The 57,671-nt window shown below is 69.9% G+C and carries 45 protein-coding genes, 1 tRNA gene, 1 pseudogene and 1 riboswitch (2 of these 48 cut by a window edge); of the genes and pseudogenes, 9 read left to right on the top strand and 38 right to left on the bottom strand.

The window, feature by feature from the left end:
• On the top strand, window positions 1-850 hold the 3' portion of the coding sequence (locus ABZ434_RS02030; protein ID WP_359131374.1) for an aldo/keto reductase. Its footprint begins 86 nt before the window's first position; 850 of the gene's 936 nt are visible here — the last part of the coding sequence; the start codon falls outside the window, past its left edge; the stop codon is at window positions 848-850.
• Between the two features lie 22 nt (window positions 851-872).
• Entirely contained in the window at window positions 873-1,220 is a 348-nt protein-coding gene (locus ABZ434_RS02025; RefSeq protein WP_359131371.1) for a MerR family transcriptional regulator, read from the top strand.
• Window positions 1,221-1,285: 65 nt separating this feature from the next.
• Here the strand turns inward: ABZ434_RS02025 and ABZ434_RS02020 are convergent, their stop codons facing one another.
• The 15 genes from ABZ434_RS02020 to ABZ434_RS01950 all read right to left on the bottom strand — a co-directional run bounded on the left by ABZ434_RS02020 (window position 1,286) and on the right by ABZ434_RS01950 (window position 15,383).
• Window positions 1,286-1,942: a GNAT family N-acetyltransferase gene (locus ABZ434_RS02020; RefSeq protein WP_359131369.1), complete on the bottom strand. Its 657-nt coding sequence runs from the start codon at window positions 1,940-1,942 to the stop codon at window positions 1,286-1,288.
• Between the two features lie 117 nt (window positions 1,943-2,059).
• Entirely contained in the window at window positions 2,060-2,542 is a 483-nt protein-coding gene (locus ABZ434_RS02015) for a GNAT family N-acetyltransferase (RefSeq protein WP_359131368.1), read from the bottom strand.
• A 69-nt stretch (window positions 2,543-2,611) separates the two neighbouring features.
• Entirely contained in the window at window positions 2,612-2,986 is a 375-nt protein-coding gene (locus ABZ434_RS02010) for a DUF4259 domain-containing protein (protein ID WP_359131424.1), read from the bottom strand.
• 231 nt (window positions 2,987-3,217) lie between these two features.
• The gene (locus ABZ434_RS02005) at window positions 3,218-3,631 is read right to left on the bottom strand and encodes a DUF3592 domain-containing protein (protein WP_359131366.1); all 414 of its coding nucleotides are present in this window, start codon (window positions 3,629-3,631) and stop codon (window positions 3,218-3,220) included.
• Between the two features lie 9 nt (window positions 3,632-3,640).
• Window positions 3,641-4,090 (bottom strand): hypothetical protein, encoded by a 450-nt coding sequence (locus ABZ434_RS02000; protein WP_359131365.1) that lies wholly within the window; start codon window positions 4,088-4,090, stop codon window positions 3,641-3,643.
• A 36-nt stretch (window positions 4,091-4,126) separates the two neighbouring features.
• Window positions 4,127-4,717, bottom strand: coding sequence for a hypothetical protein (locus ABZ434_RS01995; protein WP_359131363.1), 591 nt, complete (start codon window positions 4,715-4,717; stop codon window positions 4,127-4,129).
• A 25-nt stretch (window positions 4,718-4,742) separates the two neighbouring features.
• On the bottom strand, window positions 4,743-6,323 hold the full coding sequence (locus ABZ434_RS01990; protein WP_359131362.1) for a hypothetical protein: 1,581 nt from the start codon (window positions 6,321-6,323) through the stop codon (window positions 4,743-4,745).
• Between the two features lie 257 nt (window positions 6,324-6,580).
• Window positions 6,581-6,787 (bottom strand): superinfection immunity protein, encoded by a 207-nt coding sequence (locus tag ABZ434_RS01985; RefSeq protein ID WP_359131361.1) that lies wholly within the window; start codon window positions 6,785-6,787, stop codon window positions 6,581-6,583.
• A gap of 204 nt (window positions 6,788-6,991) precedes the next feature.
• Window positions 6,992-7,077 (bottom strand) — tRNA-Leu (locus tag ABZ434_RS01980).
• 248 nt (window positions 7,078-7,325) lie between these two features.
• Window positions 7,326-9,734, bottom strand: coding sequence for a glycoside hydrolase family 2 protein (locus tag ABZ434_RS01975; RefSeq protein WP_359131359.1), 2,409 nt, complete (start codon window positions 9,732-9,734; stop codon window positions 7,326-7,328).
• Window positions 9,731-10,639, bottom strand: a complete 909-nt coding sequence (locus ABZ434_RS01970) for an ATP-binding cassette domain-containing protein (protein WP_359131357.1) — start codon at window positions 10,637-10,639, stop codon at window positions 9,731-9,733. Before ABZ434_RS01970 ends, ABZ434_RS01975 begins: the two co-directional genes overlap by 4 nt.
• Window positions 10,624-11,565 (bottom strand): ABC transporter ATP-binding protein, encoded by a 942-nt coding sequence (locus tag ABZ434_RS01965; protein ID WP_359131356.1) that lies wholly within the window; start codon window positions 11,563-11,565, stop codon window positions 10,624-10,626. The genes ABZ434_RS01970 and ABZ434_RS01965 overlap by 16 nt, the downstream gene beginning before the upstream one ends.
• A gap of 43 nt (window positions 11,566-11,608) precedes the next feature.
• Window positions 11,609-12,535 (bottom strand): ABC transporter permease, encoded by a 927-nt coding sequence (locus tag ABZ434_RS01960; RefSeq protein ID WP_359131355.1) that lies wholly within the window; start codon window positions 12,533-12,535, stop codon window positions 11,609-11,611.
• The gene (locus tag ABZ434_RS01955; RefSeq protein ID WP_359131354.1) at window positions 12,532-13,527 is read right to left on the bottom strand and encodes an ABC transporter permease; all 996 of its coding nucleotides are present in this window, start codon (window positions 13,525-13,527) and stop codon (window positions 12,532-12,534) included. The genes ABZ434_RS01960 and ABZ434_RS01955 overlap by 4 nt, the downstream gene beginning before the upstream one ends.
• A 119-nt stretch (window positions 13,528-13,646) precedes the next feature.
• Window positions 13,647-15,383: an ABC transporter substrate-binding protein gene (locus ABZ434_RS01950; protein ID WP_359131351.1), complete on the bottom strand. Its 1,737-nt coding sequence runs from the start codon at window positions 15,381-15,383 to the stop codon at window positions 13,647-13,649.
• Window positions 15,384-15,606: 223 nt separating this feature from the next.
• Between ABZ434_RS01950 and ABZ434_RS01945 the strand changes: the two genes are divergently transcribed.
• From ABZ434_RS01945 to ABZ434_RS01935, 3 genes are all read left to right on the top strand, one after another.
• On the top strand, window positions 15,607-16,626 hold the full coding sequence (locus ABZ434_RS01945; RefSeq protein WP_359131349.1) for a LacI family DNA-binding transcriptional regulator: 1,020 nt from the start codon (window positions 15,607-15,609) through the stop codon (window positions 16,624-16,626).
• A 214-nt stretch (window positions 16,627-16,840) separates the two neighbouring features.
• A complete protein-coding gene (locus ABZ434_RS01940) occupies window positions 16,841-17,611 on the top strand; it encodes an ABC transporter ATP-binding protein (protein WP_359131347.1) in 771 nt (256 codons plus the stop codon).
• Window positions 17,612-17,744: 133 nt separating this feature from the next.
• Window positions 17,745-20,273, top strand: a complete 2,529-nt coding sequence (locus ABZ434_RS01935) for an FtsX-like permease family protein (protein WP_359131346.1) — start codon at window positions 17,745-17,747, stop codon at window positions 20,271-20,273.
• 69 nt (window positions 20,274-20,342) lie between these two features.
• Here the strand turns inward: ABZ434_RS01935 and ABZ434_RS01930 are convergent, their stop codons facing one another.
• The 9 genes and pseudogenes from ABZ434_RS01930 to ABZ434_RS01890 form a co-directional block, all read right to left on the bottom strand.
• Window positions 20,343-21,647, bottom strand: a complete 1,305-nt coding sequence (locus tag ABZ434_RS01930) for a cyclopropane-fatty-acyl-phospholipid synthase family protein (RefSeq protein WP_359131345.1) — start codon at window positions 21,645-21,647, stop codon at window positions 20,343-20,345.
• A 360-nt stretch (window positions 21,648-22,007) separates the two neighbouring features.
• A complete protein-coding gene (locus ABZ434_RS01925; RefSeq protein WP_359131344.1) occupies window positions 22,008-23,393 on the bottom strand; it encodes an NAD(P)/FAD-dependent oxidoreductase in 1,386 nt (461 codons plus the stop codon).
• 433 nt (window positions 23,394-23,826) lie between these two features.
• On the bottom strand, window positions 23,827-24,771 hold the full coding sequence (locus tag ABZ434_RS01920) for a Ppx/GppA phosphatase family protein (RefSeq protein ID WP_359131423.1): 945 nt from the start codon (window positions 24,769-24,771) through the stop codon (window positions 23,827-23,829).
• Window positions 24,772-24,891: 120 nt separating this feature from the next.
• Window positions 24,892-25,431, bottom strand: coding sequence for a DUF501 domain-containing protein (locus ABZ434_RS01915; RefSeq protein WP_359131342.1), 540 nt, complete (start codon window positions 25,429-25,431; stop codon window positions 24,892-24,894).
• 82 nt (window positions 25,432-25,513) lie between these two features.
• The gene (locus ABZ434_RS01910) at window positions 25,514-25,984 is read right to left on the bottom strand and encodes a septum formation initiator family protein (protein ID WP_359131341.1); all 471 of its coding nucleotides are present in this window, start codon (window positions 25,982-25,984) and stop codon (window positions 25,514-25,516) included.
• Window positions 25,985-26,097: 113 nt separating this feature from the next.
• Window positions 26,098-27,378 carry a phosphopyruvate hydratase gene (eno, locus tag ABZ434_RS01905; protein ID WP_219572828.1) on the bottom strand — a complete coding sequence of 427 codons (1,281 nt, stop codon included), beginning with the start codon at window positions 27,376-27,378 and terminating at the stop codon, window positions 26,098-26,100.
• 286 nt (window positions 27,379-27,664) lie between these two features.
• Window positions 27,665-28,393 carry a transglycosylase family protein gene (locus ABZ434_RS01900; protein ID WP_359131340.1) on the bottom strand — a complete coding sequence of 243 codons (729 nt, stop codon included), beginning with the start codon at window positions 28,391-28,393 and terminating at the stop codon, window positions 27,665-27,667.
• A 4-nt stretch (window positions 28,394-28,397) separates the two neighbouring features.
• Window positions 28,398-28,569, bottom strand: a riboswitch (cyclic di-AMP (ydaO/yuaA leader).
• A gap of 301 nt (window positions 28,570-28,870) precedes the next feature.
• Entirely contained in the window at window positions 28,871-29,794 is a 924-nt protein-coding gene (locus tag ABZ434_RS01895; protein ID WP_359131339.1) for a transglycosylase family protein, read from the bottom strand.
• A 94-nt stretch (window positions 29,795-29,888) separates the two neighbouring features.
• A pseudogene (locus ABZ434_RS01890) lies at window positions 29,889-30,212 on the bottom strand (cytochrome P450); the annotation flags it as partial.
• Between the two features lie 231 nt (window positions 30,213-30,443).
• Between ABZ434_RS01890 and ABZ434_RS01885 the strand changes: the two are divergent.
• Window positions 30,444-31,730 carry a cytochrome P450 gene (locus tag ABZ434_RS01885; protein ID WP_359131337.1) on the top strand — a complete coding sequence of 429 codons (1,287 nt, stop codon included), beginning with the start codon at window positions 30,444-30,446 and terminating at the stop codon, window positions 31,728-31,730.
• Window positions 31,731-31,732: 2 nt separating this feature from the next.
• Here the strand turns inward: ABZ434_RS01885 and ABZ434_RS01880 are convergent, their stop codons facing one another.
• From ABZ434_RS01880 to ABZ434_RS01860, 5 genes are all read right to left on the bottom strand, one after another.
• The gene (locus ABZ434_RS01880; RefSeq protein WP_359131336.1) at window positions 31,733-31,855 is read right to left on the bottom strand and encodes a hypothetical protein; all 123 of its coding nucleotides are present in this window, start codon (window positions 31,853-31,855) and stop codon (window positions 31,733-31,735) included.
• A gap of 109 nt (window positions 31,856-31,964) precedes the next feature.
• Window positions 31,965-32,939 (bottom strand): nucleoside triphosphate pyrophosphohydrolase, encoded by a 975-nt coding sequence (locus ABZ434_RS01875; protein WP_359131335.1) that lies wholly within the window; start codon window positions 32,937-32,939, stop codon window positions 31,965-31,967.
• Window positions 32,940-32,972: 33 nt separating this feature from the next.
• Window positions 32,973-33,629 (bottom strand): SurA N-terminal domain-containing protein, encoded by a 657-nt coding sequence (locus ABZ434_RS01870; protein ID WP_359131334.1) that lies wholly within the window; start codon window positions 33,627-33,629, stop codon window positions 32,973-32,975.
• 298 nt (window positions 33,630-33,927) lie between these two features.
• Window positions 33,928-34,329 carry a GtrA family protein gene (locus ABZ434_RS01865; protein WP_359131333.1) on the bottom strand — a complete coding sequence of 134 codons (402 nt, stop codon included), beginning with the start codon at window positions 34,327-34,329 and terminating at the stop codon, window positions 33,928-33,930.
• The gene (locus ABZ434_RS01860; protein ID WP_359131332.1) at window positions 34,326-35,294 is read right to left on the bottom strand and encodes a glycosyltransferase family 2 protein; all 969 of its coding nucleotides are present in this window, start codon (window positions 35,292-35,294) and stop codon (window positions 34,326-34,328) included. Before ABZ434_RS01860 ends, ABZ434_RS01865 begins: the two co-directional genes overlap by 4 nt.
• A 128-nt stretch (window positions 35,295-35,422) precedes the next feature.
• On the opposite strand from ABZ434_RS01860, the gene ABZ434_RS01855 reads away from it, so the two are divergent.
• Window positions 35,423-36,625, top strand: coding sequence for a teichoic acid biosynthesis protein C (locus ABZ434_RS01855; RefSeq protein WP_359131330.1), 1,203 nt, complete (start codon window positions 35,423-35,425; stop codon window positions 36,623-36,625).
• A gap of 149 nt (window positions 36,626-36,774) precedes the next feature.
• Here ABZ434_RS01855 and ABZ434_RS01850 read toward each other — a convergent pair whose 3' ends face one another.
• From ABZ434_RS01850 to ABZ434_RS01830, 5 genes are all read right to left on the bottom strand, one after another.
• A complete protein-coding gene (locus tag ABZ434_RS01850; protein ID WP_359131329.1) occupies window positions 36,775-37,458 on the bottom strand; it encodes a hypothetical protein in 684 nt (227 codons plus the stop codon).
• Between the two features lie 13 nt (window positions 37,459-37,471).
• Entirely contained in the window at window positions 37,472-48,118 is a 10,647-nt protein-coding gene (locus ABZ434_RS01845) for a LamG-like jellyroll fold domain-containing protein (RefSeq protein ID WP_359131328.1), read from the bottom strand.
• 239 nt (window positions 48,119-48,357) lie between these two features.
• Window positions 48,358-48,918 carry a BMP family ABC transporter substrate-binding protein gene (locus tag ABZ434_RS01840; RefSeq protein ID WP_359131327.1) on the bottom strand — a complete coding sequence of 187 codons (561 nt, stop codon included), beginning with the start codon at window positions 48,916-48,918 and terminating at the stop codon, window positions 48,358-48,360.
• A gap of 56 nt (window positions 48,919-48,974) precedes the next feature.
• Window positions 48,975-49,346, bottom strand: coding sequence for a hypothetical protein (locus ABZ434_RS01835; RefSeq protein ID WP_359131326.1), 372 nt, complete (start codon window positions 49,344-49,346; stop codon window positions 48,975-48,977).
• Window positions 49,347-49,563: 217 nt separating this feature from the next.
• Entirely contained in the window at window positions 49,564-50,175 is a 612-nt protein-coding gene (locus ABZ434_RS01830) for a TetR/AcrR family transcriptional regulator (RefSeq protein ID WP_359131324.1), read from the bottom strand.
• An 84-nt stretch (window positions 50,176-50,259) separates the two neighbouring features.
• On the opposite strand from ABZ434_RS01830, the gene ABZ434_RS01825 reads away from it, so the two are divergent.
• A complete protein-coding gene (locus tag ABZ434_RS01825; RefSeq protein WP_359131323.1) occupies window positions 50,260-51,033 on the top strand; it encodes an SDR family oxidoreductase in 774 nt (257 codons plus the stop codon).
• Between the two features lie 106 nt (window positions 51,034-51,139).
• Here the strand turns inward: ABZ434_RS01825 and ABZ434_RS01820 are convergent, their stop codons facing one another.
• Window positions 51,140-51,898: an HNH endonuclease family protein gene (locus ABZ434_RS01820; RefSeq protein WP_359131322.1), complete on the bottom strand. Its 759-nt coding sequence runs from the start codon at window positions 51,896-51,898 to the stop codon at window positions 51,140-51,142.
• 132 nt (window positions 51,899-52,030) lie between these two features.
• Window positions 52,031-52,897, bottom strand: coding sequence for a hypothetical protein (locus ABZ434_RS01815; RefSeq protein ID WP_359131321.1), 867 nt, complete (start codon window positions 52,895-52,897; stop codon window positions 52,031-52,033).
• A gap of 113 nt (window positions 52,898-53,010) precedes the next feature.
• On the opposite strand from ABZ434_RS01815, the gene ABZ434_RS01810 reads away from it, so the two are divergent.
• Window positions 53,011-53,592: a TetR/AcrR family transcriptional regulator gene (locus ABZ434_RS01810; protein ID WP_359131320.1), complete on the top strand. Its 582-nt coding sequence runs from the start codon at window positions 53,011-53,013 to the stop codon at window positions 53,590-53,592.
• A 69-nt stretch (window positions 53,593-53,661) separates the two neighbouring features.
• On the opposite strand, the gene mfd is transcribed toward ABZ434_RS01810, so the two are convergent.
• Window positions 53,662-57,192, bottom strand: a complete 3,531-nt coding sequence (gene mfd / locus ABZ434_RS01805; protein ID WP_359131319.1) for a transcription-repair coupling factor — start codon at window positions 57,190-57,192, stop codon at window positions 53,662-53,664.
• Window positions 57,193-57,458: 266 nt separating this feature from the next.
• Window positions 57,459-57,671: the 3' end of an FtsX-like permease family protein gene (locus ABZ434_RS01800; protein WP_359131316.1), read on the bottom strand. It continues 2,367 nt past the right edge of the window; only the last 213 of its 2,580 coding nucleotides appear in the window; its start codon lies beyond the right edge, outside the window; its stop codon occupies window positions 57,459-57,461.

Here is a 57,671-nt window from a genome sequence, read left to right as displayed (position 1 = left end):
TGCCTTCGTCGCCGGCGGCGGCGTCTGGCTCGACACCGCGAACTGCTACTCCTTCTGGACCGACCCCGCCGGTGTCGGCGGCGCAAGCGAGCGCGTCATCGGCGCCTGGCTGCGGGCCCGCCCGGGCGCTCGTGACACGGTGCGGATCGCGACGAAGGTCCGCCACAACCCCCTCGTCCCGCACGCGCCGGACAGCGCCGAGGGGCTTTCGGCGCATGCCGTCCACGCCGGTGTGGAGGAGAGCCTGGGGCGCCTCGGGGTCGATCACGTCGATCTGCTCTGGGCCCACGCGGAGGACCGCAGCGTGCCCCTGGAGGAAACCGTCGGTGCGTTCGGCGATCTGGTCACGAAGGGAGTGGCCCTGCGGATCGGGGCGGCGAACCATGCCGCCTGGCGCGTCGAGCGCGCCCGGTCACTGGCGCGGGAGCGGGGCGTGGAACCGTGGACGTCCCTGCAACTGCGCCACTCCCTCGTCCAGCCGCGCCCCCTGACCCCCGTCGCGGAGGGCGGCCACCGCCTGCTCACCCCCGAGGACCTCGACCTGGCGCGGGCGGAAGGGCTCGCCGTGTGGTCGTACAGCTCCCTGATGTGGGGTTCGTACGTGCGCGCGGACAAGCCGCTGCCGTCGACCTATGATCACCCCGGAACGACCCGGGTTCTCGCGGTCCTGGACGATGTCGCCGACGAGCTCGCGGCCACGAGGAACCAGGTGGTCCTCGCATGGCTGATGCAGCAGGGGATCGACCCCATCGTCGGCGCGAGCCGGGTGCCGCAGATCGAGGAGGCCCTCGCCGCACACAGCGTGCGGCTCGACTCCGGGCACCTGGCGCGCCTCGACGGAGCCCGGTAGCCCCTGTCACGGAAGGAGTCCGATGACGAGCCTCACCCCGGCGGCGGCAGCCGACCGCACCGGCGTCTCCATCGACACCCTGCGGTACTACGAGCGCGAAGGGCTCATCGGTCCGGTCAGGCGCTCCGCCGGCGGACGCCGTGAGTACACCGAGAGCGACGTCTTCTGGATCGGTCTCGTCACGTGCTTCCGCGAGGCCGGCCTCGGCATCGCGGATCTGCGGGAGTTCGTCGCCATCCTGCGCGCCGAACACTCCCCGCAGGAGCGGGTCGCCTTCCTGCGCGAGCGCCGTACCGCCCTGGAGCAGCGGGTGACGGCGCTCCACCGGGCCATGGACGTCCTCGACGACAAGATCGCCTACTACAGCTGAGCGCGGGGATCCCGCGCTCGGCCCGGTCCGCCCCGTGGGGTGCCGTCCGGTGCGTCCCTTTCAGCTCACGGGGCGGCGTCCCCGGGCTCGTACCGGAGGCTCGTCATCGGGGCGTGCGTGGTCCAGCCCAGCGAGGAGTAGAGCGCCCGCCCCTCGGGCGTACCGACCAGGAGGCCGGTCCTCGCACCGGCTTCGTGCGCGGTGCTCTGCAACGTGCGCATCACCAGGCTGCCGAGGCCCTTGCGCCGGTGCTCGGTGGCGGTCTCGATCTGGTCGAACACGACATGGGTAGCTGCCCGGGCCATCTGGCCGCGCGCGGCGAAGTGCCCGGCGCTCGTGCGGACGAGCACTCGGCTGACGCCGCCCCGGGTCCAGGTGGTGAGCGTGTGACCGCTGGGCACCTCGGGGCGATACGGCCGCAGATGACCGGACATCAGGTACCCGGGGACGTCGCTCCGCCAGCCCGGCCCGGCCCACGGCAGGACCGCCTGCTCCTCCGCGAACAGCTTCAGCCACGTGCCGGGCGCGCTCGTCGCGGCGACGATCTTGCGTACGTCGGCCTCGGAGGGATCCGGCAGCACGTGTCGGGCGACGTGCCTGGGCTGCCCGACGTCGATCGTCCACCCCCACGGCTCGTCGATCGGGTCCGAGCTGCCCCGGGAGACGACCCAGCCGTCGATCCACATCCGCACGAGCTCACTGATTCCGGCACCCGGTATCACCGCCCGACCCCCTTAGTAATAGGTGATGACGCTTACTGAACCTTACGCGAAGGGGTCGGGGTTTGACCACGGAGCAGCGTTGCCCGAGCGGCCGCGGGGTGTCGCCGTGCCCCGGCGTCAGTCCGTGACGCGTCGCTCCATCAGGAGTTGGCCGTCCTCGCAGGACACCTGCCGGAAGCCGGCCTTCTCCCAAGCGCGCACCGCGCGGACGTTGCCGGCCACCGGGTCGACGGTCACGCGCCGCCAGCCGAGACGCCCGAACAGGTGCGTGACGAGCACGCACGCGGCGTCCGGGCCCAAGCCGCTGCCTCGCGCCTCCGGCGTCAGCACCAGGTCGATGCCGCCTTCGTCAGCCGAGGAAGCGTGCCAGTACTGCGCGTACCCGACCGGCCGGCCCTGCGCCAGCACGAGGTAGGACTCCACGTCCGGGCGGCGTCGCCCCACGTACTTCGCCGCCACCACTTCGCGCGGTTGCGGTGTCCCGCCCCAGTGTTCGACGAAGTCCGGGGTGGCGAACCATGTGGCGAGGAGGTCCAGATCATCATCGGTCGTCGGGACGAGACGGGTCATCAGCCCGTCGACTGCGAGGCCGTCAGCCACTGAGCCCTCTCCCCCCTTGCAGCGTCGTCGGCACCTTCGGCTCTCGCGCCCGGACCCGTCCGGCAACCGCTATGCCACGGCCTTCGCCGACGCCTCCGCGAGCCGCTCGAACGTCTCGTTGAGCACCGTCCGGCGCTCGTCCTTGTGCGCGGGGTCCGGCTCCAGGCCGTCGATCGTCGCTTCCCACACCGCCAGGAACGTCTTCTGCCACGACCGGATCACCTCGGGTGCCGGGAGGGTCACCCCCACCCAGCCCTGCCGGTCCAGGACGAGCAGCAGCTCCAGGTTGCAGGGGACGGTCACGCCCCCGTACTCGTCCGGTTCGAGCTCCACCGGATCGCCCGCCATGGCCTCCGTCACCTCGGTCACCAACCGGCCGGCCAGTTCCGAGAGGTGGTCCGCCGCCGTGTCGCTGTCGAAGTTGCCCGCGCCCCACGTGCCCACTGTTCCGCCTCCGCGCTGTCCGTGGTCCCCCTGTTCCGCCATCACAGCAGAGGGCACTGACAATCGGGGCCCCGTCATCTTTTTCGCGGTCCCGCAACGGGGCACTGCGGAGGTGCGGTGGCCTGGGGGTCAGGCCGCGACGGCGACACGGAAGCGGATCGGAGCCAGTGCGGTACGCCCGGAGACAGGTGTGGGTGGCCCGGGCCCGAGCGCCCCGGGGTGGGCAGCCGGTCAGTTGAACAGGTTCTCCGGGAAGTCGGTGAGAAACATCAGCAGGACGAGCCCCATGAGCACGAGGGAGAGCGCCCCTTCCGCCAGCGCGGCACGCGGGCTGCCCGCCAGGGTGGCCGTCCGCTGCGGGTCGGCGGGGTCGTAGCGGACCGTGACCCGCGCCCCCTCGGGGAAGCGTCTGTTGCCCCCCTTGCGGAACTCGACCCACTGCCCGTCCTGCGCGGTGAACGCGAAGACGTGCCAGGCCCGCCGGTCGCCCGACGAGCCCGTCGCCGTGTCGCGCTCGTCCACCCTGATGCAGCGCGCCGGGGCGGACACGCCGGACCGCGCGCCGCGCAGTTGCTGGGCGCTCCGGCCCAGGGACCTGAGCGCTGCCAGCGCGACCACACCGGTGATGACGAGCGACGTGTCCATGGAAGCCTTCTAACCGTTGCGCAGCCTGTCGACGAGGAAACCCACCGCACACCCAACCACCAGGACCACCAGCTGCACCAGGAACGTGATGACGGTGAGATCACTTCCCTGGGAGAAGAAGATCACCAGCTGGAGGACGACGGCGGGGGCGAAGGCCGCGATGAAGTGCCGTACCGGCGACTCCCGTGACGCCCCTTGGTGCACGGCCGCCGCGGCCCAGACACCGAGCGCGACGCAGGCAGCGGACGGCAGGTGCAGCAGAAGTACGGTGCGGACCGGTGAGGCCATGCTGTCGACGTCGTCGCCTGTGATGACGTCCCAGACGAGCACGGCGAGGACCAACTGCGTCACCAGCGTCACCACGATGCCCGCGGCCCAGGGCAGCATGAAGTTCATCAGCCGCGGCCGGTCGTGGGCGGGCGCGGGAGCGTACCCGCGGTGTGAGTCATATCTGGACATTCGGCTGCCTCTTCGTCGTCGCCCGGCGCTCGGGCGCTACTTCACCTGGATGCTGTCGACGATCTTCGTACGGTCCGCGTCGCTGAGCTTGCCCTTCTGGGCGTCGATGCGGACGGAGTAGATCTTTCCCTCGGAGTCGACGCCCGTGATGACGACGCCGTCGACCGTCGCACCCTTCGGGGGCGACTGCGGCACACCCGTACCGGTGTAGGTGAAATCGATGCGCTTGGCATCCTTCGCACCTTCGATGTCCGCGTCCTTCGTGCCCTTCACCTCGGTGGTCGCCATGAGGAGCGCCCGGCCGACCGAGGCGGCGTCGTCACCGGTGGAGGCGCTGGCGAAGCCGCTCTGGATCGACACCTTCACCGTCGGCCGGTCCCCTTCGCTCTGCAGGGCGGCGGCGTCGTTGAGCTTGCCGCGCTCCGCCTTGCTCTGCTCGGTGAGGCCGGGCGGGTAGGCGAGCGACACCGTGGGGCCCGCGAGCTTCTTCCAGCCGCTGGGCGCGGCGGGCTCGGCCGTGTCGGCGCCCTTCTCGCCGCCGCATGCGGCGAGCATCAGACCGGCGGTGAGGACGGCGGTCGTGACGGCGGCAGTCCGCACCGTCCGCCGGACGGAAAGCTTGGTCATGATCACGTCTCCTTGTACCTGTGAGTCACTTGGCACAGTAGCTGTACGGGAAGAACGAGCGCTGGCCACCGGAGGGGGCCCCGAGGAACTCCGCCTTCGTCAGGTTCTTCTCCGACTCGGAGGTGGTGTAGGCCCCGTTGATTCCGGCGATCTCCAGGTTGATGTCGAGGCCGATCTCCTCGGACGAGGAGGACCCGTCGTACTCCTGCTTGCTGACCTGGCCGTGGTTGAACGCGTAGTGGCCGAACGGGTCGCCCGCACCGGGGTCCTTGGTCGGCACCGGCGTCCCGGTGAACAGGTAGTTGAAGGCGCTGTTCATGCCCTGGCCGGAGAACATCTGGGCCTTGATGGCGTCGGACTCGGCCTGGGACAGGTTCTTGTCGTCCAGGGGGACGGTGGTGGTGATGACCTGGGTGGTCGTCCCGCCGCCCTTCGCGTTGCCGTTCACATCGCCCTTGAGACCGGCGTTGGCCTCGGCCTTGCCCTCGAGGGTCCGCGTCATCGTGATGCTCTTCACCTTGCCGGTCTTGCTGTCGACCGTGACGGTGATGGCACCCGCCGCCGAACCGGCGGCCTCCGCGCCCGCCTTGGCCGGACCGGCCTCGCCCTTCGCGTACGCACCGCCGGTGGCCTTCGCCTGGTAGGTGTACGCGTCGGTGTTGTTGATGTGGTTCTGCGTCAGCGTGACCTCCTGCGCCTCGGAGATCTTGAGGCCCGCCTCGATGGTGGCGCCGGGCTTCGGGGCCGGGGTGGTCGTGCCGTCCGGGTTGGTCGTGTCCGGGGCGTTCATCCCCGCGCCGAACTGGAAGCCGGCCTGGGCGGCCACTTCGAGGCTGACCTTCTGCGTGGTGATGTGCTTGTTGCCGAGCTTGTCCTCGATGTTCTGCTTGAGGCGGCTCTCCTTGGCCTTCGGCCCCTTGCCGAACCAGCTGGCGATCTCGGTGGAACCACCGATGATCGGGCTGAGGTTGGAGAGCTTGTTCAGCCGGCTGAGCTTCTTGTACTCCTCGAGGTCCTTGCGGAACTGGTCCGCTTCCTCCTGGCTGTCGAAGACCCACGTGTCGCCCGTGGTGACGGTGAGACCGGCCCCGATCTCGACCTTGTCCTTGCCCACGTCACCGATCTTGACGCGGGCCTTGGGCTTCTCGGTGCCCTTGATCGATCCGGCGTCCGTGAAGGTGAGCGAGACCTGCTCGTCGTTGTCGTCGATCTTGCCGTCTTTGTTGACGTCCGTCTTGGCCTTGGTCGTCGTCTCCTCGAAACCGAACTCGCCGCCGAATTCGATACCGAGCGTTTCGAACGAGACGCCGAACTTGCCGCCCTGGGTGCCGGCCTTGGTCACCGTGGCACAGGTGAGGGGCTCGAACTCGGCGTTGGGGTCGCCGCCCGCCTCACCTCCCTTGCCGCCGCACCCGGCGCTGCCGCCGCCGACGGACGAGACGAGGCACTGGATCCGGTCGCTGATCTGTCCACCGAGGCCGGCCACCGCCATACCGCCGATGAGGGACACGACGACCAGAATCGTGCCGAGGTACTCGAAAGCGGTGGCTCCCCGGTCACCCCATCTGCTGCTGGGTATGGTCTCCCGATACCTCGTCCGCGGCATGGCTTGTCCTCCCGTATGGCCTTAGGGCAGGGAGGCTATGAGAGGTGCGCCTGGTGCGGCACGGGCCCGTGGGCCCAATCCGGGCCCCAATTCGCCGGACGCGGCCGGCCGGTGGGGCCCTCTTCGCGGACGGAGGGCCCAGAGCGCGCCCACGGCGTAGCGGAATGCACATCCGGTGTCACACACGGTGGCAGGGCCGGACCCAGCGCCCTCCCGGGGCAACGGACCGGCACGGCGCTCATGGCGCCACCGCGCCCTCAGTAGGGGGAGCGCTGCTGCGTGCTGCGCGCCGCCATGGCGAGCGCCACGATCCAGCCCACCAGGGTCCAGCCCAGGAAGAGGTTCAGCACGAGGACGGAACCCTTGTTCGGCACGCCTCGCGAGAAGGCGACCACCGCCGGAACGAAGTACACCAGGGCGGCAACTATCAGCCCTAACAGGACAACGATCACATTGACGTTCATGGGCCCCCCGCAACGAACGAATGAGGAGATTCATTCTCCACGCCCGTCCTGGGATGTCCACAGTGCGTCAGCCCCGATCACCGGAAGGTGACCTGATGCGGGCCCTGGTGGCGGGCGGTCGGCTCGCGCCCGGATCCGGCCGTCCGCCCGAGGCGCCGGCCGACGGGCGTTCCGACCGTTCGCCCCCCGCCCCCGTGCGCGCTGTGGTGCCCGGAACCGGACTTGAACCGGTACGCCCCCGAGGGGCAGCGAGGTTTAAGCTCGCCGTGTCTGCATTCCACCATCCGGGCTTGGCGCGCGGCTCCGCGTTGGCACATGACCCTATCCGGGGGCACCCCTCCACCGGACGGACAGTGGCTCGATGTTGTCCTATTTTATTGATCTCTTGAGGGTTCGTCAGCACACGTGGACGGCATAGTCACATGCCTGGGCGGGGTAGCGGGCGCGGCGGCCGCGTATCCGAATTGACGGAAAGTCGCCGCACCCACACAGCCGATTCGCCAGGGCCGCGCCATGGATCGCCAGGGGCGCGCCACCCCTACCGATCGATGACGTCGTTGACGCAGCGCAGCACCGGGTACGCACCCAGGGCTTCCGGGTCCGACAGGACCGCTCCTGTGATCATGAACACCGCGCTCTCCCCCGGCAACAGCGTGACGAGCATCTCGTCCACCTCGGCCGCCGGGTCCAGCCTGTCGGGGAAGATCGCGAGGTCCCGGACGAGAGTGCGAGCCGTCACCTCGACGCGGTAACCGGGTGCCTCTCCCCCGCTCTCCGTCACCGTGACGTCGTACCGGGCCGACGGCAGCGCGAGGCGGGTGTCCTCCTCGTAGAACTCCACCGTCCGGGTGTCCCCGAGGCGGGCGACCAGGAGCTCGCGGGTCCGGTCGGCCGGCTCGGCCACCGAGGGCGGCAGCGGCACCCGGACGACCGAGCGCGCGGCCGTGCTCACCACCACCTCCTCCTCACCCAGCACCGCCCCGTCCAGGCCGTGCCGGGTCAGCCGCAGCGTGCCTGTCCAGGACCCGGGGGCGTCGTTGACGAGGTGGACGGCACCGTCGCGCACGGCGATCAGGCGGTCCGCGTACACGGCCCGCAGTGCGTACCAGAGCGGCTTGCGGCGGCCGTCCCCGTCGACGGCCGACCAGGAGACGACCGGCCAGCAGTCGTTGAGCTGCCACACGATCGTGCCCATGCAGTACGGGGTGTGGGAGCGGAAGTGGCGGATGCCGAACGCCACGGCGCGGGCCTGGTTGAGCTGGGTCAGCCAGTGCCAGTTGTCGAAGTCCCCGCCCGGCTGCGGCAGGTGGTCGCCCAGGCCCCGGAGCAGCTTGGCGTTGCCGTCCTCGGCCTTCTGGTGGTGGGCCAGGAGCGGGGCGTCGGGGGTCAGCGGGCCGCTGACGGCGCGGCGCAGGGTCGCGTACGCGGGCGGGCCCTGGAAGCCGAACTCGGCGACGAAGCGCGGCACCCGGTCGGCGTAGGCGCGGTAGTCGGCCCGGTTCCACACGTCCCAGATGTGGATGGTGCCGCTCGCCGGGTCCTGCGGGTGCGCTTCCGGGGTGCCGGAGTAGGGCGAGCCCGGCCAGTAGGGACGGGTCGGGTCGGTCTCGGCGACGATCGCGGGAAGCAGCTCGTGGTAGTAGCCGTACCCCCAGGTCCGGTCGCCCAGTTCCTTCTGCCAGCCCCAGTCGGCGTGGCCCTCCAGGTTCTCGTTGTTGCCGCACCACAGGACGAGGGAGGGGTGCGGGGAAAGGCGGGTGACGTTCTCCCGGGCCTCGGCCGCCACCTCGTCCCGCAGCGGCTGTTCCTCGGGGTAGGCGGCGCAGGCGAACGGGAAGTCCTGCCAGACCAGCAGCCCCTTCTCGTCGGCGAGCTCGTAGAAGTCGTCGCTCTCGTAGAGCCCGCCGCCCCAGATCCGGATCAGGTTGACCCCGGCGGCGACAGCCTGGTCGAGGCGGTCGGAGATCCGCTGCCGGGTGAGACGGTGCGGGAAGCAGTCCTCGGGGATCCAGTTGACGCCGCGTACGAAGACGGGTTCGCCGTTGATGACGAAGCGGAACGCCTCGCGCTCCAGGACGACGCCGCGGAAACCGGTCCTGCTCCGCCAGGTCTCCTCGCCGAGACGGACGGTGACGTCGTACAGGGGCGGCTCGCCGTGGCTGTACGGCCACCAGAGCGCGGCGTCGGGGACGCCGAGAGTCACGGTGGCGCGGTCCTCGCCTGCGAGGACGGTGAACGCGGCACGCTCGCCCGCGACCTCCACGGCGGCTTCCAGCGCCTCCCCGCCGGACCGGTCCACCTCGAGGGTGACGGTCAGGCGTGGCACCCCGGCCTCGTCGAGATCGGGCAGCAGGGTGACGGCGGCGATCCGCGGACCGCTCCAGGTCTCCAGGGCGACCGGCCGCCAGATGCCGGAGGTCACCAGCGTCGGCCCCCAGTCCCAGCCGAAGTTGCAGGCCATCTTGCGGATGAAGGCGTACGGCTCCGCATAGGCACCGGGCCGGTCGCCCAGCCGTTCGCGCAGTTCCTCGGCATAGGTGTACGGGGCGGTGAACCGTACGTCGAGGGTGTTGGCGCCCTCGGCCAGCAGCGCCCGGACGGGGAAGCGGTAACTGCGGTGCTGGTTGGCGCCGCGGCCCACCTCGATGCCGTTGAGCAGGACGGTGGCGACGGTGTCGAGGCCGTCGAAGCGCAGGTCGGCGTGGTCGTTCCCGTCGGGCGTCCAGTCGAACGTGGTCCGGTACGTCCAGTCGGTGCGGCCGATCCAGCCGAGCCGGTTCTCGTTGTCGTCCAGGTACGGGTCGCCGATCAGCCCCGCCGCGAGCAGGTCGGTGTGGACACAGCCGGGCACGGTGGCGGGGACGCCCCCTGTGGGGAGCCCCAGCGGCACGGGACTCTCGGCGACGAGCGTCCAGCCGTCGTGCAGGGGCAGGTGGCGAAGGGTCACGCGGAGGTCCTTCCGCAGTCGGGGAGCTGGGCGCAGGCGACGAAGTGGTCCGGCTCGGTCTCGTACAGATCGGTGTTCCCGTCGCCGCCCTCGTGGAAGGCGCAGCTCTCCAGCGGCTCGGGCGGGTTCCACGGGGTGTTGAGCCGGGGCACGGCGGCCAGCAGGGTACGGGTGTAGGGGTGGAGGGGGTTGCCGAACACCTTCTGGGTGTCGCCCCGTTCGACGACCCGGCCGCGGCGCAGCACCACGGTCTTCTCGGCGAGGTAGGTGCCGAGCGCCAGGTCGTGGGTGATGTAGAGGACGCCGAGCCCGCGCTCCTTGAGGACGGCCAGGAGGTTGAGGACGTCGATGCGTGTGGAGGCGTCGAGCATGCTGGTGATCTCGTCGGCGACCAGGAAGCTCAGGTCGAGGAGGAGGGCGCGGGCGATGAGGAGGCGTTGCAGCTGGCCGCCGCTGAGCTGGTGCGGGTAGCGGCCGAGCACCTGCCCGGGGTCGAGGCGCACGTCCCGTACGGCCTTCTCGACGCGGCCGGCCCACTCCTTGTCGGAGACGCCGGGGTGGTAGGCGCGGCGGATCATGTCGAAGACGCGGTCGGCCCGGAAGACCGGGTTGTAGCAGGAGAAGGGGTCCTGGAAGACGCCCTGGACGCGGCGGTAGAAGTCCTTTCCGGGGCGGACGGGCCGGCCGTCCAGGGTGAGGCTGCCGGAGCTGACGCCGGTCAGGCCGAGGATCATCCGGCCGATGGTGGACTTCCCGCTGCCGCTCTCGCCGATGAGGGAGACGACCTCGCCGGGTTCGGCGGTGAAGGACACCCGGTCCACCGCGGTGACGGAACCGCCGCCGAAGGCTCCGGCGCGGTAGGTCTTGGTGACGTGGTCGAGGGTCAGCATCAGGCCTTCCAGCATGCGACGGAGTGACGCGGGGCGATCTCGACGACCGGTGGTTCCTCGGCGCACCGGTCGTCGGCGAGCGGGCAGCGGTCGCGGAAGCGGCAGCCGGCCGGGGGGTTCAGGAGGGAGGGCGGGGCTCCCGCGATGCCCTTGAGGGGCTTGTCGGCGTACCGGGCGCCGACCTCGGGCAGCGAGCCGAGCAGGAGCTTGGTGTACGGATGGCGGGGCGCGGTCGTCAGGACCTCGGTGGGCGCCTTCTCGGCGAGCTTGCCCGCGTACATGACCATGATCGAGTCGGCGATGTGCGAGGTGAGTCCGAGGTCGTGCGTCACGAAGATCATGCTGGTGACGAGGCCCTTGTCGCGCAGCCCGGTGAGCGCGCCGACGACGGCCCTCTGGGTGGAGACGTCCAGGGCCGACGTGACCTCGTCGGCGATGAGGACGGACGGGTCGAGGAGGGTGGAGATCACCATGACGGTGCGCTGTTTCATGCCGCCGGAGAGCTCGATCGGATAGCGGTTCAGGACGTCGTGGTCCAGGCCCACCAGGTCGAGGCGGCGGTGCAGTTCGGCGGTGTCCACGCTGACGCCCCGGGAGGCGAGCAGCTCGCGGATCATGCGTCCGATGCGCCGGGTCGGGTTGAGGGCGCTCATGGAGTACTGCGGTACGAGCGAGATCCGGTGGAAGCGGAAGGCGTTCATCGCCCGGTCGTCGGCGACCGGGACGTCGTCGCCGTCGAGGGTGACGGTGCCGCCCGCGTGCCGCATCCGGCCGTCGAGACGGATGAGCGACTTGCCGAGGGTCGTCTTGCCGCAGCCGGACTCGCCCGCCAGGCCGAGGATCTCCCCGTCGGCCAGGTCGAAGGAGACGCCGTCCAGGGCCCGGACCTCGCCGCGCAGGGTGCGGTAGTGGACCCGGAGGTCGGTCACGGTCAGGGTCATGTGCTCAGGCCTCCCCGGGATCGGTCACGGTCGGAGTCATGTCTCAGGCCTCCCGGAGTTTCGGGTTGAAGACCTCGTCGAGGCCGACGTTGGCGACGTAGAGCGCGCCGACGATCGCGGTGATCCCGGCCCCTGGTGGGACGAACCACCACCACATGCCGAGTTGGAGCGCGCTCCACTGCTGGGCGCTCTGCAGCATCATCCCCAGCGAGACGCCCTCGGTGGGCCCGAGCCCGATGAAGTCGAGCGAGGAGGCGATCAGGACGGAGCCGCCGAAGAGCAGGATGAACATCATGAAGAGGTACGAGCTCATGTTGGGCGCGATCTCGCGGAAGACGATCCGCCAGGTGCCGCTGCCGCTGAGCCGGGCCAGGTCCACGAACTCCCGGGTGCGCAGCGAGAAGGTCTGCGCCCGGATCGCGCGCGCCGCCCATGGCCAGGAGGTGAGGCCGATGAACAGGCCCTGCACGGCCACCGAGCGGACCCCGAGGTAGGCGTTGATGATCAGCAGTACGGCGAGCGCGGGCAGCACGAGGACCACGTTGGTGAGCATGTTGAGGATCTCGTCGACCGCTCCGCCGCGGTAGCCGGCCAGGAAGCCGACGAGCATGGCGATGACGGCGGCGATGGCCCCGCCCACGACACCGACCAGGAAGGTGGCGCGCAGCCCGTGGACGAACTGGGCGTACACGTCCTGCCCGAAGGTGGTGGTACCCATCCAGTACGTGCCGTCGGGCGGCGCGGCCTGGGGGCCCACGTACTCGTTGGGATCGGAGTTGTCGAGGAGCGGCGGTCCGATGATGCCGACGAGCAGGAGCAGCACGACGACGGTGAACCCGATGATGAGTTTGGGGTTGCGCACGGCGTAGTGGAGGGTCTCGCGGCCAGGTTTGGCGGCCGCTGCCGCGGGTCCCGCCGTCGGCCCCGCGACAGGGCCGGTGTCGGTGGCCGGTTCGGGCACGGTACTCATGACTGGCCTCCTGCCATGCCGGTACGGGTGCGGGGGTCGACGACGACGTACACGATGTCGATGAGGAAGTTGGCGATCAGCACGCCGATGACGATGAACAGGAACGCGCCCTGGAGCAGGAAGAAGTCCTGGTTCTGGATCGCGGCCAGGATCAGCGAGCCGAGCCCGGGATAGGCGAAGACGATCTCGGTGACGAGGGCCCCGGCCACCAGCACGCCCAGTTGGAGGGCGAGCCCGGTGATCTGGGGCAGGACGGCGTTGCGGAAGGCGTAGCGGCGGATGAGCCGCTGCGGTGCGCCGAGGGCCGACAGATAGGACGAGTAGTCGGACTCCAGCTCGTAGATGATCATGTTGCGCATGCCGATGGCCCAGCCGCCGAGCGCGACCAGGAAGAGCGAGAGGAACGGCAGCACCCAGTGCTGGAGCAGGTCCCAGGCGAAGGCGGTGGACCAGCTCGGCTGGATGTCCAGGCTGTAGCCGCCGGAGAGCGGGAACCATCCCGCCTTGGAGCCGAGCGCCCACGCGAGGATGACGGCGATCCACATGTACGGCATGGCGGTCAGCAGGTAGCCCACCGGCAGCACGGTGTTGTCGAGCACCTTGCGGCGGGCGGCCAGCGCCCCGGCCCAGTTGCCGACGAACCAGCTGAGCAGGACGGCCGGGATCATCAGGCCCAGCGTGTACGGGAGTGCGTCGAGCAGTACGTCGGCGACGGGCTTGGGGAAGACCCAGATGGACAGCCCGAAGTCGCCCTGCAGCAGGGCGCCCCAGAAGTGCAGGTACTGCTGCCAGACGGGCTCGTCGAAGCCGAACAGGTCGTTGTAGTAGGCGCGCATGGCCTCGACGGCCTCGGGTTGCGAGACCCGGGCCCTGGCCACCATGGCGGCGACGGGATCCCCCGGCATGAAGCGCGGGATCATCCAGTTGACGGTGACGGCGACGACGAAGGTCAGCGCGTAGATCAGAAGTTTGCGGGCGAAGTAGCGGCGCAAGGGAGCTCCCCGGAGAGAGCCCCGCCGTGCGGGCGGCGGTCAGGGCGGCGTGCGCACGACGGAGCGGTCATGGAAGGAGAAGGACCGGCGCGGGGCCGGTCCTTCTCAGAACGGCCGTGTCACTTGACGGGCTTGAGCTGGGTGAGGGCTTCGAAGCCGCCCATCTCCAGCCAGTTGCGCCACAGCGCCGGTGCGAACTTGGGCGCGCCCGCGGCGTCCGACGGCCAGTTCGTCCAGCTTCCGGTGGTGGACTGGGCCCAGAGGCCGTTGTACCAGAGCGGAATGACCGGCATCTCCTTGAGCTGGATCGCCTGGATCTTCGAGATGACCTTCTTCATGCCCTCGGTGTCGTCCGTCCTGACCCCGCCGAGTTCCTGGACGAGCTTCCAGGCGTCCTCGTTCTCGTAGCGGCCGAAGTTGACCGTGTTCTGCTGCTTCTGGACGGGCAGCTGGAACATGTACTCGTAGTACGTCCACGGGGTGCTGGACAGCTGGCGCTCGTTGTTGACGACCAGGTCGAAAGCGCCCTTGCCGCGCTGCTCGTTGAGGGCGTTGGCGTCGGGGAACTCGGTGGTGATGCTGATGCCCGCGTCCTTGGCGGACGAGGCGATGACCTTGGCGGCCTCCATCCAGTCGGTCCAGCCGGTGGGCACGGCCAGCTTCAGGCTGATCCTGGAGCCGTCCTTGTTCTCCACGAGGCCGTCGCCGTCGGTGTCCTTGTACCCGGCGTCGGCGAGGATCTGCTTCGCCTTGTCGGTGTCGAAGGAGAAGCCCTCACGGGCCACCAGGTCCTGGTCGACGAACTTGTCCCACTGCGGGAGCAGGCCGGTCGGGTTGGCGGGCTTGACCAGCTCCCCGTACACGCCCTTGACGATCTTCCCGGTGTCGACCGAGGCGGCGAGGGCCCGGCGGAAGGCCGCGTCATCCATCGGCTTCTTCGTGGTGTTGGGCACCAGCCAGGCCGTGTTGGCGGAGAGCATGTAGGGCGGCTTGTCGTAGTACGAGACGACCTTCTTGCTCTTGACCAGCGAGGAGGCGCCGGGCAGGAAGTTGTTGCTGAGGTCCAGCTGGCCCTGGCCCAGCTGGCCGATGACCACCTCGTTGCTCGGGTTGGAGACGTCGACGATGTAGCGGGGCGCGGGCTTCATGGAGAGGGCCTTGACGCCCCACCAGTCGTCGCGCCGCTGCCAGACGACCCGGTCCTGGGAGTGGCTCTTGAGCGTGTACGCGCCGGTGCCGACCGGCTTGTCGTTGACGCCGTCGAGGATCTCCTTCTCGGGGCGCTTGCTCCAGATGTGCTCCGGGACGACCGGCTGCCCGTAGAGGGTGAAGTCCCACTCCTGGTAGCGGGCTTCCTTGAAGGTGAAGCGGACCGTCATGGCGTCCACGGCCTTCGCGTCCGACAGCCAGCTCCACAGGGTGTGGAAGGACGAGGCCTCGATCTTGCCGATCCCGTACGAGTACGCGACGTCCTTCGCGGTCAGCGGCTTGCCGTCCGACCAGGTGATGCCCGGCCGGAGCTTCACCTCGTACGTCTTGGCGCCGGTCCAGCTGCCCGACTCCGCCAGCCAGGGCGTGAGCTTGCCGGCGTTGGGGTCGAAGTGGAACAGCGTCTCGTAGACCAGGCCCTTGGTGCCGGTGGCGTGGTCCCAGTTGTGCAGCGGGTTGTAGTTGGCCGGCGGCCCCCATTGCGTACCGGTGGTGTACAGCGTCTCGTTGCGCGGGAGCGCGCCGCCCCCGCCACCGCCCGCGCCACCGGAACCGCCCGCCGAGGAGCCGCCCCCCGTGCACGCGGTGGCGGCGAGTCCGATCACGGCGAGCGTGGCCGCGATCCGTCCCCGGAATCCCGTGCCCATCGTCCCTCCTTCTCCCCGCCGTCCCTGCCGAGCGGAGTTACTGAACCGGGTAAGTGCCGTGAAGCTAAGGCCGCCAGGAGGGCATGTCAAGGGTGCGGGAGCGCTCCCATCTCTTTATTTCCAGGGGCAGTTGAGCGATCATCGCTGTGAGGGAGGAGCAGTTCATGAGAGAACGGCCACCGAAGGAGTTTCACCTCTTACGAACCGGTTAAGCGAGGTCGCATTGCCCAGACACCGCCCCACGATCGCCGACATAGCGCGTCGCGCCGGGGTTTCCAAGGTCGCGGTGTCCTATGCGCTGAACGACCGGCCGGGCGTCTCCGCGGCGACCCGCGCCACCATCAAGGCCATCGCGCAGGAGATCGGCTGGCGCCCCAACAGCGCGGCCCGGGCCCTCACCCGCGCCCGGGCCGACGCCGTCGGCCTCGCCCTGTGCCGGCCCGCCCGGCTGCTCGGCATAGAGCCGTTCTTCATGGAGCTGATCAGCGGCATCGAGAGCGAACTGGCCCCGCGCGGCTGCGCCCTGCTCCTCCAGGTCGTCACCGATCCGGCCCAGGAACTGGAGGTCTACCGCCGCTGGTGGGGCGAGGGCCGGGTGGACGGTGTCTTCCTCGCCGACCTGCGCAGCCTCGACCCGCGGATCGAGGGCGTCGTCGGACTGGGCCTGCCGGCCGTGGTGATCGGCCACCCCTCGGCGGCCGGCCCGCTGCCCGCCGTGTGGTCGGACGAGCACACCGCACTCCGGGACACCCTCACGTATCTCGCCGCCCTGGGCCACCGGTCCGTCGCCCGGGTCGCCGGGCTGCCCGGTCTCGACCACACGGGGCTGCGTGACCGGGCCCAGGGGGAGATCTGCGCCGAACTCGGCCTCGGCGCACCGGTCATCGTCCACACGGACTACTCCGGCCAGGACGGCGCCCATGCGACACGACGGCTGATCAGCTCCCCGCGGCGCCCGACCGCCGTCATCTACGACAACGACCTCATGGCCGTGGCGGGCCTGTCGGTGGCCCAGGAGATGGGGCTCGACGTGCCGGGCGACCTCTCCCTCGTCGCCTGGGACGACTCCCAGCTCTCCCGCGTGGTCCGGCCGCCGCTCACCGCGCTGAGCCGCGACATCCCGGCGTACGGAGGCCACGCCGCACGCACCCTGCTCTCCCTGGTCACCGACGGGACGGCGGCGGGCTTCGAGGACGCGGCGGCCCGGCTGGTCCCGCGGGGATCCACGGCCCCGCCCCGCTGACCGTCCAGGAGCCCCCGCGGGCCGGTGTCATACCGCAGGAGGACGCGAGGACCCCCGCGGTGCGACTCAAGGCTGGCCCCGGAACGGGCACCGGGACTGACGACCCGCGGCCGATCGGCGGAGACGATGGAGCAGTGCCCCGGCCCCCGGCCCGCCGCCCGGCGGGGCCGCCGGGCGGCGCCCGTCCCGTACGAACCCGACCCTGGAGTCTCCCGTGACCACCATGTCCACCGCTCACCGCGCCACCGCGGTGGCCGCCCGCGCCACGGAACTGTCGAAGGTCTACGGGGAGGGCGAGACCAAGGTGACCGCGCTGGACCGGGTCACCGTGGACTTCCCGCAGGGCGAGTTCACCGCGATCATGGGCCCGTCGGGCTCCGGCAAGTCCACGCTGATGCACTGCGTGGCCGGCCTCGACAGCTTCAGCAGCGGTTCGGTGCGCATCGGCGAGACGGAGCTGGGCGCCCTCAAGGACAAGCAGCTCACCCAGTTGCGCCGCGACAAGATCGGTTTCATCTTCCAGGCGTTCAACCTGCTGCCGACGCTCTCGGCGCTGGAGAACATCACGCTGCCGATGGACATCGCCGGCCGCAAGCCCGACCAGGACTGGCTGCGCAAGGTCATCGACATGGTGGGCCTCGCCGACCGGCTGAAGCACCGCCCCACCGAGCTCTCCGGCGGCCAGCAGCAGCGCGTCGCGGTGGCCCGCGCCCTGGCCTCGCAGCCCGAGATCATCTTCGGTGACGAGCCCACCGGGAACCTGGACTCCCGCTCAGGCGCCGAGGTCCTCGGCTTCCTGCGCAACTCGGTGCGCGAACTGGGCCAGACCGTGGTCATGGTGACCCACGACCCGGCCGCCGCCTCCTACGCGGACCGGGTCATCTTCCTGGCGGACGGGGCGATCGTGGACCAGATGATGCACCCCACCGCGGACGGGGTGCTGGACCGGATGAAGGCGTTCGACGCCAAGGGCCGCACCAGCTGAGCCCCGGCCTCCCCCCGGGCCCCCGGGTCGTGTCGTCGAACTGCCGCCTGCCCTTCGGGCGGCGCCCGCGGTCCGACGACACCCCCAGCCCCCACCCCATCCGGAACCCCTCCCCCTCCCAGGACTGACAGACATGTTCCGTACCGCCCTGCGCAATGTGCTCTCGCACAAGGCCAGGCTGCTGATGACCGTCCTCGCCGTGATGCTCGGTGTGGCCTTCGTCTCCGGCACCCTGGTCTTCACCGACACCCTCGGCAACGCCTTCCGCAACCAGTCGGCCAAGAGCTACGACGACATCGCCGTCGCCGTCACCACCTACGCCGACCAACGCGACGAGAAGACCGCCGCCATCGACGCCGCCACCCTGAAGAAGATCGCGGCCCTGGACGGGGTGGACACCGCCACCGGCCGGGTCGACGGCTTCGCCGGGGTCGCGGACCCCGACGGCAAGCTCATCGGCAACGGCTGGTCCAACACCGGCTCCAACTTCGCCCCCGGCAAGGACGGCCAGGACGCGCAGTACACCTTCACCGACGGCTCCGGACCGACCGCCGCGGGCAGCGTCGCCCTGGACAAGGACACCGCGGAGAAGGGCGAGTACGAGGTCGGCGACCAGGTACGGGTCGCCACCAACGGACCGGTGAAGGAGTACACCCTGTCCGGGGTCTTCACCACTGAGGACGGCGCCGTCAACGCCGGCGGCAGCCTCGTCCTGTTCGACACCCCCGTCGCCCAGAAGCTGTTCCTGCGGCCGGGCGAGTTCAGGGACGTCAACGTCTCCGCCGCGCCCGGCACCTCCGACCAGCAGCTGCTGGCCGCCGTCAAGCCCCTGCTCCCCGAGAACGCCGAGGCCAAGACCGGCCAGGTGCGCGCGGACGAGCAGGCCGATCAGACCGAGACCGCCCTGAGCAGCCTCAACAAGCTGCTGCTCGCCTTCGCGGGCGTCGCCCTCTTCGTCGGCATCTTCCTGATCGCCAACACCTTCACCATGCTGGTCGCCCAGCGCACCAAGGAGCTGGCACTGCTGCGCGCCGTCGGCGCCTCGCGCCGCCAGGTCAAGCGCTCGGTGCTGCTCGAAGCGGCCGTGGTCGGTCTGATCGCGTCCGTCGTCGGCTTCGTCCTGGGCCTCGGCCTCGCCACCGGGCTGCGTTCCGCGATGAGCCTGATCGGTGGCAAGATCCCGGCCGGACCGCTGGTCGTCGCACCGCTCACCGTCGTCGCCGCCTTCGGCGTCGGCGTCCTGATCACCGTGCTGGCCGCCTGGCTGCCCGCCCGGCGGGCCGCGAAGATCCCGCCCGTCGCGGCGATGAACAGCCAGTACGCGGTGGCCACGGTGAAGTCCCTGGTGCTGCGCAACTCGATCGGTGGCGTCATCACCCTGCTCGGCGGGGCGGCGGTCGTGGGAGGCGCGGCGCAGGGCGGGTCGAACGGCCAGCTCCTCATCGCGGGCGGTGCCTTCCTGACGCTGATCGGCATCATCATCCTGATCCCGCTGCTGTCCCGCCCCGTGATCGCCCTGGTGCGCCCGCTGCTGCAGCGGCTGTTCGGGGTCTCCGGCAAGCTGGCCTCGCAGAACGCGGTCCGCAACCCGCGGCGCACCGGCGCCACCGCCTCCGCACTGGCGATCGGCCTCACGCTCGTCACCAGCATCTCGGTGCTCGGCGTCACCCTCGGCCAGGCGGTCGACAAGGTGACGACGGACAACATCAAGGCCGACTACATGGTGTCGATGGCGAGCGGCGACGCACTCGACGAGTCGGCGCTCACCGCGCTGGAGAAGGCCGCCGGCGTCACCGCGGTCTCGCCCCAGCAGTCCGTATGGCTGACGATCGACGGTGCCGAGCTCTCGGCGTCCGGCGTCACCCCGGGTGATGTGGAGAAGGTCCTCACCGTCGACACCCGCTCGGGCTCCCTGGACTCCCTGGGCAAGGGCGAGATCGCCGTCTCGGACAAGACCGCGAAGTCGCACGGCTGGAAGACGGGGGACAGCGTCCCGGTCACGTACGAGGACGACAAGAAGGGGAGCCTGAAGGTCGGCGCCCTCTACAAGGACAACGAGTTCCTCTCGCCGGTCCTGATCCCCCGTGACGTCGTGGCCCCGCACCAGGGACGTGCGGACATCCGCGAGATCTGGGTGAAGACGGACGGCGGCGCGAGCGCTGCCCACGAGCAGGCACTGGTGGACGCCCTGGGTGACAACCCCGGCATGAGCATCATGGACCGCAAGGACATCCGTGACATGTTCGGCGGCTCCATCAACCTCGCGATGAACATCATGTACGGGCTGCTGGCCATGGCACTGATCATCGCGGTGCTCGGGGTCGTCAACACCCTGGCCATGTCGGTGTTCGAGCGTCAGCAGGAGATCGGCATGCTGCGGGCCATCGGCCTGGACCGGCGCAAGGTCAAGCGCATGATCCGGCTGGAGGCCGTGGTCATCTCGCTCTTCGGCGCGGTGGTCGGCATCGGGCTCGGGGTGTTCCTCGGCTGGGCGATCGGGCAGACGGTGGCGGCGCAGATCCCGCAGTACGTCCTGGTCCTGCCGTGGGGCCGGATCGCCGTCTTCCTGCTGCTGGCCGGGCTCGTGGGGGTCCTGGCCGCCCTGTGGCCGGCCCGCAGCGCCGCGAAGCTGAACATGCTGACGGCGATCAAGACGGAGTAGCGACACCTCAGTACCCTCCGGGGGCCGGGACGCGCCGATGCGGGTCCCGGCCCCCGGCCGTGTCCGGGGTCAGCCGGTCGCGCCGGCCTTCCAGTCGCGGGCGCGCAGCGGCATGCGGGAGCCCCCGCCGTCGTCCGGGCGGACCGCGAGGATCTGGTTCACACCGATCTTGTTGTGCTCGAAGGAGAGTGCGGAGGCGGCCATGTAGAGGCGCCAGACCCTGGCCCGGCCGGGCGAGGTCATCCGCACCGCGCGCTCCCAGTCCTTCTCCAGGTTGGCGACCCAGCGGCGCAGGGTCAGGGCGTAGTGCTCGCGGAGCGACTCGACGTCGCGGGCCTCGAAACCGGCTTCTTCGAGGGTCGCGACGGTCCGGCCCACCGGGGCCAGTTCGCCGTCCGGGAAGACGTAGGCGTCGATGAACTCGTCCACGTGGTACGCGGACTCGTCCTTCTCCGGGCGGCGGGCGATCTGGTGGTTGAGGAGGCGCCCGCCGGGCTTGAGGAGTGCGTAGAGGTCGTCGGCGTACTCGCGGTAGCGGACCGAGCCGACGTGTTCGGCCATGCCGATCGAGGAGATGGCGTCGTACGGGCCGTCCCTGACGTCCCGGTAGTCCTGGACCCGGATCTCGATCCGGTCCGTCAGGCCCTCCTCGGCGATGCGCTTCCTGGCGAAGGCCGCCTGCTCGACGGAGAGGGTCACTCCGGTGACGCGGGCGCCGTACTCACGCGCGGCGTGGATGGCCATGGAGCCCCAGCCGCAGCCGACGTCCAGGAGGCGGTCGTCCTCCTTCAGCGCGAGCTTGCGGCAGACCAGGTCGAGCTTGTCGCGCTGGGCGTCCTCGAGATTCCCGCCGTCCTCCCAGTAGGCGCAGGAGTAGACCATGGACGGACCGAGGACCAGTTCGTAGAAGTCATTGCCCACGTCGTAGTGGTGGCTGATGGCCTCCTTGTCGCGGCGCTTGGTGTGCAGGGTGCCGGCGCGGCGGCGTACCTCTTCGGGTGGCGGCGGGGGCGGGGGCCAGGGGCCGGCCAGTCGCAGCAGTCCCTTGGCGGCGGCGCGCAGCTTCGGGTCGCGAACCGGGTGGACGCTGTCCTTCGCCTCGCCGCCGCGCTCCCAGATGAGCCCGGCCATCAGATCCAGGGTCCCGTACAGATCGCCTTCGATGTCGAGTTCCCCGGCCACCCACGCACGGGCGAGGCCCAGCTCGCCCGGCTTCCACAGCAGGCGGCGCAGGGCACGGCGGTTCCTGATGACGAGGACGGGTGCGCCGGGGGGTCCGGACTCGCTGCCGTCCCAGGCCCGGATGCGGACCGGTAGGGGTTCTCCCAGCAACTCCTGGGCAAGAGCGGTCAGCCGCAATGCGGCGTCTGCCATGGCGCACACCTCCGTGATGGTGTTTCCCGACGTGCCCAGACATGCCCACACATGTCTCGGACCACGCCCCGGCGCCCTTGGCGCCACGGCGAGGTACCCCCCTCAACAGTTTCCGGTGGCCGGGCCATCCCGCTACTGCGCAATGGAACGGCAAAATACTTGTACCGCACATGCATCCGCCGGGACTCCGGCCCCCGCACTCCCCCACCGCCTGGCGCGCCGGCCTGCACCGATACGCCGAAGGGGCCGTCCGCACCACGGATGGCGGACGGCCCCTTCGGACGTCGTACGACTGACTGTCGCGGATACGCAGATCCGCGGTCCGGACCGGAGGGCCGGAGCCCTCCCGACCGGGTGGGACTAGGAGGCCTTGGCCTTCTCGCCCACGGGCTTGGCGGCGGCCGGGGCCGGCGCCGGCTTGGCGGCCTCGTAGAACTCCTCGCGGGGAGTCTCCATGGCGCCCAGCGAGACGACCTCGCGCTTGAGGAACATCGCCAGGGTCCAGTCGGCGAAGATCCGGATCTTACGGTTCCAGGTCGGCATCGCCATGCCGTGGTAGCCGCGGTGCATGTACCAGGCGAGACGGCCCTTGAGCTTGATCTTCACCTTGCCCATGACGATCATCGCGACGCCCTTGTGCAGGCCCAGACCGGCGACGGCACCCTTGTTGGCGTGGCTGTAGTCGCCCTGCGGGAAGCCGCGCATCCCGGAGATGACGTTGTCACCGAGGACCTTGGCCTGCCGCAGCGCGTGCTGCGCGTTCGGCGGGCACCAGGCGTTCGGGTTGCCGGCCTTGCGGCCGACCATGTCCGGCACCTGGGCGTTGTCGCCCGCGGCCCAGATGTAGTCCGTGCCCTGCACCTGGAGCTTCTCGGTGGTGTCGACGTGACCACGGGGGCCGAGCGGCAGACCGAAGCGGACCAGCGCCGGGTTCGGCTTCACACCGGCGGTCCACACGATGGTGTTGGAGTCGACCTCCAGGCCGTTCTTCAGCACCACGTGGCCGTCGACGCAGGAGTCCATGGAGGTCGAGAGGAAGACCTCGACACCACGGGACTCCAGGTGCTCCCGGCCCCAGGTGCCCAGCTTCGGGCCGACCTCGGGAAGGATCTTGTCGGCGGCGTCGACGAGGATGAAGCGCATGTCCTCGCGCTTCACGTTCGTGTAGTACTTCGCCGCGTCGCGGGCCATGTCCTCGACCTCGCCGATGGTCTCCGCGCCGGCGAAACCGCCGCCCACGAAGACGAACGTCAGCGCCCTGCGGCGGACGTCCTCGTCGGTCGTCGAGTCGGCCTTGTCCAGCTGCTCGAGGACGTGGTTGCGCAGGCCGATGGCCTCCTCGATGCCCTTCATGCCGATGCCCTGTTCGGCAAGGCCGGGGATCGGGAAGGTGCGGGAGACAGCGCCCATCGCGATGACCAGGTAGTCGAAGGGCAGCTCGTAGGCCTCGCCGACGAGCGGCGCAACCGTGGCGACCTTGCGGTCCTGGTCGATGGTCGTGACGCGGCCGGTGAGGACCTCAGCCTTGGGCAGCACGCGTCGCAGCGGGACGACGACATGCCGAGGCGAGATGCTGCCGGCAGCAGCTTCGGGGAGGAAGGGCTGGTAGGTCATGTACGACCGGGGGTCGACGACCGTGACGGTCGCCTCGCCGTAGCGCATCTTCTTCAGAATGCGCCGAGCTGCGTACAGGCCTACGTACCCACCGCCTACTACGAGGATCCTGGGACGCTCCGTGGTGCTCATGCCATCGAGTATCCACCCCCCTCGGGGGGCACGCTCGTGAGCCCCTTCACAAGCTATTGCCCACCCTCTGCTACACTTCGCCGCCCCCGTGACCCAGTTCATGGCCACACAGGGGAACCACGAACCCCTGGCGAACGTTGTTCACCGCTTGTGAGCTGGCCCTTGAGCCGCCGGGCAGGGTGGACCACGCCTCGAATTCACCCAGCCGCAACGCGCCCGGAACCCGCCCGTATGCGACGCGTGCGGCCCCGCACACCCCCCTGCGGGCCCGTTCGGCGCAGAAGTCCGGCCCAGAGGGCCGGATTCCTTGTGAAGAAGTTCACGAACTTCGTCGCGGCGTGTCCCCGAAGCCGTCCGGAAGGCGGTCCGGAGCGGCTCAGAAGTGCAGGCCGGAGTGCCGATGAGCAGGATTCACGCCCTCTGCGGACAGGCTCTAACGAGCCGCGTAGAAGGCGATGCCGTCGAGGATGTCGTGCTCGCTGACGACGACCTCGCGCGCCCCGGTCCGCTCCATCACCGCCAGCAGGATCAGCGCCCCCGAGGTGATCACATCGACCCGCCCCGGGTGCATCGCGCCGATCGCCGCACGCTCGGCGTGGGTCGAGGCGAGGAGCCTGCCGGTGATCTCCCGGACCTGCTCCAGGGAGATGCGAGAGTGATGGATCGCCTCGGGGTCGTACTCCTCGAGCCCCAGCGCGATCGCGGCCACGGTGGTGACCGTCCCCGCGAGACCGACGAGCGTGGCCGCGGACGCGAGCGGGACGACCTCCTCGGCCAGGTCCAGGGCGGCTTCGACGTCGGCCCTGATCGCGTCGACGGCGGCCGGCCCGGCCGGGTCACTGATGACGCCGTCCCGCATGAGATGGCGTTCGGTCATCCGGACACAGCCGATGTCCACGGACCTGGCGGCCCGCACCCGGTCGTCACCGACGACGAACTCGGTGGAGCCGCCCCCGATGTCCACGACCAGGTACGGCTTCGCGAGGTCGTCACGCCCGACGAGCTCCTTGGTGGCCCCGTCGAACGAGAACTCGGCCTCCTGGTCACCGGTGATCACCTCGGGCTCGACGCCCAGGATGTCCAGCACCCCGCGGACGAAGTCGTCCCTGTTCTCCGCGTCCCGGGAGGCGGAGGTGGCGACGAAGCGGATCCTCTCCGCGCCGTGCTCCTTGATCGCCTCGGCATACCGCCGGCAGGCGGCGAAGGTCCGCTCCAGCGCCTCGGGCGCGAGCCGCCCGGTCCGGTCGACACCCTGCCCCAGCCGGACGATCTCCATCCGCCGGTCGAGCTCGACGAGCTCCCCGGTGGCGGGGTCGGCGTCGGCGACCAGCAGCCGGATCGAATTGGTACCGCAGTCGATGGCGGCCACGCGCGTCATGAAGTACTCCTGTGCATCGTCCATACCCTCCGCCGGCCGCCCAAGCTCTTACGGCGCCCCTCCCGAGCCCCTCCGGCGATCAAGGAGCAGGGGCACGGGGGCGGAGCCCCCGGTGAACCCTCAGCCCTCGTCCGGGTCCGCACCGCCGCACGGCGAGACGCACGGCCCCTTGCGCCACCACTCCGGCAGCATCGCGATCGCCTCGTCCCCGAGCGGGTTCACGCCCGGGCCGGCGGCCAGCGAGTGCCCGACGAGCACGTGCAGGCACTTCACCCGGTCCGGCATGCCCCCCGCGCTCGGGAAGCCCTCCAGCACCTCGATGGCGTCACGCCGCGCGATGTAGTCCTCGTGCGCGGCCCGGTACGCGGCGGCCAGCTCGGGGTCCGTGCCGAGGCGCTCGGTCATGTCCTTCATGACCCCGTTCGCCTCCAGCGTGCCGATCGCGGAAGCCGCACGCGGGCACGTCAGGTAGAACGTCGTCGGGAACGGCGTTCCGTCCTCCAGCCGGGGCTGGGTCTCGACCACGTCCGGGTTTCCGCACGGGCACCGGTGCGCGATGGCGCGCAGACCGCGCGGCGGGCGCCCCAGCTGCTGCTGGAACGCGGCGATGTCCGCATCGGTGGGCGCGGTGGACTCGGTCTGGGGAGGGGGCGTTTCCATGCCTGCCTAGGGTTCTGATCGGACTGCCCGTACCGCGGTTCTGCACAGGTACAGGAGCAGATGTACAAGAAGGGGATGCGGCTCAGCCGCGGTCGGCGCTGTCGACGCCGTCCCACAGGTTCGAGTGCCAGGGCCGGTCGGTGTCCGCCGGCTTCCCGTTGCGCTCCTTGACCGCGTCGGGGTCGACCACCGTGTAGCCGGTCTCCCCGGGAAGAAGGTAGTGCAGGTGCTGACGGGCCAGCCGCTTGATGTACGCGTCGTCCTGGAGCCGCGCCTTCTCGTCGCGCAGCTCCTCGGTACGCGCCTCGGCCTCCTGCGCCAGCCGCTCCTGGTCCGCGATCTCGTCACGCTGCGACACGTACTGCCGCATCGGATACGCGAGGGCGACGATCAGTGAGCAGACGATCAGCGCCAGGAACGCGGCCCGGCCGGTGAGCCGGGAGCGGCGGGCCTGCCGGCGGTTCTGGGAGCGGTAGACGCGGGCGGCGGTCTGCTCTCCGAGCAACCGCAGCCGGGTCGCGGTGGAGAACCGGTCCCGGTCCTTCGCGGCCATGTCTCCGCCTCCCCATTACGCACGTCCGTCCCCGCACACGGTACGGGACCGAGTGCGGGGACGGACGGAGGCCGGGGCACTCGACCCCGCCGGGCTTTGCCGGGGCCGGTGGATCAGCCCTTGAAGCGCGGGAACGCCGAGCGGCCCGCGTACACCGCGGCGTCGTCGAGGATCTCCTCGATGCGCAGCAGCTGGTTGTACTTGGCGACGCGGTCCGAGCGCGCCGGGGCGCCGGTCTTGATCTGGCCGCAGTTCACCGCGACCGCGAGGTCGGCGATGGTGACGTCCTCGGTCTCGCCGGAGCGGTGCGACATCATGCACTTGAAGCCGTTGCGCTGGGCCAGCTCGACGGCGTCCAGGGTCTCGGTCAGCGAACCGATCTGGTTGACCTTGACGAGCAGGGCGTTGGCCGAGCCCTCCTCGATGCCGCGGGACAGACGCTCCGGGTTGGTGACGAAGAGGTCGTCGCCGACGATCTGCACCTTGGCGCCGATCTTGTCGGTGATGACCTTCCAGCCGGCCCAGTCGTCCTCGTACAGCGGGTCCTCGATGGAGACCAGCGGGTACGCGGAGACGAGCTCCTCGTAGTACTCGGTCATCTCGGCGGCCGAGCGGGACTTGCCCTCGAACTCGTACTTGCCGTCCTTGTAGAACTCCGAGGCGGCGACGTCGAGCGCGAGCGCGATGTCCTTGCCCGGGGCGTAGCCGGCTTCCTTGATGGCCTCGACGATGAGGTCGAGGGCGGCGCGGTTCGACTCCAGGTTGGGCGCGAAGCCGCCCTCGTCACCGAGACCGGTGGACAGGCCCTTGGTCTTGAGGACCTTCTTCAGCGTGTGGTAGACCTCGGCGCCCCAGCGCAGGGCCTCGGAGAAGGACTCCGCACCGATCGGCGCGATCATGAACTCCTGGATGTCCACGTTGGAGTCGGCGTGCGACCCACCGTTGAGGATGTTCATCATCGGGACGGGCAGCAGGTGCGCGTTCGGGCCACCGAGGTAGCGGAACAGCGGCAGGTCCGAGGCCTCGGAGGCGGCGTGGGCGACGGCGAGCGAGACGCCGAGGATGGCGTTCGCGCCGAGCGAGCCCTTGTTCTCCGTGGCGTCCAGGTCGAACATCGCCTGGTCGATCAGCCGCTGCTCGGTCGCGTCGTAGCCGACGAGCTCCGGGCCGATCTGCTCGATCACGGCGAGGACGGCCTTCTCGACGCCCTTGCCGTGGTAGCGGTTGGGGTCGCCGTCGCGAAGCTCAATGGCCTCGAACGCGCCGGTGGAGGCGCCGGACGGAACAGCAGCACGGCCCGTGCTGCCGTCGTCGAGGCCGACCTCGACCTCGACCGTGGGGTTTCCGCGGGAGTCGAGGATTTCCCTGGCTACGACGACGTCGATGGACGGCACGAGGCATCTCCTTCTGGGATGTGACGCTGGTGGTGCAGGGTCGCTTTGGCCTTGCGACAAGAGCCTAACCGGCCCGGCCGCCCCAACCGGCCGACCGCCCGTCCCCTGGGACGAAAAAGGACCCAAGGGCAGGCACAGCAGGGCAAAAGGCCAGAAATTTACTGGCCAGTAACGACAACAGTTGAACGATCGACACCAAAACCGGCCGACCCCGGCCCGGTACGCACGGGGGAACGATGCGCACCGGGCCGGGGCGGCCGGGGTGATCAGCGAGGAGGGATCGCGACTACTTCGTCAGGTGGAGCTGCTGACCCGGGTAGATCAGGTCGGCGTCCGTGACGATGTCCTTGTTCAGCTTGAAGAGCTTCTCCCAGCCACCCTTGACCTTGTGGTCGGCGGCGATCTTGCTCAGGGTGTCGCCGGCGGTGACCTTGTACTCGCCGTCACCCTTCGCGACCTTCTTGCCGGTCGGGGTGGTGACGGTCTTCTTCGGGGCGGCGGCGCGGTCCGAGCGGTTGGTGGCGGGGGCCTCGGTGCGCTCGGCCTTCTTCGGCTCGGCCTTCTGGACCGGCGCGGACTCCTGCTTGGGCGCGGCCTTGGCGGCGGAGGAGCCGGCGTCGACACCCGGGTCGACACCGTCGTTGCTCAGGTTGCCGGCGCCGGCACAGGACCAGGCGCCCGGGCCCTGCATGTCGAGGAGCTTCTCGGCGGTGGCGATCTGCTGGGCCTTGGTGGCCAGGTCGGCGCGGGCCGCGTACTGGGTACCGCCGGCGGCGGCCCAGCTCGACTGCGAGAACTGCAGGCCGCCGTAGTAGCCGTTGCCGGTGTTGATGGACCAGTTGCCACCGGACTCGCACTGGGCGACGGCGTCCCACGTGGAGACGGAGGCGGCGGAGGCGCCGGTCGCGCCCATCAGGGGCACGGCGATGGCGGCACCGGTGACACCGGCGAGCGTGGCGATACGGACGGCCTTGGACGGGCGACGGTGCTTGTTGCCCTTGCTGTTGAGCAGCATCGAGACTTCTCCTCACCGACGCCTACGAGGTGAGCTGTCGGGTTCGGGCCAAGTGAGTTGCCCGGTCGCACGTCCTTGCACGCGACTCCACCCCAAGCCGGTCCTGATGCGTCTTACGACGACCGGGCCCGGCGCCTACCTGGGTCCCCCGCTCCTGCCTACGGCGCTTTACGCGTCTGTTCCCTTCGACCGACGGCAGGATTCGGCGTGACGGTCGACGGGGCCCGCGGTGCGAGCGGTTCCGACCGTAAACACACCCAACCCTCATATCCAAAGATGGACATACCGGACAAACGCCCCTTCCTTGCACCCGAAGAACCCCTGTTTGCGCAGGTGGGAACGGATGCGGCGGGACCCCCCGGACAAGATGTGCCAGTTCACGCAAAGAGACCCATGTCTCACTTAGTCAAAAGTGGGACATAGGCCTCTTAACTACCCCAATTTTTGGGGTGCTTTCAGCTGATCATCAGACCGCGCTCATTCAGCCTTCACTCCGAGGTCGAGGCTCTGGCCAGGCAGGATGAGGTCGGGGTCGGAGCCCACCTCCGCCTTGTTGGCCTCGTACAGAGCCGCCCACCCGCCCGACAGCTTCTGTGCATCAGCAATGGCCCAGAGGTTGTCGCCGTCGCGGACGGTGTACGTCCCGTCAGAAGCCGGGGCAGCGGTGTCGCGTGCGTCACCGTCACCTCGCGAGGCGTGCCGCCCCGCGTCCCGGTCGGTGCCTCGCCCGGCGTCCCTGGTCCCCTCGGGCGCCGGGGTACCGCGATGCTTGCCGGCCTTCTCCTGCCCCCGGGAGGGGCTCCCCTCGGCACCGGAGGCGTCACCCGAGGGCGTGGCGGACGGCGAGGCGGAGGCGTCCGGCTCGGAGGCCTTGTCCTTCGCGTCGCCCGTCGGCGCCTTCGCCTCCGAGGACGCGCCGTCCGACGGGGTCGCGTCCTCGGACGGGCCGGCACTCGTGGACGGGTCCGGGGTCCCTGTCGGCTCGGCGGACGGCGTGCTGCCCGGATCCACGCCCGGCAGGCCGCTGTCCGCGACGAGGCCCGAGATGACCGCGCAGCTGGGCCACGCCTTCGGCCCCTGGTCCTCCAGGACCTTCTCCGCGACAGCGATCTGCTGCGAACGACTGGCGAGGTCCGCACGCTCCGCGTACGACTCGCCGCCGTACGACTTCCAGACCTCCTGGGAGAACTGCAGGCCGCCGTAGTAGCCGTTGCTGAGGTCGGCACTCCACATGCCGCCGCTCTCGCACTCGGCCACGCGGTCCCAGGTCGAGGCGTCGGCGGCGTGCGCGCCTGCCGCACCGAGCAGCGGGATGGCGATGGCCGAGCCGGTCACGCCTGCGGCGACGATGATCGCGGGTGCCTGCCGGGGGCGACGGTGTCTGCCGTTCGCGGAGCCCATGGAGTTGCCTTCCGTGTGACTGACGAGTCGAACGGTGAACCTAGCGGGACTCGAACGTGTGTCACAAGTCGATGCAGCGGAGATCACGTAAAAGTCACAGAGTTGACAGAGTGTCACCTTCGCCGAAACGCACTCCGGGGGTGAACTCCACCGGAAGTGTGCGCAGTCCACGCATGATGAGCCCGCCGCGTCAGCGCAAATCGTCAGGTTCTGCCGCAAGTCGCAGGTCGGGAAGACGCTTCAGGAGCGTGGCGAGGGCGGCCTGCCCCTCCAGCCGGGCGAGCGGTGCTCCCAGGCAGTAATGGATTCCGTGACCGTAACCGAGGTGCTGGTTGTCACGCCGCGCAAGGTCCAGCGCGTCCGGCCCCTCGAAGCGCTCCGGGTCCCGGTCGGCGGCGGCGAGCACGACGAGAACGGGGCCGCCCGTTGCCGACCGCTGGGACGCTCACGGCGCTCCCCTGCCCTTGGGGGCCTCGCTTCGCGCCGAAAGTGGACTGCCAAGAAGCCCTCCTGTCACCGTGAGCTGCGGCAGAGCAGGACGCTTAAACACCTCTCCCCCCCTACGGTCCGCACCCGGAACCGCCATGACCTCGGGCCTCGGAACACCGGCAGTGGCGGCTCACCCGCAGCCGCCCGATACCGTCGTCACGTGAACCACGCCCCGCCGCCCGAACTCTTCACCTGGGAGTTCGCCACCGACCCGTACCCCGCCTACGCCTGGCTGAGGGAACACAGCCCCGTACACCGGACGACATTGCCCAGCGGCGTCGAAGCGTGGCTCGTCACCCGGTACGCGGACGCACGGCAGGCCCTCGCCGACAGCCGCCTGTCGAAGAACCCGGCTCACCACGCCGAGGACGCCCAGGGCAAGAGCAAGACCGGTATCCCCGGCGAGCGCAGCGCCAACCTGATGACGCATCTGCTGAACATCGACCCGCCCGACCACACACGGCTGCGCCGGCTCGTGTCCAAGGCGTTCACGCCCCGGACGATCGCCGCCTTCGGACCTCGTGTGCAGGAGCTGGCGGACCGGCTCATCGACGATTTCGCGGAGAAGGGGGAGGCCGACCTCATCCATGACTTCGCCTTTCCGCTCCCCATCTACGCCATCTGCGATCTGCTCGGCGTACCTGAGGAGGACCAGGACGACTTCCGGGACTGGGCGGGCATGATGATCCGGCACGGCGGCGGGCCGCGCGGCGGGGTCGCCCGGTCCGTGAAGAAGATCCGCGCCTACCTCGCCGAGCTGATTCACAGAAAGCGGGAGAACCCCGGCGACGACCTGATCTCAGGCCTGATCCGGGCGAGTGACCACGGCGAGCACCTCACCGAGAACGAGGCCGCCGCGATGTGCTTCGTGATCCTCTTCGCGGGTTTCGAGACGACCATCAACCTGATCGGCAACAGCGCCCACGCGTTCTTCCGTAACCCGCCTCAGCGTGCTGTGTTCCAGAGCGCGATCCAGCGGGGCGACAACCGCCTCCTGGACACCGCCATCGAGGAACTGCTGCGCTTCGACGGCCCGGTGGAACTGGCTACCTGGCGCTACGCCACGGAAGCTCTCGAAATCGGCGGAGAGCCGATCCGCGAGGGCGATCCCGTACTCGTCGTCCTCGCAGCGGCCGACCGTGATCCGGACCGATTCACGGAGCCCGACACACTCGACCTGTCTCGCCGGGACAACCAGCATCTGGGATACGGGCACGGCATCCACTACTGCCTGGGCGCCCCGCTCGCGCGCCTGGAGGGCCGCACCGCCCTGGAGACCCTGTTCCGCCGCCTTCCGGACCTTCGGCTCGCGGTGGACCCGGTCGACCTGCGGTGGCGGGGCGGTCTCATCATGCGTGGACTGCGGACACTCCCCGTGCAGTTCGCGCCTCAGCGACGGCCGACCGATCACGACGGCGGCACGGCGGACTCGTCCAGGGACGCCTGAAGTCACGCAGTCGCCACGGGTACGCCGTCGTTCGCCCGTTCGACCACTGCCCGGCCGACCACACAGAGCCGGTTCACCGGCGCGACGTCGGTCGCCGCCGCGAGGAACGTGGCGCGCAGCGGCACACCGGCACCGGACTTGCCCCCGTGGTAGCCGGGTCCATCCCGGGCGGCCTGCGCGCAGCCCGGTCCCGCAGCTACTGGCGGAGGCTTGTGGACACAGGCTCCCCTGCCACTACCCGACGCCCTCCGCCGCCCGGATCGCGTCCCGGTACGCACGCCCCGCGGCCCTCAGTGCCGCCTCCGGGTCGATGCCGTCCTCCTGGGCGCGTACGGCCAGAGCGAGAAGCCGGTAGCCGATGTCGTCGCCCTCGCCCCCGCTCTCCGGGAGCGCCACGTCGAGTCCGGCGGTACGGGCCCGGCTCGCGAGCTTCGCGGCGAGCGCCAGACCGGGCTGGCCGAGCGGCACCCCGTCGGTGACGGACTCGCGCTGCTTCTCGATCGCCTTCGTCCGCAGCCAGTGCGCGTGGACGTCCTCCGGTGTCTCGGCGGTCTCGTCGCCGAAGACGTGCGGGTGGCGGTGGATCAGCTTCTCGACGAGCGTGGCCGCGACGTCGTCCACGGAGAACGGCTCGTCCTCGTCCTCCTCCGCGATGCGCGCGTGGAAGACGACCTGGAGCAGTACGTCCCCGAGCTCCTCGCGGAGCTCTTCGCGGTCGCCGTCCTCGATCGCCTCGACGAGTTCGTACGCCTCCTCGATGGCGTACTTGGCGAGGCCCTCGTGGGTCTTCTGTGACGTCCAGGGGCATTCGATCCGGATCCGGTCCATGATCTGGACGAGGTCGAGGAGCCGGGCACCCGGCAGGTCGTAGGAACCGGGCAGCAGCTCCAGGTTCGGCATCCGCACCCGCCCGGAGCCGGCCAGCCGGGCCAGTCCGTCGGTCAGCGGCTGGTTGCCCTCGCCGCCGGTGAGGACGACCACGGTCCGGCCGCCGGCGCACACGTCCACGAGCTCCTGCGCGTCGGGCACGCCGATCGTGACGGTGATGCCGGCCTCGCGCAGATACGGCAGCTGCGGCTGGTCCTGTTCCCCGCAGTGCACCCGGTCGGCGGCGTGCAGTGTCTGCCAGGCGGGCCAGGACAGCAGTCCGGGCGCGACACGGTGGCTGGCGGTGAGCAGGACGATGCGGCCGGGGTCTTCAGCGTTCACACCGCCGAATCTACCCCGGCCGTCGGACAGCCCTCAGGCCCCGGCCTCCGCGGCCGCCTGGGCGGGCTTGGTGACCTGGGTGATCCAGGGGGCCTTGTAGTCGGCGAGCTGGATCTGCTGGTTGTTCCAGGTGCCGAAGCGCGGGTTGACGTCGACCTTCAGGGCCTTGGACGCCTTCGTCAGCGCGTCGCCCAGGGCCTTCGTACCGGCCGGGGTCGTCGGGTCGGCCCCGAGTGCCTGGCCGAGCTTGGTCAGCTGGATCTGCTCGCGCAGGAAGGCGTCGATCTGGTCCGGGGCGATCCAGCGCTCCTGGAGGACCGCGGCGCGCAGCCCGTCCTCCCCCTTGTACTGGGCGACGGCCTGCTGCCGCATCTGCTGGACCTCGGCGCGGCTGACGGTCACGCCGGCGTCCGCCGATGCCTTGTCCAGGACCCGGTCCAGGATCAGGCCGTGCAGCTTGGCGCGGACGAGCTGGCCGGACTGGTTGGTGATCTGGGCGGACTGCTTCGAGGTGTCCTGCGCCTGGCGCACGTCCGCGACCTGGCCCTGCACGGTGGCCACCGTGATCCGGTCCCCTCCCACGACGGCCGCGGCGCCCGGGTGGGCCTGGCTGCCGCAGGCGGCGAGGAGCGGCGCTGCGGTGAGCAGTGCGGCGGAGACGGTGAGCGCGGAGCGACGGCGGCGGTGCAAAGGAGCCTCCCGAGGAGATTGTGCGGCGGTGCACAAAGCCTTGCGGTGATCGATGCTAGAGCATCCGGCACTTGGGGGGCGGGAAAAGGAGCGGGTCCGGGTGCGTGCAGCTGCAAGGCGGAGGATTGAGCAATGGCGGAGCCCTTGCGATTGACGACAACGCCGCAGATGCGCGTGCCCAGACCCGCGACGCCGCCTCCCAAGTGCCGGATGCTCCAGGGCAGTGGAACTGGTCCCGGCCACTGATTCGACCAACGATTCGGGAGGAGTTGGGGATGTGGGCTGCCGGCGGCGCGGCTCAGCCGACCCGCTCCACCTGTTTCGGCGGGGTGTCCGGGCGCAGCATGATCGTGCGCGAGACGACGAAGGTGATGGGGATGGCGGCCGCTGCCGCGATCAGGGGGGCGTAGCGGCTGCTGAAGCCGGCCAGGTCGACCAGCAGGTAGACGCCGCCGGTGGTGATGACGAAGTTGGCCGCGTTGGTGAGGGGGAAGAGGAGGAACTTCCGCCAGGTGGGCCGGGTGCGGTAGGTGAAGTAGGAGTTCAGGAAGAACGATCCGGTCATGCTGAGCGCGAAGGCCAGCACATGGGCGGCTATGTAGGGCAGCCAGTGCAGCAGGACGAGGTAGAAGCCGTAGTACGTGCCGGTGTTCACGGCGCCCACGAGGGCGAACCGGGCCATCTGTGCCTTGACCGTCATCGGCGTACGAACTCCATGGGTTCCGGCTCCTGGGCCGGCCGGCGTGCCTGGGTGTTGGTGGCCTTGACCAGGAAGTGCGGGCGGCGCTTCACCTCGTAGTAGATCCGGCCGACGTACTCCCCCACCACCCCGACCATCACCATCTGGACGCCGGCGAGGGCGGTGAGGACCACGAGCAGGGTGACGTAGCCCGGGGTGTCGACGCCCTTGACGAGGGCGACGCCGACGATCCAGGCGGCGTAGACGAAGGCCACGGACATGAGGAGCATGCCGAGGTAGAGGGCGGCGCGCAATGGCTTGTTGTTGAAGGAGAGGAGTCCGTCGAGGCCGTAGTTCAGCAGTTTGCCGAAGGTCCACGCGGAGCGGCCCTGCTCCCGGACGGCGTTCTCGTAGCTGAACGTCGTGGTGGGGAAGCCGACCCAGGCGAAGAGGCCCTTGGAGAAGCGGTTGTACTCGGTGAGTTCGAGTACGGCGTCGACGGCCCGCCGTGACAGCAGCCGGAAGTCGCCGACTCCGTCGACGAGTTCCACGTCCACGAGCCGGTTGATGAGCCAGTAGTAGGCGCGGGCGGTGAGGGTGCGGGTGACGCGGTCGCCCTTGCGGGTGCGGCGGGCGATCACCTGGTCGTAACCCTCGGCGTGCTCCTGGAGCATGCGGCCGACGAGCTCCGGCGGGTGCTGGAGGTCGGCGTCCATGATGACGACGGCGTCACCCTCGGCGTGCTGGAGGCCGGCCAGCATGGCGGCCTCCTTGCCGAAGTTGCGGCTGAAGGAGACGTAGCGGGCCCGGGGGTCGGCGGCCGCCAGTTCCTGGAGGATCGGCAGCGTCCGGTCGGCGCTTCCGTCGTCCACGTAGACGAGCTGGAACGCGTGACCCAGGCGGGTCATCTCATCCGTCACGCGTTCATGGAAGCGTTCGAGGATGTCTTCCTCGTTGAAGCAGGGCACCACCAGCGAGATCAGCACGAAAGTACATCAGCCGGTCAATGTGTCGAGGGCGGATGGTGTGTGTGGCGCGAGGGCGACGGCTGGGTGAAATTGAGCTGAGGGGGGCGGGGTTGAGCGCGGGCGGACCCCCGGATTGGATGAGCACCATGACCCACGACAGACTCATTCACCCCAGCCGCCGCTCCCTGCTCGCGTGGAGCGGCGCGGGCGCGCTCACCGTTGCCGGCGTCTCCGTCGGCACCGGCACCGCCTCAGCCGCCACCCACCCCACGCCGGGCTCGGCGCTGATGGTGCCTTCACCCCGGCTCGACCTGAACAGCGCGTCGGACAACTGGATACGCCAGAAGCCCCTGCGCGACACGACGATCCTCCAGTCGTTCGGCTACGACAACGCCAACGGCCACATCTACCTGGCCCAGGTGACGCAGGGCGGGCTGAAACTCTCGGGCGAGTCCGCTGCGGTGAGCAGTGTCGACCGCAATCGGCGCGGCGACCTGACCATCACCAAGTGGGACATGTCCGGCAACACGCTGGGCTACATGTATCTGCGCGGCTTCGGGCACGGCATGAGCATCGGTGTCGAGCCGGTCGGCGCCAAGGCCTACCTGTGGACGGAGGCGGACGGCCAGGAGGTCCCGGATCCGGTGCACCCTGACGACCCGACCAAGACCACCAGCCGCGGCAGGCGTCTGGCACGCTTCCCCTTCGTCAACGGCCAGGTGCTCGACTCCGGCTCGGCCGGACTCACCATGTACGCGCCGGTGCCGGGCGCCACGACCTACACCGCCTCCGTCGACCCGGTCTACGGCCGTCTCGCCTTCCGCTGCCGCGACACGGACGGCGCGATGATCTTCCAGGTCCACGACCTGGACCTGGCCCGCCTCGGCATCTGGAGCCAGCCGCTCGCGAGCGTCCGCGAACCGTCTCTCCCGGCGGTTCCCGGCTGGCCCCTCACCACGTACGGCCGCCCGTTCCTCCAGGGGTACGCCGTCGTCGGCCAGTACCTCTACATGCTGCACGGCAACAGCTACGGTTCCGTCCAGGACATCGACGGCCAGGACACGGTGATCTCCGCGCCCGGCGTCGGCAACACGTTCATCACCTCGGTGAACCTCACCACGGGCGCCCTGGACCCCGCGCCGCCCACGCCGTTCAAGGAGACCGTCAACCCGGCCCACACGGCGGCGGCGTACACGCTGGACTACCGCGAGCCGGAGGGCCTCGGCGTCCACATCCCGGACCCGGCCCAGCCGGGCGTCTTCCGGATCGGGATGGGCTTCGCCTCGGGGGATGCGGGGGCACGGGTGGCGACGATCTACGGGAAGGCGGGGCTCGTTCAGCCGTCCTGATCCGGGGCTGAAATGGCGAGGCTGGTTCGCATGACCTCAAGCGGACGAGCCCTGGTACCGGGTGTCACCGAGCCCTCATCGACATCACTGTCGATGAGGGCTCGGCGTCCTACTTGGAATCACTCCCTGTCATGCACGGCCGAGTGGCATCACTCGAGACAACGACAGACGGACTCGCCTCCCAGCGACCAGATCCCGCATCTCAATCCATCGATCACTGTCGGATTGAATGTGAATTTCTCGCCGTCCGGGGCCTCCGAAATCGAGAGCGCGAAGGCACCCCAATACTTCAGTGCCGCAACGGATTCCACGGGCACCATGTTGTCCGCAGAGAATTCACCGCCGACGGAGAAGGGGATCCTGGGGACGAGGCGGTGTCCAGGAGGGAGTGCCCCGTACTGCGTCTGCCACTCATGCGCCACCGAGTACCCGGTGACATAGTTCCAGTCCGCGATGACGTTGCTCTGCCATCCTTCGATGTCATCGGAGAACTTCGACAGAGCAGCGGTCTCGGGATTGAATAGGTGGACGACACCATCCTGCGTCACCATAAATTGACAACCGAATACATCCTCGGCGAAGAAGACCGCCTCCGGCATCAAGTGACTGTAGCTCTCCCGCCAGAGCAATGCCGAATTCCACTCCTCCAGCGAACGCCCCGGTAGCCCCGGCCCGCCCGAAGGGAACACATGGAGCGCCGACTCGAAGGCATAGAAGCCGTTCATCTCGGACAGTAGGGTCCTCAGAGGGCTTGCGGCACCATCGAGGAGGGGACTGCCCTTCGGCGGGTGGACGGAGATCGGCCCGCTCGCAACCGAATGCAGCTTGTTCATTCGTCCTCGCATGTCATGGATTTTGCCCCAATACGTAACCGAGGCTCATGATGGTGACCATCACGCGACCACCATTGGGGATATCGACGAGCTGATTCTTCATATCAGAACCGGCACCTCGATTGTCTCCCGCCCCGATGTGCTTCACGTGGGCTCCTGCACCTTCCTTGAAGATTGCAGGCGGGAATTCATCCCTGTCTTGTTTTGGGCGTGTCGCTATGCCTCGCAGGTTATCTTGCCGCCTGGCATCTGCACCCAGTCTATCCAGGGTCACCATCAGGCCCTCGCCGCCCTGCTCGGCCGCATGGATCGCACTGTCAGGATGCTGAATCGCATCAATGGTCCATTTGGCAGGCCTTGGGCTCGCGCAGGAGCACGCGGCCCCGGAGGCGTCCTTCCCGCCCGCGCAATTGTGAACGAGCACCGGCTCGACACCGGCGAGCACGTAGTACGTGTGCAGGCCGTCGATGCTGAGGTCGTACGTCGTACGGTTTGCGGTGTACGCCGTGGTGTCGATCACCACCGTGGGTCCGCCGGAGGCGTTCTGAAGTTTCTGGCCGGCCTTGAGATCGGCGGCCTGGGTCCAGGCGTCCTTGGTGGCTTCGTAGAACTGATGGTGCTCGGTGGTCTGGATCGTCTTCGGGCCGGACTTAGTGTCCACGACGACATCGACGTAGTCACGGTCCGTCTTGGTGACGATGACCGCCTTGACCTTGTGCTTCTCCTTCTTCTTCTTGCCCGGTTCGGCCGTCAGGACGTAGTCCCCGACCTTCACTTCGGAGATCGGCTTGGTCGTGCCGTTCGCCATCAGCACGCCGGTCAGACCGGTGAAGCTGTGAGGAACGCCGGTCCGGCAGCCCGGAGAGGACGGCTGACCGTCCGGCTCCTGCTTCCCCGTCGACTTGCGGCCGAACTTGCTTGCCGCCGCGCCGAACACGCCGCCCGTTGCCGCGCCGACCGCCGAGGCCTTCGCCGCGCCGGAGACGCTGCATCCTTCCTCGCTGGTCACGCAGGAGACGCCGTAGCCGACCGCGCCTTCCGCGGCACCGCCCGCGGCGCCCATCGCCGCGCCGTTCAGCGCCTTGCCGCCGACGCCGGCGAGCAGACGGCCCACCGCGCCGGAGGCTGCGCCGCCCGCCGCGCCGCCGAGGGCGCCGGTGAGGGCTCCCACGCCGACCGCGGTCGCGAAGCCGGCCAGGGTCTTGGGACCGTCGCTCATCGCGTAGCCGACCGCGTTGGCAGCGGCGCCCGCGAGCATGCCGCAGGCGACGACGCCACCGCCGAGGGTGGCGCCCGTGCAGCCCGCGAAGACCGCCACGCCGACCGCCACCGAGGCGATCGTCGAAGCGTGCTGCTTCACGAAGTTGGCTGTGGCCTTCGCCGCCTTCTTGACGGCCTTGCCGACCTTCTTGGCGGCCTTCACCACCTTGTGCGCCACGCTCTTGACGGCCTTGGCGACCTTGCGGACCGCCTTCTTGACGTGTTTGACGACCTTGTGGACGTATTTCTTTACGCGCTTATAGGTCCGCTTGACGTATCTCTTGACCTTTTTGACGCTGTCGGCCACGTAGTGCACGGCTTTCCGCACCACACGCTTGGCCTTCTTGACGACCTTCTTGACCGCCTTCTTGATCTTCTTGGCGGCGGCCTTGACCTTCTTCGCGACCTTCTTGACCGCGGCCTTGGTCTTCTTGTAGGCCGACTTGACGACCTTCTTGACCTTCTTCTTGACCTTCTTGATGGCCTTGTCGACGAAGCTCGGCCAGTGACCCGTCGGGTCGGTCGCCGTCATCGGGTTCTGGTCCGCGTACGCGTAGCGGTTCGCGGACACCGAGGTCGGCAGCGGGTTCATGCCCACCGTGTCGCGGCTGTTGAACTGGCCGGTCTCCGGTGAGTACCAGCGCGCCGCCATGTTGACCTTGGCGGTCTCCGGGTCAGTCCACCCCGACTGGTAGCCGAGGTGTCCGACCATGCCGGTCGACTGCTCGACCTTCCCGAACGGGGAGTACGTGGTCGAACCGGTCAGCGCCTCGCCGTCCGCGGTGAACTGGCCCACCACGTCGTCGTGGATGTCGGTCAGCGCGAGCACAGAGCCCATCGCCGACTTGATGCCCATCAGCGAACCGTCGACGTTGCGGCTGTACGACGTACCGCCGTCGGACGCCACGTCGTTGCCGGCCCCGCTGTACGAGAAGTCGTACAGCGAGCCGCCCTGGCCGTCGCTCGCCTTCAGCGTCCGGTCCAGACCGTCGTACGTGTAGGTCCGCTCGCCCTCGCTGATGACGCGGTTGAAGGCGTCCGCCTTCACCGCGGTCTGCACACCGCCCTCGTCGGTGACCGAACTCATCGTGCCGCGCGCGGTGTACGTGTACGTGCCCTGCCCGTCCGAGGTGAGGCGGTTGCGGGCGTCGTACGTGTAGGTGTCACCGCCCACGCGGGTCCGGTTGCCGGACGCGTCGTAGCCGTACTGCTCGGTCGTGCTCCCGTTGTTCCAGGACGACAGGCGGTTCGCCCAGTCGTACGTGTACGTGTTCGTGGTGGCCCCGGCGACACCGGTCGTCGTCTTCGACGTCTCGTTGCCGTTGAGGTCGTAGCCGTAGGTGAACGACGCCAGCGACTTGCCCGTGGGTGACGTCAGCTTGTCCGTGGTCAGCTGGCCCAGGGAGTCGTACGAGAAGTCACGCCTGCCCTTGCCCTGCCCGTACTCGATCGAGGTCACGTTGGACTCGGTGTCGTAGCCGTACGTCATCGACGTACCGCTCGCCCCGTCCACCGCCGACTTGAGCCGGCCCGCCGTGTCGTACCCGAAGGTCGACGTGCCCGACGCGTCCTTGCGCGAGGTCATCGCGCCATTGCCGTCGTAGGCGAAGGAGGAGGTGCCGGAGGGGCCGTTGGCGCTCAGGAGCAGACCGCGGTCGTCGTAGGAGAAGGTGTTCTTCTCCTCGTCCGCGCCCGCCACCGAGGTGACCTGGTCGTCCTCGTCGTAGGTGTAGGTGTGGTCGGTGGTCTCCGCCTCCGCGCCCGTGCCGTGCTGGCGTACCAGCCGGCTCCGGTCGTCGTACTCGTTGCTGACGACGACCCCGCCCGGGGAGCGCTGCTCCTGGGGGCGGCCCGCCTTGTCGTAGACCATCGTGAACGTGCGGTCCACGAGGTCCGGATGCGCCGGGGTGGACGGTTCGATCTCCTTCTCCGCCAAGCCCCACGTGTTGTAGGTGGTGAGGAAGGCGTTGCCGCGGCCGTCGGTGAAGCGCGTGCGGTTGCCCGCCGCGTCGTAGCCGAAGGTCGTGGTGATCGACTCGGTCGCCGAGACCGGCTGGACCGCCTTGGTGATCAGGCCCGTCGCGTCGCTCGTGAGCGTGACGGTGTGGCCCCGGTAGTCGGTCACCGACGTCGGGTTGCCCACACGGTCGTAGGTGGAGCTGCTCGTGCGCAGCACCTTGCCCGTCGCGTCCAGGTCCTTCGTGGCGGTCAGCTGGCCGTAGCCGTCGTAGGTGTTGGCGGTGCTGGTGCCGTCGGCGTCCACCGACGTGAGCGGCCGGCCGTCCATGTCGTACGTGAAGCGGCTGGTGGCGCCCGCGGCGTCGGTCACCTCCGTCGTCTCGCCGAGGACGTTGTACTTGTAGGACTCGCTCACCCCGGTCGGGCTGACCGTCCGGGAGAGTTCACCTCCCGGGGCGTTGTACTCGTTGATGGAGGTGTACGCCCGCTGGGTCGGCTGGCGCACGATGTCCGTGTCCGTGACCGGGCGGCCGAGGTAGTCCCAGGTGGTCTCCTGGCGGGCGCCGCCGGGCCGGGTGGCCGACAGCTGGTCGCCGTTGGCTGTGTACGTGTACCGCGTCGTGGCGCCGCCGGGCTCCTTGACCGAGGCCAGGTCGCCGAGCTGGGTGTAGGCGTACTCGGTGCGCTTGCCCAGCGGGTCGACCTCGGCGGTGACCTGGCCGAGCTTGTTGTACTCGTTCCAGGTCGCGGCCGTGATCGGGGCCGAGGCCCCCGGCGGGGTGTAGTTCGGCATCGTCGTCGAGGACTCCTGGCCCTCGGCGTCGTACGCCGTCGTCACCACGTTGCCCAGCGGGTCGGAGGACTCGGTGTCCTCACCGAATGTGTTGTAGCCGGTCATCGACACCGGACGGACCGACACCGGGGTGCCACCGCCGGTCTCGCTGTTGACGGCCGGCTCGGTGACGCTGGTCTGCTGACCGGCCTCGTCGTAGCCGTAGTCGGTCGTGACCCCGTTCTCGTCGGTCATCGCCAGCGGCAGTCCGCGCTGGTCCAGCTTCCAGCTGGAGGTGCGGACGGAACTTCCCGCCGCCGGGAGGGTGCCGCCCTTGAGCGCGGTCACCTGGGACGCGGTCAGTGCTTCGCCGTAGACCTGGATGTCGTTGAGCGCGCCGTTGGTGTTCTCCGCATACGCGCCGCTGGCGAGCCTGCGGCCGATCTGGAGCGGCCCGGTGGCGTCCCAGGGGGTGGTGAACGCGGTGGAGGTGCCGGACTGGACGCCGTTGACGTACAGCCTGATCTGGGCGGCCTCCTTGTCGTACACGCCGGTCAGGTGGGTCCACGTGCCGGTGGTCACCGCGGCCGTCCCGGAGGACGCCCGGGCGATGGTGGGGCCGGACATGTCCGAGCCGTGGCGGTTGAACGTCCAGCCGTACGCCGTGGAGTAGTACAGCTGGAAGCCGCTCCCGATCTCGCCGTCCTGGGCGAGGAAGGTGCTGTTGGCCGCGGTGGAGTTCAGCTTGACCCACGTGGAGACGGTGAAGGAGCCGCCGGTGTTGACCGCCGCTCCCTTCGTCTGGCCGTAGGCGTTGGCGGTGCCGTCGAAGACGGCGGAGCCGCCGCGCTCGGTGGAGCGGGTGACCCCGCTGCCGAGGGTGACGGCCTTGTTCCCGCCGGACGAGTCGGCGGCCGACGTGCCGCTGGTCTCGGCCAGCTTCCAGCGGCCCACCGGTGCGGTGGTTCCGTCGTGGAGGGTGGATCCGGTGACGTTGCCCAGGTTGTCGTAGAGCGTGTCCTCGGTGCTGGTGCGGCCGGCGGCCGGGTCGAGGTCGGTCTCCGAGACGACGTTGTCGTCCGGGTCGTAGCTCACCTTCGTGGTCCGGGCGAGGCCGCCCGGGTCGAGGACCGAGGACGTGGTGCGGTCGGAGGCGTCCACCGTGAATGTCGACACGGTCTGGCCGTCGTTGGTGACCTGCTTGACCAGGTTGCCGGCCGCGTCGTAGGTGTTGGCCTCCTCGGTGAAGGACAGGCCGTTGGCCGGGTCCTTGCGCATGACCGAGGCGGAGAGCCCGTCGTCGGTGTACGTGTACGCCGTGACGTGGCCCATCGCGTCGGTGATCGACGCGAGGCGGCCCGCCGGATCGTAGGCCCGGGACTCCTGCACGAGGGTCGTGGCCGGCGAGGGGTTCGCCGGGTCGCCCGTGTAGTTCAGCAGGTTGGTGGTGAGGGGCCTGCCCTCGGCGTCGAAGGTGTAGGTGTTGACGTTGCCGGCCGGGTCGGTCTCCTTGACCTTGTTGCCGTACACGTCGTACTCGAACGACGTGGTGTCGCCGCCCGGGTCGGTCCTCGACGCCATGCGGTTGTACGCGTCGTACGTGATCGAGGTGGCGCGGGAGGCGTCACCGCCGGTCAGGTCCGCGATCGTCTGCGAGGAGACGTTGCCGTCGGCGTCGTAGACGGTGCTGGTCCGCCCGGTGTGGACGGCGCCGGTGACCCGGTTGGTGACCGGCGGGTCCGTCTCGGTGAGGACCTGGTCGTCCTTGTCGTACGTCAGGGTCGTGGTGAGGCCGCCCGGCTGGGCGTCGGTCACCTCGGTCCTGGTGAGCTGACGTCCGAGGTTGTCGTAGGTGCTCTTCTCCTTCGCCCCGTTGGCGTCCGTGGTCTCGGCGACGTCACCGTTGGCGAAGTAGGAGTACGCGGTCTTCCGGCCGCCCGGGGTGACCACCTCGGCGACCAGCCCGGCCGGCGCCTTCGCGGTGCCGCCCTCCGCCGCCGCGGTGGTGGCGGTCGTGTACGTGGTGGTGGCGGTCCGCCCGTTCGGGTGGCCCGGCACCGGCGGCGTCGTCACCGAGGTGAGGTTGCCCGCCGTGTCGTACGCGTAGCTGGTCAGGTAGGTGTTGTCCGTCGGGCCCGAGGAACGGCCGTCGCGCTCGGTGAGCACCAGGTCGTTGCGCGGGTCCATCGGCGGGAACGCCGTGGTCGAGTCCGGGTAGTACGTGTAGTAGTCGGTGGCGCACTTGCCCGCGGCCGTGTCCTGGCACATGGTCTGGGAGACCGTGTTGCCGCGGATGTCGTGGCCGGTGACCGAGCGGTTGCCGTTGGCGTCGGTCACGGTGCGCAGGAAGCCCGCCGTGTCGTAGCCGTAGGTGGTCCGCTTGCCGTTGGTGTCGATCGCGGTGAGCAGGCGGTTGCCCATCTCCGCGTCGTACACGTAGGTCATCGTCTTCTCGGTGGGGTCGGTGAGCTTCACCGTCCGCACCGGGGCGACGCCCGCGGATGCCTTGTACGCCGACCAGTGCTGCTCGACCTGGTCCTCGGTGAGTCCGCCCGCGTGCACGGCGACCTCGGCGATGGAGCCGGTGAAGTAGCTGACGTCGGCCGGAGCGCTGATCCAGCCCTTGGCGAAGCCGGCGCCGATGAACGTCCGGGTGTTCGTCTGGTCGTTGGGCGCACCGGTGAAGTCGGCCTGCTTGACTCCGTCCACGTACAGGGTCTGCGTGGTGCCGGTCGCCGAGAGCACGGCGTGGTGCCAGGTGTTGTCGGTGACCGTCGCCTTGGACCCGAAGTCCGTGGCGGCCGAACCGGACACGCTGTACCAGTGGCCGCGGAGCTTGCCGTCGGCACCCACGTACAGGACGGGGTCGATGGGACCGCTCGCCCCGGCCGCGTCGTTGGGGGCCTTGGTCTGGTCGGACACCAGCACACCGGGCTTCGCGGTCTTGAACCACAGCTCGACGGAGCGGTCGCCCTTGCCGTGCCACTGCGCGTAGGGGATCTCCGCGTACGAGCTGGTGCCGTTGAACTGCGCGGCCGTGACGTCACCGGTGCCGAACGGCCCGGCCACGCCCTGGGTGACGCTGTTGTACGTGCCGAAGCCGGTGTGCAGTTCGTTGGCGGCCTGCGCGGCACCCTGGGTGTCGTCCAGGCGCCAGTATCCGGCGGGTGCCGATCCCATCACCGCGGAGCGGTAGACCTGGGACGAGCCGGTGACCGTGGCCGGGTTGAGCTTCCAGGTGCCGCCGTCGCCGTCGGTCGCCTGGACGACCAGGTCGTCGGTGGTGCCGTAGGTGACGGCCGACTGGGTCTTGCCGTTCGGCGTGGTGATCTTGTTGAGCAGTCCCGCGGACCGGGTGGCCGCCTGGTACTGCGCGGTGATGACCGACGGGTCGAGCGCCTCGGTGTAGACGGCGACCTCGGCGAGCTGTCCGGAGTAGTGCCCCAGCTTGTCGGAGGCGTTCATGGCCGGCCAGCCGTCGGTGTTCACCCCGGCTCCGAAGGAGATGTAGGGCTGCTCCCAGTCGTTGATGGTGCCCGCGAGGGTGCCCTGCTTGGCGCCGTCGAGGTAGAGCGTCTGCGTGGTCGCCGCTCCGGTGAGGGCCACGTTGTGCCACTTGCCGTCCGTGACGGTGGCCGTGGACGCGATCGTGGTCATGCACCCGGGGGACATGGCGAGGCAGCCACGGAGCTTGCCGTCCGTGCCGACGTACACCGCCGGGGTGTTCTTCTTCGTGTTCGTGACCGGATCGGCGTCACTGAGCGGCTTGTCCCCGTAGTAGAAGAGGACACCGCCCGCCTGCGTGGTCTTGAACCACAGCGACACCGTCGTGTACGAGGGCGTGGCGCCCGGGGCGCTCGGGATCTCGACGTACGACGTGGTGCCGTTGAACGTGGCGGCCTTCTGCGTCGACCCGGTCAGCGGACCGGTCCCGCCGAGGGTCACGTTGCGGTAGAGGCCGTTGAACTTGCCCTGGTTGAGGTCGACCGTGTCGCTCGCGACCGTGCCGCCGGTCTCCCCCAGCCGCCAGTACGCGAACGGGTCCGCGTCCATGACGGTGGTGCGGTAGTGGTTGCCCGTGGCGTAGCCGTAGACGGTGCACTTGGTGGGGTCGGCGGGCGGGCAGACCTTGGTGAGCTGGTCGCCGGTGTAGCCGTAGTTCCAGACCTGGGCGGTGCTCGCGTCCCCGGCCTTGGCGGGGTCCGTGGTCACGGTCGACACGTGCGGGGCGGTGGCCCCGGAGGGGGTCTGCCAGGCGAAGGACAGCGACCGGTTGGACGTGGTGTTGGTGACCTTGCTGAGCTTGCCGCTCGTGTAGGTGAAGGTCTCCGCCCGATTCGCGTAGTCCTTGATCGACGAGATCGCGAACGCGCCGGTCCGGCCGGTCACCGCCTGCTGGAAGCTGTAGGTGGTGAAGTCCTTGTCGGTCAGCGTGTAACCGCCGCCCGACGCGGCCGCCGCCAGTCTGGCGTACCGCCCCATCGGAGGCACGAAGGTGCCGTCGGCGTTGCGGCCGAAGGCGACCTGCTCGCCGCCCGGGTAGGTGATCACGACGCTGGTGAGAGTGCCCGCGCCGTCCTTCACCTCCACGGCCGTCATGTCGGTGACCGTCGCCCAGCCGGCGCCGAAGGCACCGTCGGTGCGCGGGTCACGGCTGTTGTACGAGCGCTCCACGGACAGCGACGGGCCGACGACCTCGACCTCGGCGTCGGTGTCCTCGGTGGTGTAGTTGGCGTCGCTCGGGTCGAATTCGTGGCCGTCGGTGTTCTGGGAGAGGCCCGAGGTGACCGGTGGCTGCGGCACCGCCGTGGCGAACCGGCTCGCCGAGTACATCACCGAGTCGTATCCGTCGGTGACGCTGACGTACCAGGCGTAGTTCTTGCTCCACTTGAGCTTGCCGGCGGGTATCTTCCAGCTGCTCTTGGTGATGATCCCGGAGGTGGCGACGGGGGTGGTGCTGTCGCTGTCCGCGTCGTACACCTCGAAGGCGTACGTCAGGGCGGCCATCGGCCACTTGTCGGCGTCGCTCGCGTAGACGAGCAGTTCCGGCTGGAGGGTGTTCGACTGGTGGTTCTCCGGCGGGTACTGGGCGTTGATCTGCGGCGCCGTGTTGGCCGTGTAGGTCAGTTCCAGCGCGGGCCGGAAGGCCGCCGTGGTGCTGTTGTCGGAGTGGAACTTCTTCCAGTGCAGCCCGTCGCCGGTCGGCGCGGTGAGCGCCAGGCCGTAGTTGGCGCTGCCGGTGGCGATGCCGTCGAACCATCCGGTGGACAGCTTGACGGGCATCTTCGTGCCGACACTCAGGTCGTTGGTGCCGCCCGCGTTGTTGGTGCAGGAGGCGCCGGGGGCCACGGTGGCGGTGCCGATGGCGGCGCCGTAGGCGGGACCGGGGTAGGCGGTGACGCCGGACGGGGTCCAGGACTGGGTGATCGGGGACACCGAGAACGGCTCGGCGGTGCAGGTCGCGGACCAGATGGCGTACACGTTCAGGGTGGCGGCGGACACCCGCTGGCCCTTGAGCGTGGTACCCAGCGAGGAGAACTGCAGGAAGGAGTTCGCCTTGTTGGTGCCGGAGTCGTAGCTGCCGACCTTGATCTGGTTCTCGGTGGAGTGGTCACCACCGATGGTGTTCTGCGTGTACGTCGAATTGCCGGCGGTGACCGTGGGGTCCACGGTGACGGGGTAGGCCCGGGCGGGGTCGTCCAGCCAGGCGCGGTCGGCGGTCAGCCTCAGGGCGGGCTTGCCGTCGGCGGTGGTGGTCAGGGTGTAGGTCACCGCGCGGGAGATCGCCGCGTCGCCGGAGCGGGGGTCGATCCTGGAGTCCTCCATGAAGGCGTGGGGAATGGTGGCGGTCACCTCCCCGTCCCCGTCGGTGAACTCCACGTCGCCGTTGTCCGCGATGCGCGGGGTGAGCCCCTGGACATCGAGGGGGAACAGCCAGGAGTTGGGTGCGTTCTTCGAACGCAGGACCAGCCGTTCCTTGAAGCCCTCGGCGAGCGGGGAGAGCAACAGGTCGGTGTCCGGCAGGACGTCGGCGTACGTCGCCGTGTTGTCGGCGTCGACGGTGACGTCGGCCTTCTTCGCCCCGCGGAGCGAGTAGGCGAGGCGGCGGCCCGCACCGAAGTCGACGGAGGCGAGCTGCTGGTCGCCCGCGTCCGGGGCGAACTCGACGTCGAGGGAGTTGGCGGCCTGCTGGAGCCTGCCGTCCTTGTCCTCGGTCAGATCGGTGTCGATCGGCTTCCAGGTGCCGTCGGCACCCTTGAAGTTGGACCGGCCGGCGTAGTGCCGGACGGTGGTCGACCCGTCGGTGTTGACGTAGTAGTCGGAGGTCGCCGTCGACTTCTTGGCGTTCCGCTTGCTGGTCTTCGCGTCGAAGCTCTTGGCGTTGCCCGCGGCGGCGTCGGTCACGGCCGTGCGGGGGCGGTCGTCGGCCCGGGCGTAGGCGTCCAGTTCGCCCTTGCCCTTGCCGGCGCTGTGACCGACCGCGGTCTTGCTGCTGGTCTGGTCCGCGGTGGCGGTGTGGCTCTTGCCGCGCGCGGTGCCGCCTTCCTGGTCGGGAGTGTCCAGGGGGGACTCGTCCAGCCACTTCCACAGCCCGGACAGGGACATCTTCGGCATCGAGAGCGCCGGAAGGGTCTCACCCGTGGCGGACGCCGTCTCGGTCGTGAGCATGCACGAGAGCGAGACGAGCACGGCAACTGCCGTGCCTCGCGCCCTGCGTCGCCCGACGGGGCCTGGGGGGAACAACGATGATGGACTTCGCCATCGAGCACGCATCGGGGCTGCTTTCTCTTCACAAGGCCTACATATGGCCTCGCGAGATTGCCCTATACACCGACACGAGATCTACCAATTCCCGGCTGATCTTATGCGATGTTTATCTCATCGCGTGCTTTCTGCCAGTTCGCCTGCTACCGAACGGCCTTGACTGCTCGTCGGACGGCGTCTGCGGCCTCGTCCGGCACCTCGTCCCCCGGCGCTATCACCGTGAGGTTGCCGGCTTCCGCGCCGCGCTCCCCCGCCCCGGATCCGACCACGACGAACCGCACCCGCGGATGGCCGGCCGCCGCCTTCCGCACCGTCTCCGTCTGGGCCGGACCGGTGGCCAGCACGACCTCGCAGTCCCGCTGGATCAGCCCGTTCAGGTGCGGCAGCGCGTTCGCAGCCGTCTGCTCGCCCATGACCGGGACATGAGTGACCCGGGCCCGTGTGTCACCGGAGGCCGCCTCCATGCCCTGCCAGACAGCGGCGGCGGGGGTGCCCGCCGCGATGCCGTCCTCGCCGGTGAGCAGACACGCGTCGACGTCCTGGTACTGGCGCGCCCTGGCATCGGGTGGGCCCGAGGCTTCGTCGTCGCCGCCGAACACCCACGCGGCGACAAGGGCACAGACGACCAGCAGCACTCCGCCGCCCGCCCACGCTCCACGACGCCCGCGCAGCAGCGCTGCCGTGCGCTCGAGGAGCACGCGCACACGCGGCATCCGGCGCTGCGGCGCGGGAGCCCTGCCCCGCCAGGTCCGCCGCGTCCTCATGCCGCGCCGCCCGCGTCGGCACGGCGCATCCGCCAGGGAGGCCCGGCGAACAGGGCGTGCGCTGCGGCCCCCAGAGTGGTGACCAGCACCAGCAGCAGATCCGCCGCGAACTCCGCCCCCCGCGTCTCCTCCGGGGTCAGTGCCGCCCAGATCACCCAGGCCACGTTGGCGGCCGCGAAACCGGCGAACGCCGCCCAGTCGACGGCCCGCCGCTGCCGTGCGGCAATGGCGAGAGAGGGCACGAAGGACAGCATGCCCAGCGTCACCACGGGCACCGCGGCCAGCAGGACGCGGGGCGTCACGGTCATCACCGTCGCAAGCGGCGAACGCAGGCCTGCCTCGACGGCGTGGGGCACAGCAGGCTTCACGCTTTGTTCCTTAAGGGAGCGACACGGGCGGCCCGGCATGGAGCGGCTCGGACCGTTCGCACAGACGCCCGATGGATTCGGACGCCGTAGAGTACACCGCTCCTCCACGGGTCCGGTGCAGGGCCTCCCCCAGGGTGCGCCCGCCCACCGCACGGCCGACCGTCTCGCATCTCCGGGTACGGCCTTCCCGTCGGCTGCGGTCGCCGGACGTCCGCAGTCAGCGGGTCCCCGGCCAGGCCGCCAGGGCCAGCTCGGCGACCTCTGCGAGTTCGGCGGCGTCGGCGCCGTCGCAGGACCGCTGCGACATGCCCTGAATGACCGTTGCGAAGTATCCGGCCAGGGCCTGCGGGTTCACCTCGGCAGGCAGTTCGCCCGACTGCTGGGCGGCCCGCAGCCGCGCCTCCCAGACCACGAGGTTGGCATTGCGCAGCTCCTTGAGGAAGGCGCCCACCCCGGCGTCCTGCGCGGCGACGTTGGTCGCGGCCCTGATCGTCAGACACCCCGCCGGGTGGGAGGAGTCCGCGTAGGTCCGCGCCGCCTCCCGCAGGATCCGCGCGAACGCGCCGTAGGCCGTGGGCTCCTCCAGCGCCCTGCCCATGAAGGACCCGGCCGGCGTCCTCCCGTACGCGGCGACCGACTCCTCGAAGAGCGACCGCTTGTCGCCGAACGCGGCGTAGAGACTGGCGGGCCTGATGCCCATCGCCTCCGTCAGTTCTCCGATGGAGGTCGCGCCGTATCCGCGCTCCCAGAACAGCCGGACGGCGGCCGCGAGCGCCGCGTCCCGGTCGAAGGAACGCGGGCGGCCGCGCGTCGCACCTGTCTCACCCATGTCCACATTCTAGAGCGCCCGCTCAACAAGTCGTGCTACGTTCTTTTTTGAGCGATCACTCAACAAAAGGTGGGGGCAACAGCCATGGGTACGAACGGACTTGAGGGCAAGGTCGCACTGGTCACCGGCGGCAGCCGGGGCATCGGCCGAGGCATCGCGGAACGGCTGGGCCGGGACGGAGCGGTCGTGGCCGTCGCCTACGCCCGCGACACGGCGGCGGCGGACGAGGTCGTCGAGGTCATCCGCAAGAACGGCGGCGCGGCGTTCGCGATCCGCGCCGAGCTGGGCACCCACGGCGACGCGGCCGCCCTGTGGGACGCGTTCGACGCGCAGATCACCGAACACACACGGGGCGGCGGAGTGGACGTCATCGTGAACAACGCCGCCGCCGGGCTCTTCTCCGACCTGAGCTCCCTCACGGAGGAGGCCTTCGACGAGGTCTACGCCGTCAACGTACGGGCACCGTTCTTCATCGTCCGGCACGGGCTCGAACGGCTGCACGACGGCGGCCGGATCATCAACATCTCCAGCGGCGCGGCCCGGGTCGCCATGCCCGAGATCATCGCCTACAGCGCGACGAAGGGCGCCTTGGACAACTTCACGCTGACCCTCGCCAAGGAGCTGGGCCCGCGCGGCATCACGGTCAACTCGGTGGCCCCGGGCATCATCGACACCGACATCAACGCGGACTGGCTGCGCGGCAACCCCGAGGCCGAGGCGCAGGCCGCCTCACTGGCCGCGCTGGGGCGGGTCGGGCGGCCGGAGGACATCGCGGGCATCGTGGCGTTCCTCGCCTCGGACGACGCCCGCTGGGTGACCGGCAGGGTGATCGACGCGACCGGTGGCTCAGGCCTCTGACCGGCCGGGCCGACGCGCCCGACCGGCGGGACGGGGCCGGTCATACCTTCGGGCGGGGCCGGTCGCGCCTTGCGACGGAGCCGGCCCCGCCTCGGAGGGGGGCCGGTCAGCCGCCGCACAGCTCCAGCATGACCTTCTTGTCCGCGGTGGTGACCGGGAGTTCGTACTTCAGCGAGACCTGGGCGAACCGCAGCGCATACGAGCAGCGCACCGGCTTGTACGGCGGCAGCCAGGACGCCGGGCCCGAATCGCGCTTGGCGTTGTTCGCCGGGCCGTCGACCGGGAGGAGGTTGAGCGGGTCGTTGGCGATCTGCTGCCTCTTGGATTCGTTCCAGCGGGCGGCACCCATCTGCCAGTCGTACGACAGCGGCATGACGTGGTCGATCTGGACCTTGGTGGCCTGCTGCTTGCGCCACTCGATGGACGAGCCGGTGTACGGGTCCATGAGCGTCATGGCGACGACCACACAGTCCGATCCCGACCGCAGCGCGACATCCTTGCCATCGCGGGCCAGCAAGTCGTTCCGCGTGTCACAGCCGTTCCGCGAGAGCGGGATGCCGTCGACCGAGTCCTTCCAGGCGTATCCGAACTCGTCCCGATCGTATCCGGTCTTGGGACCGCGCCCCTTGGTCGCCACCTTGTCGATGACCTTCCGGGCGGCTGCCCGGTCCGCATCCGAGGTGAGGGGGGCGAGGCCCGGCTTCGTACCGTCCGGGTTGTCCAGCGGGCTGGCGCCGAAACCGGTGGCGGACCCGCCACCGCCGTTCGCGCTGCTGCTCGACCGGCCGGTACCGGAAGTCACCTGGTCGGGGTCGCAGCCGGCCAGGGCCAGTACCGCCACCACGCCCAGAGCGGGCACGATCACTCGACAATCGCGGGGAGATATCACTCGTAGCCGTCCTGACGGGGAGAAAGCCGAACCAACCCGGGAATCCTACGGATGTCTTCCCCGCCGGGCCGCGTTCATGGCATCCCTTCGCTCCGGATGCGGCCCGGATCACACCTTGCCGATGCCCAGCGTCGTCTCCGAGGGCAGCAGCCCGGAGCCGATCACCGCCACCCACAACGGCCCCAGCAACTCCACGAGCCGCTCCCGCTCCTCGTCACCCAGCACCCGCCACGGCGCCGCCGCCGCCTCGTCGGTGCGCCGTTCGACCTCGGCGCGCAGCGCCCTGCCCGCGTCCGTCGCGGCCCCGTCGTCCGCCAACAGGCCGCGCTTCAGCAGGCGTTCGCGGGCCTGCGACCACTCCTCGCCGCTCCAGCGGCGACTCGCGAACACCTCCGGGCGCGCCGCGCCGATGGCGGCGAACGAGACCAGCGCCTCGACCGGGTCGAGCTCCGCGTCGGCGAGCGCGGCGAGATGGCCGTCGCCGCGGTGCTCGCGCAGGACGGTCGCCGCCTGCCAGAGCGCGAGGTGCGGTTCGTCCGGCCAGGGCAGTGCGGCGTTGGCTGCGGCGAGCGGGCGGCCCGTCGTGTCGGCGGCTTCCGCGACGCGGCGTACGAGCGCGGCGGCCTCGGCCGTCCCCGGAGCGGTGACCGCCTCCCCCAGCAGCGTGCGGTACGCACGGTCGACGGCCCGCCCCCGGGCGGCGAGCACGGCGCCGGGCGGGGCGACGGACCAGACGGCGGGGACGTACTCGTCCACCATCGCCGGACTGAAGCTGTAGAAGGTCTCCGTGACCCGGCCGGCCCCCGCTTCCCCGAGCGGCGCCGCCCGCCACGCGAAGTAGCTCGGCCAGCGCTCCTCGACGGCGTACCCGAGTGCCGAGGCCTCCTCGAAGGCCTCCGGGGCGTAGTAGAGAACAGCGTGCAGGGGCTCCAGCAGGTGCCACATCTGCCGTACGCGACCCAACTCGTCGGACATGTCTCCGCCTTCCGCGACAGTGCCGATCTAGTCATCGACTAGATCGCCGTACCGCCAGGATGCACTCGCCCCGTCAACTTGTCAATGACTAGATCCTGCGTAGGGTGCTGTCCATGAGCAGCGACCGCACCTACCACCACGGCGACCTGCGGCGGGCCGTCCTCTCCGCCGCCCTCGACGTCATCCGCACCGAGGGCCCCGCCGCGCTGAGCCTGCGCGACCTGGCCCGCCGGGCCGGGGTCTCCCACGCCGCCCCCGCCCACCACTTCAAGGACCGCACGGGGCTGCTCACCGCCATCGCCACCGAGGGGTACGGCCTCTTCGCCGACGCCCTCGCCGACGCGCCGGACCTGCGGGAGCGGGGCGTGCGGTACGTGCGGTTCGCCGCCGAGCACCCGGCCCACTTCCAGGTGATGTTCCAGCCGGACCTCTACCGCACCGACGACGCCGAGCTGCTCGCGGCGAAGGAGCGGGCGTCGGTGGAGCTGCGCGCGGGCGTCACCACCCTCCCCTCCGGCGGCGGGGACGACGCCCGGCTCACCGGCGTGGCCGCCTGGTCCCTGGCCCACGGCTTCGCCACCCTGCTGCTCAGCGGCAATCTGAGCGGGGCGGTGGGCGACCGGGATCCGGAGGAGGTGTTCCGGGCACTCGCCACGCACCTGCTGTTCGCACCGGAGATCCCTGGCGGCGCATGACCGGCCGCGCCGAGGGGGTGCGGCCGGGCCGACGGGGCCACGCGGGGCCGCCGACCGGCGGCACGCCCCTCAGGACCCCAGGATCGTCGTGAGGAACTCCCCCGTCCACGACAGCAGTTCACGTCCCACGACCGGCTTGCCGCCGATCTTGCCGCCGGTGGGGCGCGGCACCAGGATCTGGTGCAGGGCGGGCTTGATGATCGTCTTCGGGTACAGCCGCTTCAGGCGCAGCTCCTGCGACTCGCGCAGTTCCACCGGCGCGAAGCGGATGTTCGGCCCCTGGAGCACGATGTCGCCGACGCCGCAGGCACGGGCCAGCATGCGCAGGCCCGCGACCAGGAGGAGGTTCTCGACCGGCTCCGGGAGCTTGCCGTACCGGTCGGTGAGCTCCTCGCGCACCGCCCTGATGTCGTCCTCCGAGGAGGCCGAGGCGATGGCGCGGTACGCCTGGAGGCGCAGCCGCTCGCCGGGGGCGTAGTCGTGCGGGACGTGCGCGTCGACCGGGAGCTCGATCTTGACCTCCAGCGGCGGCTCCTCCTCCACGCCGCCTTCGAGCGAGGCCCGGTAGTCGGCGACCGCCTCGCCGACCATGCGGACGTACAGGTCGAAGCCGACGCCCGCGATGTGGCCGGACTGCTCGCCGCCCAGGAGGTTGCCCGCGCCACGGATTTCGAGGTCCTTCATCGCCACGTACATGCCGGCACCCATCTCGGTGTGCTGGGCGATCGTGGCGAGGCGCTCGTGGGCCGTCTCGGTGAGCGGCTTCTCCGGCGGGTAGAGGAAGTAGGCGTAGCCGCGGTCGCGGCCACGGCCGACGCGGCCGCGCAGCTGGTGGAGCTGGGAGAGGCCGAAGTTGTCGCCGCGCTCCACGATCAGTGTGTTGGCGTTGGAGATGTCGATGCCGGACTCGACGATCGTGGTGGAGACCAGGACGTCGAACTTCTTCTCCCAGAAGTCCACCACCACCTGCTCCAGGGCCTGTTCGGACATCTGCCCGTGCGCGGTGGCGATCCGCGCCTCGGGGACGATCTCGCGCAGCCGGGCTGCGGCCCGGTCGATCGACTCGACGCGGTTGTGGATGTAGAACGCCTGGCCCTCGCGGAGCAGTTCGCGGCGGATGGCGGCGCCGATCTGCTTCTCCTCGTACGGTCCGACGAAGGTGAGGACCGGGTGGCGCTCCTCGGGCGGGGTGGTGATCGTCGACATCTCGCGGATGCCGGTCACCGCCATTTCGAGCGTACGGGGGATGGGCGTCGCGGACATGGTGAGGACGTCCACGTTGGCTCGGAGCTTCTTCAGCTGCTCCTTGTGTTCCACGCCGAAGCGCTGTTCCTCGTCGACGATGACCAGGCCCAGGTCCTTGAACTTCGTCTCGGAGGAGAAGAGCCGGTGGGTGCCGATGACCAGGTCGACGGAGCCCTCGCGGAGTCCTTCCAGCGTCGCCTTCGACTCGGACTCCGACTGGAAACGGCTCAGCGCCCGTACGTTGACGGGGAACTGCGAGTAGCGCTCGGTGAAGGTGCCGTAGTGCTGCTGGACGAGGAGGGTGGTGGGGACGAGGACGGCGACCTGCTTGCCGTCCTGGACCGCCTTGAAGGCCGCCCTGACCGCGATCTCCGTCTTGCCGTAGCCGACGTCGCCGCAGATCAGCCGGTCCATGGGGACGGACTTCTCCATGTCCTCCTTGACCTCGGCGATGGTGGTGAGCTGGTCGGGCGTCTCCGCGTACGGGAAGGCGTCCTCCAGTTCGCGCTGCCACGGGGTGTCCGGGCCGAAGACGTGGCCGGGGGCCGCCATCCGGGCCGAGTAGAGCTTGATCAGGTCGGCGGCGATCTCCTTGACGGCCTTCTTGGCGCGCGCCTTCGTCTTCGTCCAGTCGGCCCCGCCGAGGCGGTGCAGGGTCGGGGCCTCGCCGCCGACGTACTTGGTGACCTGCTCCAGCTGGTCGGTCGGGATGTAGAGCCGGTCGCCGGGCTGTCCGCGCTTGGCGGGGGCGTACTCGACGAGGAGGTACTCGCGGGTGGCACCCTGCACCGTGCGCTGCACCATCTCGATGTAGCGGCCCACGCCGTGCTGCTCGTGGACGATGTAGTCGCCCGTCTCCAGTGTCAGCGGGTCGATGGTCTTGCGGCGGCGGGCCGGCATCCGGCCCAGGTCCTTGGTGGCGGTGCGCTGACCGGTCAGGTCCGTCTCGGTGAGGACGGCGAGCCTGAGCTCGGAGTCGACGAAGCCGTGGTCGATGGCGCCGCGGGAGACATGGACGAGGGAGGGGCCGATCTCGGCGAGGTCCGCGTCCAGCCGGGCCGGGATGCCTTCGCCGCTCAGCACCTCGACGGTGCGGGCGGCGAGTCCCTGGCCCTCGGTGACGTACACCGTGCGCCAGCCGTCGGCCAGCCAGCCCTTGGTGTCGGCGAGTGCGCGGGCGGTGTCGCCGCGGTACGCCTCCGGAGCGTGCATCCGGAGCTTGAGGGTGTCCTCGTCCAGTTCCTCGTCGGCGGCGAACGGGGAGACGGACCACCACATCATGTTCAGCTCGCGGGCCCGGTCGCGTACGTCCGCGATGCCGCGCAGCGAGGCCGCGCCGACGTCGATGGGGGCCTCGCCGCCGCCCGCGGTGGCCGCCCAGGACGCCTCCAGGAACTCCTGGCTGGTGGCGACCAGGTCCGCGGCCCGGGTACGGACCCGTTCGGGGTCGCACACGACGGCCATGGACCCCTCGGGGAGCACGTCGATCAGCAGTTCCATGTCGTCGACGAGGACCGGGGCCAGGGACTCCATGCCCTCGACCGCGATGCCCTCGGCGATCTTGTTGAGGAGTTCGCCCAGCTCGGGGTGGGCCTCGGCGAGCGCGGCGGCCCGCTCGCGGACCTCGTCGGTCAGCAGCAGCTCGCGGCAGGGCGGCGCCCACAGCCCGTGCTCGGCGATCTCCAGCGATCGCTGGTCGGCGATCTTGAAGTAGCGGATCTCCTCGACGTCGTCGCCCCAGAACTCCACCCGCAGGGGGTGCTCCTCGGTGGGCGGGAAAACGTCCAGGATGCCCCCGCGTACGGCGAACTCGCCGCGCTTCTCGACCAGTTCGACCCGTGAGTACGCCGCTGCCGCGAGCGCCTCCACGGTCCTGCCGAGATCCGCGCTCTGCCCGATCCGCAGCGCCACGGGCTCCAGGTCGCCGAGCCCCTTGACCTGCGGCTGGAGCACGGAACGGATCGGTGCGACGACGACGGAGACCGGCCCGGTCTCCGGGTCGTCCTGCCTCGGGTGCGCGAGACGCCGCAGTACGGCCAGGCGGCGGCCCACGGTGTCGGAGCGGGGGGAGAGCCGCTCGTGCGGCAAGGTCTCCCAGGACGGGTACTCCGCGATCGTGTCCGGCGGCAGCAGCGTGCGCAGCGCGGCCGCGAGGTCCTCGGCCTCGCGGCCGGTCGCGGTGACGGCGAGCACGGTCCGCCCCGCGTCCCGCGCGAGCGCCGCCACGGCGAAGGGCCGCGCGGCGGGCGGGCCCACCAGGTCGATGTGCATCCGGTGCCCGTCTCCGGCGGCCTTCACCGCTTCGTCGAGCGCGGGATCACGTACGACGACATCCAGCAGACCGTGCAGGCTCATGAAGGGCTTCCGTCCGGGTAACGAGGGCAGAGGTCTGACAGCCGGCTGCTGCCAGGGGCAACGCGAAGGGCCCGACACGTGGGACGGGCCGGGGTTCCAGCGTACGACTCCGGGGTGACAGCCGCGTCCGCAACGGGGCTGAGCGCCGCGCGGCGGGGGCCGGGCCTACAGAATCCGGACGGGGCCCTGACAGACGGATTCCGGCCCCGGGGCGTTTGGAGGAACGCCCCGGGGCCGGAATCGTCAGTCTATGCGGACCCTCTGTCTCACCCGTCCGTGGCGATGGCGTTCAGGACGTTCATCCGTCCCGCCCGGAAGGCCGGGACCAGCGCCGCGAAGAGTCCGACGAAGGCCGAGGCGACGAACACCGTGATGATGGTCGGCCACGGGATCTCCAGGACGCCGAGACCCTCCAGGGCCAGCAGCTTCTGGGCCGAGGTGCCCCAGCCCATGCCGAGGCCGAGGCCGAGCAGGGCTCC

This window comes from Streptomyces sp. NPDC005761 (assembly GCF_040630635.1).
Classification (GTDB): domain Bacteria; phylum Actinomycetota; class Actinomycetes; order Streptomycetales; family Streptomycetaceae; genus Streptomyces.
The sequence above is the reverse complement of the archived record's forward strand: the minus strand, read 5'-3'. Positions and strand labels throughout refer to the sequence as shown.

What these genes read in the sequence shown, in the direction of transcription:
- ABZ434_RS01815 (WP_359131321.1), bottom strand. Translation starts at nt 52,897, where the DNA reads ATGTCCGACGAGTTGGGTCGCGTACGGCAGATGTGGCACCTGCTGGAG.
- ABZ434_RS01830 (WP_359131324.1), bottom strand. Translation starts at nt 50,175, where the DNA reads ATGGGTGAGACAGGTGCGACGCGCGGCCGCCCGCGTTCCTTCGACCGG.
- ABZ434_RS01965 (WP_359131356.1), bottom strand. Translation starts at nt 11,565, where the DNA reads ATGACCCTGACCGTGACCGACCTCCGGGTCCACTACCGCACCCTGCGC.
- ABZ434_RS01895 (WP_359131339.1), bottom strand. Translation starts at nt 29,794, where the DNA reads ATGGGCTCCGCGAACGGCAGACACCGTCGCCCCCGGCAGGCACCCGCG.
- ABZ434_RS01960 (WP_359131355.1), bottom strand. Translation starts at nt 12,535, where the DNA reads ATGAGTACCGTGCCCGAACCGGCCACCGACACCGGCCCTGTCGCGGGG.
- ABZ434_RS01935 (WP_359131346.1), top strand. Translation starts at nt 17,745, where the DNA reads ATGTTCCGTACCGCCCTGCGCAATGTGCTCTCGCACAAGGCCAGGCTG.
- ABZ434_RS01930 (WP_359131345.1), bottom strand. Translation starts at nt 21,647, where the DNA reads ATGGCAGACGCCGCATTGCGGCTGACCGCTCTTGCCCAGGAGTTGCTG.
- ABZ434_RS01950 (WP_359131351.1), bottom strand. Translation starts at nt 15,383, where the DNA reads ATGGGCACGGGATTCCGGGGACGGATCGCGGCCACGCTCGCCGTGATC.
- ABZ434_RS01970 (WP_359131357.1), bottom strand. Translation starts at nt 10,639, where the DNA reads ATGCTGGAAGGCCTGATGCTGACCCTCGACCACGTCACCAAGACCTAC.
- ABZ434_RS01910 (WP_359131341.1), bottom strand. Translation starts at nt 25,984, where the DNA reads ATGGCCGCGAAGGACCGGGACCGGTTCTCCACCGCGACCCGGCTGCGG.
- ABZ434_RS01990 (WP_359131362.1), bottom strand. Translation starts at nt 6,323, where the DNA reads ATGCCGCGGACGAGGTATCGGGAGACCATACCCAGCAGCAGATGGGGT.
- ABZ434_RS02005 (WP_359131366.1), bottom strand. Translation starts at nt 3,631, where the DNA reads ATGGACACGTCGCTCGTCATCACCGGTGTGGTCGCGCTGGCAGCGCTC.
- ABZ434_RS01985 (WP_359131361.1), bottom strand. Translation starts at nt 6,787, where the DNA reads ATGAACGTCAATGTGATCGTTGTCCTGTTAGGGCTGATAGTTGCCGCC.
- ABZ434_RS01825 (WP_359131323.1), top strand. Translation starts at nt 50,260, where the DNA reads ATGGGTACGAACGGACTTGAGGGCAAGGTCGCACTGGTCACCGGCGGC.
- mfd (WP_359131319.1), bottom strand. Translation starts at nt 57,192, where the DNA reads ATGAGCCTGCACGGTCTGCTGGATGTCGTCGTACGTGATCCCGCGCTC.
- ABZ434_RS01900 (WP_359131340.1), bottom strand. Translation starts at nt 28,393, where the DNA reads ATGCTGCTCAACAGCAAGGGCAACAAGCACCGTCGCCCGTCCAAGGCC.
- ABZ434_RS01865 (WP_359131333.1), bottom strand. Translation starts at nt 34,329, where the DNA reads ATGACGGTCAAGGCACAGATGGCCCGGTTCGCCCTCGTGGGCGCCGTG.
- ABZ434_RS01995 (WP_359131363.1), bottom strand. Translation starts at nt 4,717, where the DNA reads ATGACCAAGCTTTCCGTCCGGCGGACGGTGCGGACTGCCGCCGTCACG.
- ABZ434_RS01850 (WP_359131329.1), bottom strand. Translation starts at nt 37,458, where the DNA reads ATGAACAAGCTGCATTCGGTTGCGAGCGGGCCGATCTCCGTCCACCCG.
- ABZ434_RS02025 (WP_359131371.1), top strand. Translation starts at nt 873, where the DNA reads ATGACGAGCCTCACCCCGGCGGCGGCAGCCGACCGCACCGGCGTCTCC.
- ABZ434_RS01845 (WP_359131328.1), bottom strand. Translation starts at nt 48,118, where the DNA reads ATGCTCACGACCGAGACGGCGTCCGCCACGGGTGAGACCCTTCCGGCG.
- ABZ434_RS01810 (WP_359131320.1), top strand. Translation starts at nt 53,011, where the DNA reads ATGAGCAGCGACCGCACCTACCACCACGGCGACCTGCGGCGGGCCGTC.
- ABZ434_RS01915 (WP_359131342.1), bottom strand. Translation starts at nt 25,431, where the DNA reads ATGGAAACGCCCCCTCCCCAGACCGAGTCCACCGCGCCCACCGATGCG.
- ABZ434_RS01855 (WP_359131330.1), top strand. Translation starts at nt 35,423, where the DNA reads ATGACCCACGACAGACTCATTCACCCCAGCCGCCGCTCCCTGCTCGCG.
- ABZ434_RS01925 (WP_359131344.1), bottom strand. Translation starts at nt 23,393, where the DNA reads ATGAGCACCACGGAGCGTCCCAGGATCCTCGTAGTAGGCGGTGGGTAC.
- ABZ434_RS01920 (WP_359131423.1), bottom strand. Translation starts at nt 24,771, where the DNA reads ATGACGCGCGTGGCCGCCATCGACTGCGGTACCAATTCGATCCGGCTG.
- ABZ434_RS02000 (WP_359131365.1), bottom strand. Translation starts at nt 4,090, where the DNA reads ATGTCCAGATATGACTCACACCGCGGGTACGCTCCCGCGCCCGCCCAC.